53 protein-coding genes, 1 tRNA gene and 6 pseudogenes (1 of these 60 cut by a window edge) are annotated in these 57,507 nt (G+C 42.8%); 36 read left to right on the top strand and 24 right to left on the bottom strand.

All coding sequences use genetic code 11. The features are described 5' to 3' along the window. Both TT12_RS09605 and TT12_RS09610 read right to left on the bottom strand, forming a co-directional pair. Nucleotides 1–205, bottom strand: partial view of a heme/hemin ABC transporter substrate-binding protein gene (locus TT12_RS09605; RefSeq protein WP_243443559.1) — the 5' end (the start) only. 653 nt of this gene lie to the left of the window's left edge; 205 of the gene's 858 nt are visible here — the first part of the coding sequence; the start codon lies at nt 203–205; its stop codon lies off the left edge, out of view. A 185-nt stretch (nt 206–390) separates the two neighbouring features. Then, a complete protein-coding gene (locus tag TT12_RS09610; RefSeq protein WP_207804040.1) occupies nt 391–1,488 on the bottom strand; it encodes a ChuX/HutX family heme-like substrate-binding protein in 1,098 nt (365 codons plus the stop codon). Nucleotides 1,489–2,132: 644 nt separating this feature from the next. On the opposite strand from TT12_RS09610, the gene TT12_RS09615 reads away from it, so the two are divergent. From TT12_RS09615 to TT12_RS09625, 3 genes are all read left to right on the top strand, one after another. Beyond that, on the top strand, nt 2,133–4,148 hold the full coding sequence (locus TT12_RS09615) for a TonB-dependent receptor plug domain-containing protein (protein ID WP_207804041.1): 2,016 nt from the start codon (nt 2,133–2,135) through the stop codon (nt 4,146–4,148). Between the two features lie 102 nt (nt 4,149–4,250). Continuing rightward, nucleotides 4,251–5,516, top strand: coding sequence for an HmuY family protein (locus tag TT12_RS09620; protein ID WP_045454318.1), 1,266 nt, complete (start codon nt 4,251–4,253; stop codon nt 5,514–5,516). A 345-nt stretch (nt 5,517–5,861) separates the two neighbouring features. Further along, nucleotides 5,862–6,989, top strand: a complete 1,128-nt coding sequence (locus TT12_RS09625) for a siderophore-interacting protein (protein WP_045454321.1) — start codon at nt 5,862–5,864, stop codon at nt 6,987–6,989. Nucleotides 6,990–7,331: 342 nt separating this feature from the next. Here the strand turns inward: TT12_RS09625 and TT12_RS18440 are convergent, their stop codons facing one another. Next, a complete protein-coding gene (locus TT12_RS18440; RefSeq protein WP_279378861.1) occupies nt 7,332–7,460 on the bottom strand; it encodes a hypothetical protein in 129 nt (42 codons plus the stop codon). Nucleotides 7,461–7,478: 18 nt separating this feature from the next. On the opposite strand from TT12_RS18440, the gene TT12_RS17275 reads away from it, so the two are divergent. The 5 genes and pseudogenes from TT12_RS17275 (at nt 7,479) to TT12_RS17295 (ending at nt 11,403) form a co-directional block, all read left to right on the top strand. Further along, nucleotides 7,479–8,399, top strand: a complete 921-nt coding sequence (locus tag TT12_RS17275) for a TonB-dependent receptor plug domain-containing protein (RefSeq protein ID WP_243443560.1) — start codon at nt 7,479–7,481, stop codon at nt 8,397–8,399. Next, nucleotides 8,360–8,530, top strand: coding sequence for a hypothetical protein (locus TT12_RS17280; protein ID WP_243443561.1), 171 nt, complete (start codon nt 8,360–8,362; stop codon nt 8,528–8,530). Before TT12_RS17275 ends, TT12_RS17280 begins: the two co-directional genes overlap by 40 nt. 80 nt (nt 8,531–8,610) lie before the next feature. Further along, nucleotides 8,611–9,579 (top strand): annotated as a pseudogene (locus TT12_RS17285) (TonB-dependent receptor); the annotation flags it as partial. Nucleotides 9,580–9,691: 112 nt separating this feature from the next. Then, a complete protein-coding gene (locus TT12_RS17290) occupies nt 9,692–10,741 on the top strand; it encodes an ABC transporter domain-containing protein (RefSeq protein ID WP_243443562.1) in 1,050 nt (349 codons plus the stop codon). A 53-nt stretch (nt 10,742–10,794) separates the two neighbouring features. Next, the gene (locus TT12_RS17295) at nt 10,795–11,403 is read left to right on the top strand and encodes an ATP-binding cassette domain-containing protein (RefSeq protein ID WP_243443563.1); all 609 of its coding nucleotides are present in this window, start codon (nt 10,795–10,797) and stop codon (nt 11,401–11,403) included. 121 nt (nt 11,404–11,524) lie between these two features. Here the strand turns inward: TT12_RS17295 and TT12_RS09640 are convergent, their stop codons facing one another. After that, nucleotides 11,525–13,027: a PepSY-associated TM helix domain-containing protein gene (locus tag TT12_RS09640; protein ID WP_045454325.1), complete on the bottom strand. Its 1,503-nt coding sequence runs from the start codon at nt 13,025–13,027 to the stop codon at nt 11,525–11,527. A gap of 353 nt (nt 13,028–13,380) precedes the next feature. On the opposite strand from TT12_RS09640, the gene TT12_RS17300 reads away from it, so the two are divergent. The 4 genes and pseudogenes from TT12_RS17300 (at nt 13,381) to TT12_RS09650 (ending at nt 16,454) form a co-directional block, all read left to right on the top strand. Then, nucleotides 13,381–13,644 carry a hypothetical protein gene (locus TT12_RS17300; protein ID WP_243443564.1) on the top strand — a complete coding sequence of 88 codons (264 nt, stop codon included), beginning with the start codon at nt 13,381–13,383 and terminating at the stop codon, nt 13,642–13,644. 17 nt (nt 13,645–13,661) lie between these two features. Beyond that, complete coding sequence (locus tag TT12_RS17305; protein ID WP_243443565.1) at nt 13,662–14,363, top strand: TonB-dependent siderophore receptor; 702 nt, start codon at nt 13,662–13,664, stop codon at nt 14,361–14,363. Nucleotides 14,364–14,436: 73 nt separating this feature from the next. After that, nucleotides 14,437–15,605, top strand: a pseudogene (locus TT12_RS17310) (TonB-dependent siderophore receptor). A gap of 105 nt (nt 15,606–15,710) precedes the next feature. Beyond that, nucleotides 15,711–16,454, top strand: coding sequence for a siderophore-interacting protein (locus TT12_RS09650; protein WP_045454328.1), 744 nt, complete (start codon nt 15,711–15,713; stop codon nt 16,452–16,454). 193 nt (nt 16,455–16,647) lie between these two features. Here TT12_RS09650 and TT12_RS09655 read toward each other — a convergent pair whose 3' ends face one another. Together TT12_RS09655 and TT12_RS09660 are read right to left on the bottom strand one after the other, a co-directional pair. Continuing rightward, on the bottom strand, nt 16,648–17,316 hold the full coding sequence (locus tag TT12_RS09655) for a cupin domain-containing protein (protein WP_045454331.1): 669 nt from the start codon (nt 17,314–17,316) through the stop codon (nt 16,648–16,650). A gap of 124 nt (nt 17,317–17,440) precedes the next feature. Continuing rightward, nucleotides 17,441–18,304 (bottom strand): universal stress protein, encoded by an 864-nt coding sequence (locus TT12_RS09660; protein ID WP_045454335.1) that lies wholly within the window; start codon nt 18,302–18,304, stop codon nt 17,441–17,443. Between the two features lie 280 nt (nt 18,305–18,584). Between TT12_RS09660 and TT12_RS09665 the strand changes: the two genes are divergently transcribed. The 12 genes from TT12_RS09665 (at nt 18,585) to TT12_RS09710 (ending at nt 29,210) form a co-directional block, all read left to right on the top strand. Further along, entirely contained in the window at nt 18,585–19,118 is a 534-nt protein-coding gene (locus tag TT12_RS09665; RefSeq protein WP_045454338.1) for a DUF2058 domain-containing protein, read from the top strand. A 377-nt stretch (nt 19,119–19,495) separates the two neighbouring features. Then, the gene (locus TT12_RS09670) at nt 19,496–19,900 is read left to right on the top strand and encodes a hypothetical protein (protein WP_045454341.1); all 405 of its coding nucleotides are present in this window, start codon (nt 19,496–19,498) and stop codon (nt 19,898–19,900) included. 243 nt (nt 19,901–20,143) lie between these two features. Further along, a complete protein-coding gene (locus TT12_RS18450; RefSeq protein WP_279378864.1) occupies nt 20,144–21,052 on the top strand; it encodes a TVP38/TMEM64 family protein in 909 nt (302 codons plus the stop codon). Next, nucleotides 21,013–22,329 (top strand): dihydrolipoyl dehydrogenase family protein, encoded by a 1,317-nt coding sequence (locus TT12_RS18455; protein ID WP_279378865.1) that lies wholly within the window; start codon nt 21,013–21,015, stop codon nt 22,327–22,329. Before TT12_RS18450 ends, TT12_RS18455 begins: the two co-directional genes overlap by 40 nt. A 51-nt stretch (nt 22,330–22,380) precedes the next feature. Further along, nucleotides 22,381–23,202, top strand: coding sequence for an ABC transporter substrate-binding protein (locus tag TT12_RS18460; RefSeq protein WP_279378866.1), 822 nt, complete (start codon nt 22,381–22,383; stop codon nt 23,200–23,202). Continuing rightward, a complete protein-coding gene (locus TT12_RS18465; RefSeq protein WP_279378867.1) occupies nt 23,172–23,699 on the top strand; it encodes an ABC transporter substrate-binding protein in 528 nt (175 codons plus the stop codon). The genes TT12_RS18460 and TT12_RS18465 overlap by 31 nt, the downstream gene beginning before the upstream one ends. Continuing rightward, a complete protein-coding gene (locus TT12_RS09685; RefSeq protein WP_227679034.1) occupies nt 23,696–25,483 on the top strand; it encodes an ABC transporter permease in 1,788 nt (595 codons plus the stop codon). The genes TT12_RS18465 and TT12_RS09685 overlap by 4 nt, the downstream gene beginning before the upstream one ends. 200 nt (nt 25,484–25,683) lie before the next feature. Then, entirely contained in the window at nt 25,684–26,214 is a 531-nt protein-coding gene (locus tag TT12_RS09690) for an ATP-binding cassette domain-containing protein (protein ID WP_243443566.1), read from the top strand. 64 nt (nt 26,215–26,278) lie between these two features. Then, entirely contained in the window at nt 26,279–26,917 is a 639-nt protein-coding gene (locus TT12_RS09695) for a CDP-alcohol phosphatidyltransferase family protein (RefSeq protein ID WP_045454344.1), read from the top strand. A 10-nt stretch (nt 26,918–26,927) separates the two neighbouring features. Continuing rightward, a complete protein-coding gene (locus TT12_RS09700; protein WP_045454347.1) occupies nt 26,928–27,737 on the top strand; it encodes a sterol desaturase family protein in 810 nt (269 codons plus the stop codon). Between the two features lie 236 nt (nt 27,738–27,973). Further along, nucleotides 27,974–28,528: a carboxymuconolactone decarboxylase family protein gene (locus TT12_RS09705; RefSeq protein ID WP_045454350.1), complete on the top strand. Its 555-nt coding sequence runs from the start codon at nt 27,974–27,976 to the stop codon at nt 28,526–28,528. Nucleotides 28,529–28,556: 28 nt separating this feature from the next. Further along, nucleotides 28,557–29,210, top strand: coding sequence for a DsbA family oxidoreductase (locus tag TT12_RS09710; protein ID WP_045454354.1), 654 nt, complete (start codon nt 28,557–28,559; stop codon nt 29,208–29,210). A gap of 190 nt (nt 29,211–29,400) precedes the next feature. Here TT12_RS09710 and TT12_RS09715 read toward each other — a convergent pair whose 3' ends face one another. The 7 genes and pseudogenes from TT12_RS09715 to speB form a co-directional block, all read right to left on the bottom strand. Continuing rightward, complete coding sequence (locus tag TT12_RS09715; RefSeq protein WP_045454357.1) at nt 29,401–30,012, bottom strand: TetR/AcrR family transcriptional regulator; 612 nt, start codon at nt 30,010–30,012, stop codon at nt 29,401–29,403. 185 nt (nt 30,013–30,197) lie between these two features. Next, on the bottom strand, nt 30,198–31,733 hold the full coding sequence (locus tag TT12_RS09720) for an aldehyde dehydrogenase family protein (RefSeq protein ID WP_227679037.1): 1,536 nt from the start codon (nt 31,731–31,733) through the stop codon (nt 30,198–30,200). A gap of 179 nt (nt 31,734–31,912) precedes the next feature. Further along, nucleotides 31,913–33,319 (bottom strand): YjiH family protein, encoded by a 1,407-nt coding sequence (locus tag TT12_RS09725; protein WP_045454359.1) that lies wholly within the window; start codon nt 33,317–33,319, stop codon nt 31,913–31,915. After that, nucleotides 33,300–35,111, bottom strand: a complete 1,812-nt coding sequence (gene dld, locus TT12_RS09730) for a D-lactate dehydrogenase (protein WP_201606117.1) — start codon at nt 35,109–35,111, stop codon at nt 33,300–33,302. The genes TT12_RS09725 and dld overlap by 20 nt, the downstream gene beginning before the upstream one ends. Before the next feature lie 50 nt (nt 35,112–35,161). Next, nucleotides 35,162–36,214 (bottom strand): thiamine pyrophosphate-dependent enzyme, encoded by a 1,053-nt coding sequence (locus tag TT12_RS17320; protein WP_243443567.1) that lies wholly within the window; start codon nt 36,212–36,214, stop codon nt 35,162–35,164. A 2-nt stretch (nt 36,215–36,216) separates the two neighbouring features. Continuing rightward, nucleotides 36,217–36,884 (bottom strand): annotated as a pseudogene (locus TT12_RS19130) (thiamine pyrophosphate-binding protein). Between the two features lie 124 nt (nt 36,885–37,008). Continuing rightward, nucleotides 37,009–37,977 carry an agmatinase gene (gene speB, locus TT12_RS09740; protein WP_045454362.1) on the bottom strand — a complete coding sequence of 323 codons (969 nt, stop codon included), beginning with the start codon at nt 37,975–37,977 and terminating at the stop codon, nt 37,009–37,011. A 280-nt stretch (nt 37,978–38,257) separates the two neighbouring features. Between speB and TT12_RS09745 the strand changes: the two genes are divergently transcribed. After that, entirely contained in the window at nt 38,258–39,109 is an 852-nt protein-coding gene (locus TT12_RS09745) for a LysR family transcriptional regulator (RefSeq protein ID WP_243443570.1), read from the top strand. Between the two features lie 33 nt (nt 39,110–39,142). Here the strand turns inward: TT12_RS09745 and TT12_RS09750 are convergent. From TT12_RS09750 to TT12_RS17345, 5 genes and pseudogenes are all read right to left on the bottom strand, one after another. Beyond that, nucleotides 39,143–40,930 (bottom strand): annotated as a pseudogene (locus TT12_RS09750) (potassium/proton antiporter). Between the two features lie 213 nt (nt 40,931–41,143). Next, complete coding sequence (locus TT12_RS09755; protein ID WP_227676529.1) at nt 41,144–41,479, bottom strand: GlpM family protein; 336 nt, start codon at nt 41,477–41,479, stop codon at nt 41,144–41,146. A 192-nt stretch (nt 41,480–41,671) separates the two neighbouring features. Further along, nucleotides 41,672–42,433: a thiamine pyrophosphate-dependent enzyme gene (locus tag TT12_RS17335; RefSeq protein WP_243443571.1), complete on the bottom strand. Its 762-nt coding sequence runs from the start codon at nt 42,431–42,433 to the stop codon at nt 41,672–41,674. Continuing rightward, entirely contained in the window at nt 42,370–42,957 is a 588-nt protein-coding gene (locus TT12_RS17340) for a hypothetical protein (RefSeq protein WP_243443572.1), read from the bottom strand. The genes TT12_RS17335 and TT12_RS17340 overlap by 64 nt, the downstream gene beginning before the upstream one ends. Beyond that, nucleotides 42,951–43,340 (bottom strand): thiamine pyrophosphate-binding protein, encoded by a 390-nt coding sequence (locus TT12_RS17345; RefSeq protein WP_243443573.1) that lies wholly within the window; start codon nt 43,338–43,340, stop codon nt 42,951–42,953. The genes TT12_RS17340 and TT12_RS17345 overlap by 7 nt, the downstream gene beginning before the upstream one ends. Before the next feature lie 261 nt (nt 43,341–43,601). Here TT12_RS17345 and TT12_RS09765 point away from each other — a divergent pair. Continuing rightward, a tRNA-Gly gene (locus TT12_RS09765) sits at nt 43,602–43,676 on the top strand. Between the two features lie 428 nt (nt 43,677–44,104). Here the strand turns inward: TT12_RS09765 and TT12_RS09770 are convergent. Next, nucleotides 44,105–44,332 carry a helix-turn-helix domain-containing protein gene (locus TT12_RS09770; protein WP_045454365.1) on the bottom strand — a complete coding sequence of 76 codons (228 nt, stop codon included), beginning with the start codon at nt 44,330–44,332 and terminating at the stop codon, nt 44,105–44,107. Between the two features lie 196 nt (nt 44,333–44,528). Here TT12_RS09770 and TT12_RS09775 point away from each other — a divergent pair, with 196 nt between their 5' ends. The 10 genes and pseudogenes from TT12_RS09775 (at nt 44,529) to TT12_RS09805 (ending at nt 52,490) form a co-directional block, all read left to right on the top strand. Further along, nucleotides 44,529–44,744 (top strand): hypothetical protein, encoded by a 216-nt coding sequence (locus tag TT12_RS09775; RefSeq protein WP_045454368.1) that lies wholly within the window; start codon nt 44,529–44,531, stop codon nt 44,742–44,744. Nucleotides 44,745–44,760: 16 nt separating this feature from the next. Then, nucleotides 44,761–45,983 (top strand): annotated as a pseudogene (locus tag TT12_RS09780) (tyrosine-type recombinase/integrase). After that, nucleotides 45,980–46,273: a hypothetical protein gene (locus TT12_RS09785; RefSeq protein WP_045454372.1), complete on the top strand. Its 294-nt coding sequence runs from the start codon at nt 45,980–45,982 to the stop codon at nt 46,271–46,273. Before TT12_RS09780 ends, TT12_RS09785 begins: the two are co-directional and overlap by 4 nt. Before the next feature lie 414 nt (nt 46,274–46,687). Next, complete coding sequence (locus TT12_RS09795) at nt 46,688–48,598, top strand: HNH endonuclease family protein (RefSeq protein ID WP_201606127.1); 1,911 nt, start codon at nt 46,688–46,690, stop codon at nt 48,596–48,598. Next, the gene (locus TT12_RS17350) at nt 48,591–49,307 is read left to right on the top strand and encodes a type I restriction endonuclease (RefSeq protein ID WP_243443574.1); all 717 of its coding nucleotides are present in this window, start codon (nt 48,591–48,593) and stop codon (nt 49,305–49,307) included. The genes TT12_RS09795 and TT12_RS17350 overlap by 8 nt, the downstream gene beginning before the upstream one ends. A 17-nt stretch (nt 49,308–49,324) precedes the next feature. After that, nucleotides 49,325–49,870: a DEAD/DEAH box helicase family protein gene (locus TT12_RS18470; RefSeq protein ID WP_279378868.1), complete on the top strand. Its 546-nt coding sequence runs from the start codon at nt 49,325–49,327 to the stop codon at nt 49,868–49,870. After that, entirely contained in the window at nt 49,867–50,316 is a 450-nt protein-coding gene (locus TT12_RS18475; protein ID WP_279378869.1) for a hypothetical protein, read from the top strand. The genes TT12_RS18470 and TT12_RS18475 overlap by 4 nt, the downstream gene beginning before the upstream one ends. A gap of 17 nt (nt 50,317–50,333) precedes the next feature. Further along, the gene (locus TT12_RS17360) at nt 50,334–50,990 is read left to right on the top strand and encodes a type I restriction enzyme subunit R domain-containing protein (RefSeq protein ID WP_243443575.1); all 657 of its coding nucleotides are present in this window, start codon (nt 50,334–50,336) and stop codon (nt 50,988–50,990) included. Nucleotides 50,991–51,019: 29 nt separating this feature from the next. After that, nucleotides 51,020–51,757, top strand: coding sequence for a hypothetical protein (locus TT12_RS17365; RefSeq protein ID WP_243443576.1), 738 nt, complete (start codon nt 51,020–51,022; stop codon nt 51,755–51,757). A gap of 125 nt (nt 51,758–51,882) precedes the next feature. Further along, a pseudogene (locus TT12_RS09805) lies at nt 51,883–52,490 on the top strand (M48 family metallopeptidase). A gap of 40 nt (nt 52,491–52,530) precedes the next feature. Here TT12_RS09805 and TT12_RS09810 read toward each other — a convergent pair. The 5 genes from TT12_RS09810 to TT12_RS09830 form a co-directional block, all read right to left on the bottom strand. Next, entirely contained in the window at nt 52,531–53,091 is a 561-nt protein-coding gene (locus TT12_RS09810) for a hypothetical protein (RefSeq protein ID WP_045454374.1), read from the bottom strand. 257 nt (nt 53,092–53,348) lie between these two features. Then, nucleotides 53,349–53,789 (bottom strand): DUF1810 domain-containing protein, encoded by a 441-nt coding sequence (locus TT12_RS09815; RefSeq protein ID WP_045454378.1) that lies wholly within the window; start codon nt 53,787–53,789, stop codon nt 53,349–53,351. Nucleotides 53,790–53,880: 91 nt separating this feature from the next. Further along, the gene (locus tag TT12_RS09820) at nt 53,881–54,885 is read right to left on the bottom strand and encodes a leucine-rich repeat domain-containing protein (protein WP_045454381.1); all 1,005 of its coding nucleotides are present in this window, start codon (nt 54,883–54,885) and stop codon (nt 53,881–53,883) included. 30 nt (nt 54,886–54,915) lie between these two features. Next, nucleotides 54,916–56,181: a PDDEXK-like family protein gene (locus TT12_RS09825; RefSeq protein WP_045454384.1), complete on the bottom strand. Its 1,266-nt coding sequence runs from the start codon at nt 56,179–56,181 to the stop codon at nt 54,916–54,918. A gap of 51 nt (nt 56,182–56,232) precedes the next feature. After that, nucleotides 56,233–57,321: a helix-turn-helix transcriptional regulator gene (locus TT12_RS09830; RefSeq protein ID WP_045454387.1), complete on the bottom strand. Its 1,089-nt coding sequence runs from the start codon at nt 57,319–57,321 to the stop codon at nt 56,233–56,235. Nucleotides 57,322–57,507: the final 186 nt, after the last annotated feature.

Raw genomic sequence — 57,507 nt, forward strand, 5'->3', positions numbered from 1 at the left:
TACCAACCAATTTATCGGTCGCTCCTAGTGCCACCACGACGTCTGCAACATCGGGACTCATCGCGACAATACGCTCATAAGCTTGGGCAGAAAGTGAGGGCACGGCAAATGCGCCAATAATGGCAGCAGTACTGATAGCCCGACTCATCAATTTTTTATTTATCACTGAATGAGTGATTACTGTTTTTGATAATGCAGAAGACATAAGCATTCCTAATTTGCTAACGTAAAAAATGACACTATTAACAGAACCATTAACGTGTATGAAGCATCCCAAATAACTCACACAACAGCTATGACTTATCCGTTATGTGAGTGTCAATATTGCAAAATTTGCTGATTTTTTATGACGGGTTTACACGCTCTCTTCTTCAGCCATTGCAACTGCTGCTAAGGCTTCTGCATATGGATGCGCTTCGATGACCTTTGATACAATTTGCTGCCATGCTTCAAGCTCAGGCGTGCCTTCAATACGCTGACCGAACACACTAAAGATACTGACGCCGTGATCATCAAACCTTCGATACAAGTCACGATACCGTCTTTGGTTGGACGCTTAACGCTCCACAGTTGCGCCAATGCTTTGTCTTTTAAATGCAGCGTAAAGTCATTATGGTCTTTATCTAAAATATTGAACCAATCGCCCATGCGCTTGAGCGTCTGCACGGTGCCAGTCTGAATCTGCACGAGTCCGCTATTACCAACAAATATCATAATCGGGCATTTGGCATCCCGCGCTTGCTCAAATACCGCTTCGACCGCGCTAATATCAAGCTGCTGCGTCATCTGCTCTGGTGCTTGATGGTAGCTACTAGCACGATCGATATCGAGATTTTTTAATAATGAGTGGAATTGATGCACGTCTGTCATCGCCTGCCAGCCTTGTTGTAACTGCGTACGCTCCTCTTCACTTAATGCCTTGTAACGCCAGTCATTCAGTGGTTCTTGTGCCTCTAACGTCAGCGTCTCATTATTCACCGTTTGCTGCTGCTCCTGTATCATCGCTTGCCAACGCGCAATAGTTTCAGCGCTTAACTCTCGTAGATACACTTTATCGATAGCAGCACCTTGGGCGTTATAAAACTGAATACTATAAGAGGGTTTATCCGCGCGGCTGGTATCCGTTACCGCCAGCATATGCTGCCATTGCCACATAAAGAATCGCAAATCTAGACCACCCACATTGAGTGCCAATCCCATCTTTTCGCCAAGCTTAAGATTGTGATATGGCGCGGTTTTTTCATGCACGGCCAACTCGTTTCTGACGATGCTTTCCATGTCACCAAAGTTCTCAAATTGCTGTAATACAGCTTTGCACTGATCACCCATATACTGACTATAAGGGGATGCTAACATCAGCTCAAATTCGCTGACACCTAGCGCAGCCGCTCCTTCTGTGGGAAATAGCATCGGTGTTTTTGCTTTTAATGCTTGGTACTGTTGCCACAGCTCAGTATTTTTTTTGGTTAACGATAGCGGTTGACTCATGATGGTCTCCATAAAATGAATAGCAGTAAAAAAGCCAATGATCTTGGCTATGTAGTATTGAGATATGAATATCTTCAGAAAATAGCAGCGACGATGACTATGATTGATATTTGATAAAAATAATGCCTGCTGTACTACAATGCTTGCAATGATGCAGCAAGGATGTATTTATCAAACAGACTTTTAGCAATTATCGCTTTTAATTCATCATTTATAATTTTGTCTCTAGGCTTCGGACGAAATCATTATGGCAACATTTTCTCACTTTGTAAATAATAATAATTATCATTTACATCTTGATAATTATTATCGTTTGAAATACTATATCTGGGCTTTGTTACTTAATCTAGTGAATCAAGTAACCAAACCTTTAATAATTAATACTATGAAAAGGTCGCTTTAGATCACTCTTTTTGTAGCAAAAGGTCTTTAAGTAACACGACTTTCTTACTCTCTCTTTTTACGATGGCTGTTTTATTTATGTCAATTTTAGCGTTTAATTTATCGTTGACTCATACGGGACTAAACACCCATCCTTCACCGCTGCGTCGTAGCCCACTAGCCATAAGTGTGGCATTAGCATTGTTTGCATTCACGTCAGTTTCAGCCCAAGCAGCGCCAATTTTGCAGAGACGAATGGTGATATGCCCGACGATGCAGCCATGCCGAGCACACGTTTAGACCCTATAGTGGTAACGGCGACTCGCTCTGAGCGCGCTTTAAGTGATGCGCCAGTTGCCCTGCAAGTACTCAGTCGCCAGCAGCTCGATGACAACCATGCGCATACTTTAAAAGAAGCGCTAGCCTTGTTGCCCAATGTTTACTTACGTGAAGTCCACGGCAAGACAGGTTACGAAGTCAGCATGCAAGGCTTCACAGGTGATCAAGTATTGGTGTTGATTGATGGTTTACCGATCACAGCCAGCACTGGCTCGACAGTAAACTTGAATCAATATATGAATATGGATATCGAACAAATAGAAGTGGTGCAAGGAGCGGCGTCAGCGCAGTTTGGTAGCGCGGCGATGGGTGGCGTCATTAATATCATCACCAAACCCATTGGCGCGGCAACAGGACATATCACCACCGAGATTGCCAGCAATGGTCGGCAAAATCCATCTGGTAAAAAGTTAGATTCTAACAAACGCTATGTAGAAGCCAGCGTGGAAGGGGCATTAGATAAAAACCAGCGCTTTCATGCGCGTCTATCAGGCTCGTATCTGGATAATAATGGGCTAAGCTTAGACCATGAAGCATGGCCCAGATTAAAAGATGCCAGTGAGCAATCACAAATCAGTGCCCGATTTAGCTACCGCCCGGACGGTAAAGGCATATCAGACAATGACGATAGTAGCAACGATAGCCGAATGGTCAAAAATGCTCAGTATTGGCTAGAGGCCAGCCACTATAAAGAAGACGATATCAGCCGTTTTAATTACTATGTCGCGCCGCGCTATTTGGCACAGCAAAGAGATGAGCAAATCACCAAGCAGCGCTTTAGTATCGGGGCGCGCGCTGATATCGCGCCGCATGTCGATGATCGCAGCAGGACTTATCGATTGTCCGCTCAAGCGCTGCATGAGGAATATCAAAGCGAATCCAATACTAAAACACAGCAAGCCATCACTAGTGCCCGTGATACAGAGATTAGTACGACGTTGGCGCAAGCCCAGCTCGACTTACCTGAGCTATTGCTATCCGATAAGCACCTTCATCTTATCCAAGTCGGCGGTCAGGTTCAGCAAGACAAGTTAAGCCAAACGAAAAACCAAGTCAGCGAGCTTATCAGCGATGACGTCAGCCGTGATGTCGGTGAGCTGTATCTACAAGATGATTGGCTGATCGGCGATAACTGGGAAGTATTGAGCGGTATTCGCTATCAAAACGATGAAGACTTTGGTGGTCATACGGCGCCAAAAATATCACTTAAATACAACCATTTGGATGCCAGCGGTCGTGACCATGTCTTTCGTAGCAGTATTGGCGGTGGTTATCGCGTGCCCAATCTAAAAGAACGCTACTACGTCTTTGACCATAGCAATTTAGGTTATAAAGTCATGGGCAATCCTGACTTGCAGCCTGAAACCTCAACCAGTTACCAGATCGGCTATCAAGGTCAACTGAGCGACACCGTGAATTTGACGGTCAATGGTTTTTATAACGAGATAGATGACCTGATCCAAACCGATGAAGACAACGCTACCTTCGACGGTAACATCGCCATTTATAAATATATGAACGTTGATAGCGCCAAAACTTATGGCGGCGATATTGGCCTTGACTGGCAAGTGGACGAGCGCGCCAAACTGCAAGCTAGCTATGCTTATTTAAAAACGCATAACAATGTGACGGATACCGAACTGACCTATAAGCCCAATCACAAAGCGATGCTAGCACTAGATTATCAGCTTAATGACAAATTACAGCTAATCCCGCGCCTCAATTATGAATCCAAACAGCTGATTAGTACCAGCGAGCAAGCGTATTCACCGTCTTGGTGGACACTCGATAGCAAGCTCAATTATGACGCAACTGCAAACTTGAGCTTGTATGCAGCGATTAATAATATCTTTGATGTGCAGCGTGATGTCACCGATACCAGTGACTACCGTCCCATTGATAATCGTGAGTGGTTACTTGGCGCCAGCTACCATTGGTAAGCCTTTAATTCACAATCATTCTAAAGCAAGTGTATTTGTACCGCTATTTTTACCCTTATTTTGTACCCTCTATCTGAAACCACAACCATCAAGGAAGCTGATATGACCCCAATTCTCCCAGCAGTTCACACCAAGCCGACCAGATTGGCATTACTTTTTAGCGGCAGCCTGTTAGCACTCAGCATGACTGGCTGCGGTGGCGGCGGTGATGGTACAAGTAGTGATAGTAACGGTAATGGCGGTAACACGCCGCCTGTTAGCACTGCCAGCTTTAACGAAACGGCTACTTGGCAAATCACCAATCTAGCGCCTGATACTGCAACCTGTTATGACTTTGATGCCAAAGCTGAAAGCTCGTGTGCTGAGGATAAGTGGGATATCAAGTTTGATAACCAAGCGCGTTCGGTCAAGCTTTGGTCAAATAGCGGTGATTCTGGCGCGGGTTTGGGCGGCGTTTTTGGTTTAATCGATTGGTCAGATCTGAGTCGTTATAGCAATGCAACTCAAGATCCTGATACCAGTCGTGATATTACCATGCACTACAATGAAGACCGTAGTGGTGGTATTTTTGATGCACAGCCTTGGTTTGAATACAATTTAAAAGACAACCATCAGCTCTACCCGAACAATCGTGTCTACCTTGTCACCACAGATAATAGCAGTGCCATGACAGACAGCAGCGTCCAGCAGCCTATTTATGCCATGCAGATTACCAACTATTATAATAATGCTGGAACCTCGGGCTACCCTACTCTGCGCTGGATTGATACGGCGCTACCGAACAAGGTACAGACGAAAACTATCGATGCCTCAAACAATGATAACTGGGTCTATTTTGATCTAACCACAGGACAAAGTAGCACCGATAAAAACAGCACTTGGCAGATTGGCTTTAAGCGTAATAGCGTCATTTTAAATGGTGGCGATTCTGCGATTGGCACTGATAAAGGCAAAGTTGGTGGCTTCTTATCAAAAACACCAATAGGGTATTATGATGATAAAGGTGAACCCATTGTCAGCAAGTTTATGACCGATGGTAGTGCGGCGACTTTAACCGACCTTACCAACACCGCTGTGTACGATAAACCGATGAGTGCCAGAAGCTGGGTCATTGATAGTAAAGGCTCGGATCTCAATCCTGCTTATACGGGTAATTTTCCGAACCTAGACTTTGGCTGGTATACCTACAATGGCATGACACATCAACTAAATGCCAAAGCGGTTGACAGCGCTCAAGGCGCGCTCATTAGATCCGCTGAAGGCAATAGCTATGCCCGCGTGCGTTTGGATAAAATCAATTACCCTGATAGCTCAGCGACGACTGCGACCTCATGGGAATTTAAAATAGACATTCAACCTGCTCCTTAACACTCTACTGTTCGACTTTAGCTCGCCCAACCCTTTTTTGTAAGCTATCAAACCTTGCAAAACGGTTGGGCGATCACGTTTATACACAGTCTAAGAGTCACCACTGCCAATTATTACAAGAAAAATATTAGTCATTCGCTGATACTAGACCGTTTATGATTGTAAATAAATTAACCTATGGTATATTATCGTAATAAAAATCTAGGTGATATTAATAATCATTAACATTTGAATGTTTTATGCTTATTAACTATTATAGTTCCATCTTACCTTTAATCAGCAGTCAATCATTTTAAAAAAAATTCTGCTGAATAACTATTTGAATTCTGGCTTGGATGACATCTTATGGCTCAACCACTTACTCAGTACGATTTCGATAAAACACCGCTCGACATGGCTGACAAAGCCCAGTTTATGAGTCATGTCAATGAAGAGCATCAAGATGAACTCGCGATGTTTATCAATGCCTTTACTACCACGGCAGTGAGTGAGCACGAGATCGCCTCGATAACAGAGCTGTATACTGATGGGATATTAATGGATGTCACAACCACCAATCATGACAACGATACCTTGACAAACAGCACCAAGCTCAGCCGTCAATATTTTATCGATTTTACAGTTCCTATTAGTGACTCTATGACGCTACAAGAGCAATATATAACGCTATTGCAAACATCTGCCAATAAGCTTGGCAAGCGCACGATTAAGCTTCAAGAACAGCGTTTTACGGTCATTAATGGCTATTATGCCAGCCCCAATATGTATCGACTGCTGGTAACCGCACCCGATAGTACGCCACTCACTCATCCGGGCTACGCGTATTTGTTTGAGCTAGATGCGAACGGTCTATCTGCTACAAAGCACCAGCCCAAAGATAGCGACAAACCTTTGCAGCGCTACTATACCTTGCGAAAAGCATGGCGAGATTCGAGCAGCTCGTCTGTCCAAGCGTGGATAGACGTTTATACTCATGGCGACACGGCAGGAGGCAATTGGGCGCGTGCACTTGACTGTGGCAGTCAAATCAAAACGGTACGTGAATATCCAGAGAAAATAGAACATCTCAGCACTGGTCAGTGCTTACTCATCTGTGATGAAACCTCTTTGCCTACGGTGGCCAATCTATTGGAAAACTGGCAGAATCCTTTACCGCCTCTTGTCATTGCCATCACTAAGGATTCAGACGATATCCGTTATCTACATACCCTAACGCTCAGTAATCAACTACGCCATAATGCGAATTTTTTGCAAGATAATGTGTGCCAGCTGATGAATACCCCAACAACTGATATTACTGAACAAATAATGGCATTATTAAATACACAATTTGCGCGACTGCCTGTCAAAATTGACAAAGTATGGGGCGCGCTGGAAGCAGCGGATATCAAATCATTACGACAGCAACTAAAAACAAACCTTGGGCTATCACGTCAGGATATGGTCATTAAAGTCTATTGGCGTGCGCAATAAGCATTATGTTTTTTATAAGTGGCATATCTCTGTAAACAGCAGACATTTAATAAATAGTAAGCATTTAGTAAATAATAGGTATTTAGACACTTACCAACCACTTGTGCTGACTGCTAAATTGAGCTAATAACAATCGTTGCTGCTGGTATAGCGCGACTTATCAACTTTAGACGACTTACTACTTTGCCTAACAAAAACGTACACTTAACACGATAAAAATATATTGAGATTTAATCCAGTAATATATTGTAATGAAAATGATTATCATTATAATAAGCATTTAATCTTATGTGCTGGAAATATTCATGCAACTGTCTCGCTTATACTCTGCTTTATTTCGCCCTACTCTATTGAATATGTCGCGCCATCCTTGTCATTGAAATCACTGTGCTCATCTTGTCTGTCCACATCGGTAATACTACTGGGTGCAAGCCAAGCCGCGTGGGCACAAACAGATTTAAGTGCTGACACTCAAGCAGATACCCAAGTGTGGTACTCGATGAGATTGTCGTGACCAGTAGCGCTGATGCATCAGCCGATGGGTTGCCAGATGCCTATGCAGGCGGTCAAGTAGCGACCGGAAGCCGCGTGGGTATTTTGGGCAATCAAGACATCATGGATACGCCATTTTCTACCACCTCATATACCAATGAGTATATCGGCAATCAACAAGCCCAAAGTGTGGGCGACCTGCTCAAAAAAGACCCGACTGTTCGTGTCGCTAGAGGCTTTGGCAACTTTCAAGAAGCGTACTTTATGCGTGGCTTTGTCACAACCTCTGATGACACCATGTATAACGGTCTATACGGCATACTGCCAAGGCAGTATATCGCAACGGAATTGTTCGAGCGTGTTGAGGTTCAGCGCGGGGCATCCGCCATGCTCAATGGCGCAGCACCCAGTGGTGGTAACGCCGGTGGTACGATTAACCTGCTGCCCAAACGAGCTGCCAATGACCCGCTACGTAAGGTGACACTCGGTTATGGTCAGGGCGATCAAGGCAAAGTTGCCGTAGACGTCAGTGATCGCTTTGGTACTGATGATGCGTTTGGCGTTCGCTTTAATGCCGCTTATCAAGATGGCGACAGCGCGATTGATGATGAATCTTCAACACTGGGTCTGGCAGCGTTAGGATTAGACTACAGAGGCGATCAGTATCGACTATCAGCTGATTTGGGCTGGCAAGACAACAAACTCAAAGAGACCCGTCCTAGTGTCACACTTGCTGGTGTTTCTAGAGTACCAAAAGCACCAGACGGCTCAAAGAATTGGGCGCAGCTTGGACGTATTCAGATGAAGAAGATGTCTTTGGTACCATTCGAGGAGAATATGATTTTACTGATAATATTACCGCTTATGGTGCTTACGGTGTGCGAAGTGGTGAGGAAGAAAACTCACTGGCCAATCTAACCGTCAACAATGTTGATGGTGCAGGTACGTTTTATCGCTTTGATAATTCTAGAAAAGATTTGGTACAAAGTGCTGAGCTCGGTCTGCGTGGTCAATGGCAAACAGGTGAAGTGCTCATAATTGGGTACTAGCAGCGGATCGCTATGACCAAGAAGAAAAAGGGGCGTTCGCCTATGATTTTGGTAATCAACCCGCAACCAATTTATATCGCCCTATTGACTACGCTGAGGTACCTTTTACAAGCACAGCAATCTTCGGTGGTAACTTAGATGATCCAAAACTAACCAACGAGAAGCAATTCCAAAGCTTTGCGCTAGCCGACACTATTTCTATGTTCGATGACAAGTTAAAAACTACTTTAGGTGTGCGTCATCAGAATTTAAAAACCACCAGCTATGATCCTAACACTCAGGCTAAAACGGCTGATTACGATAAAAGCGAGTGGACACCAAGCGTTGGAATTGTCTATCAACCAAGCATGGACTGGTCTGTTTATGGTAACTATATCGAAAGCCTAGCGCCAGGCGCAAGAGCACCTCTGACTAATAATGGTGGTGCTGTCACCAATGGTGGTCAAAATTTAGACCCTTATGTGAGTGAGCAAACTGAGGTTGGCGTTAAGTATGACAATGGTTTGATTGGCAGTAGTTTGGCGATATTCCGCACTGATGAGCCGCGTGCTTATGTCAATGACTCAAATACGTTTACCGCTGCTGGAGAAAATCGACATCAAGGGGTGGAATTGACTGTATTTGGTAGCCCAAGCGAAAACATGCGCTTCAATGCTGGTGTTACTTACTTAAATGCTGAGCAAAAAGACACGGGTGATGTGACGTTCGACGGCAACCGAGTCATCGGACTGCCCACGCTACAAAGCAACGTCAACCTAGAATATGATTTAGCAGCAGTTGAAGGATTGACGGTGACCGGCGATATCATTCACACAGGCGCACGTTATGCCGATGCCGCCAACAGCTTAAAAGTTGACGGTTATACCACATTAGATCTAGGTGCTCGCTATAAAACCATGCTCGCTGGACAAGACGTGACGCTAAAAGGAGTAGTTACTAATATTACTGGTGAAGACTATTGGCAATCAGTGGGTGGTTATGCGGGTGCTGGGTATTTAAATGCCGGTGAGCCTACTGCCCTAAAAGTATCAGCGACTTTCGACTTTTAAGACATGCAGATTAAACCACGTTTATAAGACTTAGATAAAAGGGATTAGGCACAACCTACTCCCTTTTATGCCATTAAAAATACGTAAAAAACCATTCTATTATTGAGCCACTATGTCCTCTCACGCCACCGTTTCTTTATATCAGATGATTTGGGCACACTATCGCCTGCCCTTTCTTAAAGTTATTTTCCTTAATTTGGTTAATGCGGCTGTCAGTGTGGGCATCATTGCCTATATCAATCACACCTTTATCAGTCAGCCTGTTTTTAATACCTTATCGTGGGCAAGCTTGGGTCAATTTTCAGCTTTGGTGGTGCTGCTGTTAGTCACGACCTTCGTATCACAATATGCACTGACTCGTTTGGGGCATCAGTTCGTCTACGAGCTCAGAACCAAGCTGGTCAAACAAATCATAGACACTAAAGTTCCGCAAATAGATCATTTGGGTAGCGCACGGTTACTCGCCAGCCTGTCCTCAGATATTCAATCGATTACCGTCGCCTTTGTGCGTATGCCAGAGCTGGTGCAAGGCGTTATTTTATCGGTTGGTGTCGCCCTTTATTTAGGCTGGTTGTCGCTGCCATTATTATTGATTGTCATGTTTTGGATTGCGATGACGATTTGGATAAGCACCATTTTAGTGAAGCATGTCTATACTCATTTAAGAGAGCTCAGAGAGATCAATGATCTTTTATATGAGGACTATCAATCCATTATAGATGGTCGAAAAGAGCTGGCGCTTAATCAACACCGCGCTGAAAAACTCTATAAAGATGATTTCTTAAATCATGCCAAGTCTTATCAAAATCGAGTGATTAAATCGGATACCTATCATTTATCCGCCGTGAATTGGTCGAATATTATGATGTTCGCAGCCATTGGTGTGGTGTTTGCCGTGTCAAATTATCTTGCTATTCCAATGGGTATTGCCACCACTTTCTCTTTAACCATTCTATTCATGCAATCACCCATCCTCCATGCCGTCGGCGCATACCCGACCTTACAAACGGCACAAGTGGCGCTGGATAAAATACAATCGTTGGAATTGGCGGAGTACCAACCAACCTTTACGACGGATATTGTGGTAAACAACTGGCAGTCATATCATTCAATGATATTGGCTATCGTTATGCAAGTAACGATACCACTGCAAATGAGGTAGCGGTCAAAGAAAATGAGCATGCTAGCGATATCCTAAAATCGGTTAATCTGACTTTGAAACGTGGCGATGTGGTGTTTTTAATCGGGGCGAATGGTAGCGGTAAATCTACGCTTGCAAAGATTATCACGGGGATTTTCACCCCTAGCATCGGTGCTGTAAAAATAGACAGCCAGCTCGTTGACTCAGAAAACAACGCCGATTATCGACAGCTTTTTTCTGCCATTTTTAGCGATCAGCATCTTTTTAAACAGCTGATTGGTAGAGAGGGACAGCAACCCGATGAAGCGCTCGTAAATACATGGCTGCATAAATTGAATCTACAAGATAAAGTCAGCGTAACTGATAACCAATTATCGACAGACAAGCTCTCACAAGGACAACGCAAGCGCTTGGCCATGCTCATTGCCGTGGCTGAACAAAAAGACCTACTGCTACTTGATGAATGGGCGGCTGACCAAGATCCTGCCTTTCGCCGAGTGTTTTACCAAACACTGATACCTGAATTAAAAGCACTGGGTAAAACGCTGTTTATCATCAGTCATGATGATGGTTACTTTGAGCATGCAGATCGATTATTACTGATGAAAGAAGGCAGACTCCTTGAGTTAAATGCTGAAGAACGGCAACGTGCCAGTGCCGATGCCATTGCTATGTTGGCGTAAATACTGGCTTAGTAAAAAGTTAATGGCGAGCAATAAAAAATCGGGGCATCTTTTAGAAAGTTGCCCCGATTTTGTGTAAATAAGAATGAATTTTTGAATGGCTCTCTTATTTTATTTAATTTTAAAATAATAGTTTCTGTAAAAACCCAACCCGTGAAATGACTAAGAAATCTAGTAATCCGATAGCAATAATCGCGATGATGGCGGTTGGGAATATGATTGCCACTGCTAACAAAGGAATGGCAAACGGCCACCATATAGAAAAACTGAGACCACGCGCTGGTGGATTCAGTCCAAGCTTTTCACTGGCATGACGTGGACGGCGCTGCCACCACATCATGTAACCGCTCACACAAATAGCAATAACCGATAAGCAAAATAGGGCGTTGACCAATACGCTCCACCATCCAAGCGTCCCCATATGAATCGCAATGCCTGCCGCCATAAATTTGCCAAAAGCATTGTAATCATCAAAGCGGATATCTGCCAAAATATTGCCCGAATAACGATCGATATGTACCGTACGATCAGCCATTGGATTTTTCATATCATAGCTCATTGAGTCTTGGCTAATCGTCCAGACACCCGTACTACCCTGTGGCAGATTTAATTGGTAACGTCCGACAACACCAATCTCACGGGCAAATCGATCTACAGTATCGATCATAATCGGTATATTGGACGCGATACCATCCTTGCCAGCGACAGTGCCAGATGCTGGCATTGGTGTCAACTCAAGCACCCAAGGCACATCTTTGGTACTACCCGTATTTAGTGCATCACCATGCGTGGGTGCTGTGGCTGGTGTTGCTCCATGAACGTGCGGCGTGGATTCAGCGTTATTCATATCCATACCAGCATGATGTTGACTGTGATCAATAGAAAGCGGCATTGGCGCAACGCCCCATTTGCCCGCAGGAAACTGACTCCATGCCTGTACCATACGCTCGCCCCAGATGCCTGCCCATGCCATTCCTGAAATACAGAAAAACAGTAGCAACACAGATATCCAACTGCCCAATGTCGCATGAATGGTACGTATGAATGAGCGTTTTTTCTTATTATTTACAGCATCATTGGGTATAAGCATGGCTTTGAGTGATTTGCGTTTTTGCCACCACAGATACCAACCCGTTAGAATCATTAAAATCGTCAATGAGGCAGTGGTTTCTTGGATATAATCACCGACTTTGCCCAATAGTAAATCAGCATGAATATCATTAAAGGTATAGTACAGACCACTATTAGTCGGCGTGCTTTTGACGATATCAGCCGTATAAGGATTCACCGCCACCATATTCTCATGACTGGCTGACTTAACTTGAAACAAGGCAACAGTGTCCGTATCACGAGGCGCGATATATTTCACCAGCGTGCTGTTAGGTAAAGTGTTCAACGCGTTTTTAGCTTGCGTAGAAATAGGTGCCGTCACCGCTGAATCTGGGGTGGTAATGGTGAGGCGGTCATCATCACGACCTGTAATGTTAGACATCAACAGCATGCCAAGTGCGCTGCAAGCTAGGATAATTAAGAAAGGTGCTATAAACATTCCCGCATAAAAATGCCAACGCCATACCGTAAAATAGCGTTGAGTATTGGTTGATTGACTTGTATGTCTGTTCATAAATATGACCTTTAACAATCTTTGGTTGCTCAATGAACGACCTAGACCTATTAATAGTAGTAATAAATCCTGTCTGCCTGTTGATCTAAAAGTTGATTTCAAATAGACGGCTGCATCATACGAGAAAAGCCTTGTAAACACCATTGCTTATAGTCAAAAATTATCGTCATATTGGGGCGTTTCCTCAATCTTCATGTTTGCATCATAGTCATCTTGATGGGCTAAAAATGAGGCTACTTCACTCGACATCTTACTAAGAACGCTTTGTTTGTAAATTTTTAATGATAATGATAATCATTAATGTTATTATTCCTTTTCTTTCGCTTTCGGCATTTGATAACTTACAAGGAAATATGATGCGTTTTATCTCAACGTCTACATCCATTCGTCAAAAACGTTTAACTCTCGCCGTGCAACTGGGATTGGCAATGGGTTTGAGCCATGCAGCTTATGCTGAGACAATGCCGAATAACATCGAAAATAGTGTTGAGAACGACGTCGATAATGATATTGGTAATGATGTTAATAATAATGAGACCGTGACACCATCGACCACCTTGGATACCATTACTGTCTATGCCGACAACTACCGTAGTACGGGCACCAAACAGCATTAGATCCCAATGACGCGCCCATGAGCTATACGAGAATCGATCAAGCGCTGTTACAAAAGCGTCAAGCAGACAGTGTCAATGCAGCGTTACGTTATGAACCAGGGGTGAGTACTGAGAGTCGCGGTACCGTGTCCATCTTTGATGAATACAATATTCGCGGTTTTAAAACTTACTCCAATTTTTACGATGGATTAAGACTGCCCTACGATGGAGCTTGGAATCTGATGCCGCAAGTCGATATCTACGCAACAGAAGCAGTCGAAATAGTCAAAGGGCCCGCATCCTCACTCTATGGCTATGCATCTCCAGGTGGCATGGTCAATCAAGTCGCCAAAACCCCAAAAAGCACTCAAGCATCTGAGGTACAGTTGCGAGTTGGCAATCAAAACCTAAAAGAAGTGGCGGTCGATACGACAGGACCTATCTCAGACACGCTCAATTATCGACTGGTGGCGTTAAAACGACAAAAAGACGGGCAGATGCAAACCACAGAAGAAGAGCGCACACTGATCAATCCGTCACTGGAATGGCAACCGACAAAAGATGTGTCCGTTCTTGCCAATCTGTTTTATCAAGATGATCCAGAATGGTGCCTTCCACCCCACTGCCTGCCGTTGGCACTGTCTACCATGCCAGCTATGGCAAACTGGGCAGTGACGCCTATGCCGGTGATGAGTGGAATCATTTCAGCAAAGAAGTATTTATGCCAAGTGTTACCATAAACTGGAACATCAATGATAAGTTGACGTTCAAGCACATTCTGCGCTATACCGACGCGACGCGCAGCAGCGTAATATGTACAACAGCGGGTTTGTAAGCGGCAGTGACAAAATACTAAATCGGGTGGCCTACACCACCGATGAGAGCATGAGCAACTGGACCACGGACAACCAGCTGGCCTATAAATTTGATACTGCTAATACTTCACATAACCTACTGTTTGGTGTTGAATATCAAGAGACAGACAGTAGCGCCACTTATTATGATGCTGGCGCAGATGGCACGCCAAATCTTGACTTATCCAATCCAGATTACTCACAAATCCATGCTGATACGTTGCCTTTAGAGGCTTATCGTCAAAATGAAGACATTGAACAAAGCCAGCTTGGTTTTTATGTACAAGATGAGATGAAATGGCAAGATTTGACAGTAGTAGCAGGCTTACGTCACGATAATTTTGATAGTAGTACTGAGCAAACCGAAGCCACTAAAGGCGTCATTTATAATAAAAAAACAATTAACAATGATGCGTCAGAAACCAGTGGTCGTCTCGCAGCCATTTATGACTTTGATAATGGACTATCGCCTTATGCAAGCTACTCGCAGTCGTTTCAGCCAGTGGTCGGTAGTAACTTTATTACCAATGCGCCATTTAAGCCAACGACTGCCGATCAGCTAGAGGCTGGTGTCAAATATCTCTCTGCCAATCGCGCCACACAAGGCACGCTTGCGGTATTTGATATCACTCAAAAAAATGTCATAGTGACGAACCCATCTAATTATCAACAAAAAGTTCAAACTGGTGAAATTGAATCAAAAGGCTTTGAGATATCAGGCAGTCATATGCTTAACGACTGGGTAGATGTCGCGGCAAGCTACAGCTATACCGATGCTGAAATTACAGAGGATGAATTCAACCCTGACGTGGTTGGCAATACCCCTGCGCAAACGGCTAAGCACAAGGCAACATTGTGGCAGATTATTACGCTACTGACAAGCTCAGTCTCAACGCTGGCGTGCGCTATGAAGGCGGTATGCAACTTGATAAGCAAAACTCAGACGAATTACCAAGCGTGACTTTGGTAGACATTGGCGGCAATTATCAAATCAATCCGATGCTCACTGTCGGCGCGAGTGTCAACAATCTCTTTGATAAAACCTACGTTGGCGCTTGTTACGATATTAACAATTGCTGGATGGGACCTGAGCGCCAAATGTCCGTCAGCCTAAAAGCCAATTTTTAGGCAATGTAGAACTTACCATTACTAGAGAATATCAATCTTATAGAGTGGCCTCATCTCAAATGATGACCTAAACTATCAAATAGTTAAATGAAGGGAAGTATTAATATGGGAAAACCTACCCCAAGAATGCTAGATGTGATTGGTAGTAAGTACCTCACGCCACATATGTGCCGCGTCACGCTTGGCGGTGCTGGACTGACTGATTTTCCGGCAGATCAAGAAAGCGCGTACATTAAGCTGATATTCCCTCAAGGCGATGAGGCTCGACCATTGATGCGCACCTATACCGTCAGCGTTCAACGAGATGACGAAATAGATGTCGATTTTGCGTTGCATGAGACAGAAGGCCCTGCTTCAGCATGGGCACGTAACGCCCAAGTGGGCGAGCAAATATTAGTAGGCGGCCCTGGACCAAAGAAGCTGATTAACAATGAGGCTGATTGGTTTTTATTGATCGGTGATATGACAGCGCTGCCGGCGATTACCGTCAATCTTGCCCAGCTACCTGCTGACGCACACGGCTATGCAATCCTTGAGATTACCACTGAAGCAGATAAGCAACTACTCAAGAAGCCAGACAACGTTGACATTAATTGGGTGATAAACGCGCATCCAAATGCAGAAACTAGCCCATTACTTGATCGCGTTAAAACGCTTACGTGGCTAACAGGACAACCTGCTGTTTGGGCAGCTTGCGAATTCCATAGTATGCGCGCTCTACGCCATTATTTTAAGGTAGATCGCCCAATACTCAAAACGCATTTGTACATATCTAGCTATTGGAAAGTCGATAGCACAGAAGACCAGCATAAAATTGTCAAACGAGAGGATGCCCAAAGTATAGAATGATGAGCAATTATGGTTTGTATTTTTGAACTGTTTTAAAAGCGGTTTGAGTAATGATTGATAAATTTCGTGTTACTAATCATTACTCCACTTATTATCTACTTTTGTTGGCTAAATAAAAGTATAGTGACAAAATATAGTGACATTGTAGAATATGAGCAGCTGGTGAGCTGCTCATAAAATGTGATCACTACCCTTACAACCCTATCACTTGCATTAAATGACCTGTCTTGAGATACACTGTAGCTCCTTCAGATCCTGCCTGTATTTGCGCATGCTCACCTGCTGGCAGACGTATCCAGCCGCCGCACTGATAAACTTGACCCTCATCTATCAACTCGCCTGCTAACACCAGTATTTCTGCACCGCCACAGACTGCCTCATTAAACAGTAACTTGCCTGCCTTGATACGCTGCAAACTCACTTGCTCATTATCACCTGAGAATAGAGGACAAACATCACGACTGCCCTGCTGTTGCCAATGAGCCTTATCTTTAGTATCGATAGCCACATAATGAGGTTCATCAGCTGGCATTTGACGTAGCTTGACGAAAATCACTGCGCCTTCATCACTATAGGGCTTGTGTCCTGAAGTCGGTGGATTGCGCAAATACCAACCTGCTGGGTAATGTTTGTCATCTGCAGAAAAAGTACCTGACAATACTAAAATCTCTTCACCACCCGGATGTAGATGATGCGGAAAATAAGAATTGGGCGCATAGCGTACAAGGCTAGTGGCACGTGCTTTTTCTGCACCCACACGGTCAAGCATCACGCGCTCTACCCCATTTTGTGGTGACTTAATCCACTGGTGTTGCTCAGGTGTAAGGGCAGCGCGGCGAGTAAAGTCTGCATGAATAAGCATAAACCATGTCCAAAAATAGTATGATGAGATGATCCTTTAGCAAACGTCAGATATGATCATTGAACGTTATCGACAGCTGAAGGCGCAATGATTGCACCTCGCTATTATAAACCTTACCGAGTTTTCAACGTACTAAAATCACAGGAGATAGCGTGCTGGCGATAATTTCTGTCGTGGTACTACCAAGAAATAATTGTTGCAATTTCGAATGTCCATAAGCACCCACCACCATCATATCAATGTTGTTTTCTACCTGAAACCTTAACAAGCCGTCGACGGCATCGGAGGCAGATAAATGATGTGCCGCGACGCTAAAACCTGCGTCCTCCAATTGTGCCGCTGCGGCGCTTAAGCTTTGTTTTGACGCGTCGTTATGATTGCCTATCATGACGATATGACCTTGCAACCCTTTTAATACAGGACTCCTCGCAACCATCCATGCTGCTTTAATAGCCGTTTTGCTACCATCAAAAGCTATCATATATGAGCTGGGTTCTTTGAACGTCTCTGAGCAAATCAATATAGGAACGTCAGATGCGCGGGCAACGGTTTCGATTTGGCTACCGATATTAATACGGCTGCTTTTGTGATCTTCACCTCGGCGTCCCATGACGATGGCACGATTTGCTGCTTTAAAATGCTCAATCGCAGGTAACAGCTTGCCGCGACGTTGATAGATACGAATATCGACCTGAGTAAAGTTACCTTGGATATGGCTTTTTGCATCTTGTACCAAAGCATTGCTATAACTGTTCACCACCTTCGCTCTTTGCTCGTCTAACTGTGTCAATTCATCCAATAAAAACTGGCGGCTATTGACTCCTATTGCGCCTGACAAATCGCGTCTGGTCGAGGCTGGAACCTCACTCACATGCAACAACGCTACAGGTAAATTTAACTTACTGGCATACCATGCTGCATAGTCACAAACCGATTCAGTCACTGCCGAGCCGTCTATACAGGCTAAAATGTGCTGTGATGTTGTCATATTCCGTCCTTAAATTTAACGATTTAATCCTATACAGCTTTCTATAACCACTATAAATATGATCACCGAAAAACATAGTTACCAAAAAATATAACGGCAAAAAAAGCATATCCACTGCCTTGATAATAACCAATTTAAACGGCTTCAGCCAGCGATGTGTGCCCACTTCTACCATAATTAAAAAAGTCTTGTCATCGTCTAACAACATGCCGTAGCGAATTTTGCTACAATGGTTTTTTAGCATTTATGATTTAAGTATCCTTATCTAGGTGATGGAATTATGGCAAAAAATGCCCTACAGGCTCAGTTATTAAAAGCGGGATTGGTGGATAGCAAAAAAGCCAAGAAAATCAGCAAGCAGACTCAGCATGCCAAGCGTACTGGTGACTCAGAAAGCATGGAAGCGAAAAAAGCGTTGGCAGAAGCCCAAGCGAAAAAACTAGAGAAAGATCAAAAGCTCAATCAAGAAAAGCAACGTATTTTAGAAGAGAAGATGCTCAAGGCTAATATCGTACAGATGATTAAGCAGCATCAGATTGCCGATACCAATGGCGATGTTAATTATCAATTTGTCGATAATGCTAAGGTTAAAAAAATCTTTGTCACTCAAAAACTATATGACCAAATCGTCGCCGGTCATGTGGTGATTGCACGCTTAGAAGAAGGCTATGCACTCCTTCCTCGCCCGTTGGCAGATCGCATCGATGCAAAAATGGAGGGCTTCATGGTCGTGTCTAACAATACATCAGAAGAAGTGCTGGCAGAAGATGATCCTTATGCCGCCTATGTGATTCCAGATGACTTAATGTGGTAACCGTTCAATTTCATCATACTTATGATGTCAGCCAAAAGCCTTTCATAGACTGAGATAGTCCATGAAGGGCTTTTTATTGTACGAAAAGCGACCACCTTTAACCTAGCATTGCTGCTTTGGTTGAAAAACGTAACGATACTCTGGAACGGTAGCATGCTTGAGGCTACGAACTTGAACAACCATTCAATAACAACTACAATGCGGTTTATTAACCTACTGAGCGGTAATATTTTGTCTAATTTTGAGTAATCACTCAAAATAAACACTTTATTCATGCTTACTGCCTGACAATAGTAGTCATTGCCAGATATTTCATTGATTAGACTTGCCAAGCTCTTTTGCACTCACTTTTAACGCTTATTAAGAATAAATAACTTATGCCAAAACATCTCCCTCTTTCACTGTTATTGCTTCGACTGGGTATTTTCATTGTTTTTTTAGTTTGGACTTTAGATAAGCTGATTAATCCTGATCATGCCGCAGGCGTCTTTTCTAGTTTTTATGGTTTTGAAAGTATAGGCGACACCGTGTTTTATATCATTGGCGCGGCTCAATTCATCCTCATTCTGCTGTTTGTCACAGGATTATTCAAAACTTGGACTTACGGCATCATCTTGCTACTTCATGCGATTTCGACGTTCTCAACCTTTGGCTTATATCTCAAGCCTTTTGATAACTTGTTGTTCTTTGCAGCATGGCCGATGTTGGCTGCGTGTTTGGCGCTTTTCTTAATGAGAGATTGGGATACCTTAACCTTGGGCAAAAAAGTTTCTTTAGCCTAAACATCAGTCATATTTATCGTTAGATTGGGCTTGGTTGAACATGCAAAAATATAAATACTAGTCTCTGAAACTCAAGCTCTATACTATGAAGACTACTGAGTTAGCTGTTTTATTGTATAGAAATGCACAAACCATGCAAAAAACTTAACGCAATTATTGTTACCACTAACATGGTCAAGGTTCTTAATCATAAAAGAATGACGATGACTTTAGCCTTCGCTCTACTAATTAGCCGGATATTTTATGATTAAAAGAATATTGTTAATACTGTTAATATTAATATTGGCAGCAAGCTTTTTCTACTTTGACCTCAATCAATTACTGACGCTTGACGGCTTAAAAGGCTCAATGGCGCAATTTAACGACTATAAAATGCAATCACCATTATTGATTATCGGTGGATTCTTTTTACTTTATATCGTCGTCACCGCCCTATCCTTACCGGGTGCCGCTATTTTAACCTTGGCAGCTGGCGCATTATTTGGTTTATGGCAAGGCTTATTGGTCGCCTCATTTGCCTCCAGTATTGGTGCGACACTCGCCTTTTTAACCTCACGTTACTTACTGCGTGATACGATTAAACAGCGCTTTCCTGAGCGCTTAGCAGCCATTGACGCTGGCGTTGAAAAAGAAGGCGGGTTTTACTTATTTACCCTACGCTTAGTGCCGATATTTCCTTTCTTTTTGATTAACCTATTGATGGGTGTCACCGCGATTAAAGCGAGGACATTCTACTGGGTTAGCCAAATTGGTATGCTCGCGGGCACTTTTGTATTCGTTAATGCTGGTACGCAATTGGCGCAAATTGACAGTTTGTCAGGAATTTTATCGTTTAATTTAATTGTCTCATTTGCGTTGTTAGGTTTTTTCCCATTAATCGCAAAAGGCATATTAAATATGCTAAAAAAACGCCGCGTCTATAAAAACTATAGCAAACCTAAAAAATTCGACCGGAACATGATCGTGATTGGCGCAGGTGCTGGCGGGCTAGTCACCAGCTATATCGCGGCGACCGTCCGAGCAAAAGTAACCTTAATCGAAGCGGGCGAGATGGGCGGTGACTGCTTAAACTATGGCTGTGTACCCAGTAAAGCCTCATTAAAAGCGCAAAAGTGGCAGAACAAATGCGCCATGCTGAGCGTTATGGCTTAGAAAATACGCCACCAGAGTTTTCATTTAAAAACGTCATGACCCGCATCCATAAAGTCATCGCTGACATCGCCCCAAATGATAGCGTCGAGCGTTATACGGAATTGGGTGTCGAAGTGCTAAAAGGCTATGCCAAATTCATCGATCCGTGGACAGTAGAGATTGCGCTAAACGATGGCGTCACGCAAACACTCACCGCACGTTCCATTGTTATCGCTACTGGCGCGCGCCCATTTGTCCCAGATTTGCCGGGTTTGGAAGAAACCGGCTACGTGACCAGCGATACCATATGGAACAAGTTTACCGAATTAGAAGAAGCGCCGAAAAAGCTGGTGGTACTTGGCGGCGGACCAATTGGCTCTGAGCTGGCGCAAGCCTTTGCCCGCTTAGGCTCCGATGTGACCCAGATCGAAAGAGGCGCGCGTCTTATGAAAAAAGAAGACGTGGAAGTCTCTGAATTTGCGCAGAAAGTCCTCGTTGAGAGCGGCGTAAACGTTTTAACCTCGCATCAAGCGATTCGTTGTGAAGCGCGCGATGGTAAAAAGTTCATTATCGTTGAGTCGCAAGACGACAGTACCGTTAAGCAAGACCGTCAAAACAAGCAAGAAATCGCTATTGAATATGACGAATTGCTTTGTGCCGTTGGACGTAGTGCTCGCTTAGAAGGTTATGGTCTTGAAGATTTGGGCATCGAAACGGAGCGTACCATCGAGACGGATGACTATTTAGAAACCCTCTACCCCAATATATACGCCGCAGGTGATGTCGTCGGCCCTTATCAATTTACTCATGTGGCTTCCCATCAGGCATGGTACGCTGCCGTAAACGGTTTATTTGGACATTTAAAGAAGTTTAAAGTAGATTACCGTGTGATTCCGTGGACAACCTTTATCGATCCAGAAGTCGCACGCGTGGGCTTAAATGAGCAAGAAGCTATTGAAAAAGGCATCGACTTTGAGATTACCCGCTACGACTTTAAAGGTTTAGATCGCGCGGTGACGGAAAGTGCCAATCATGGTTTTATCAAAGTCATTACTCCTAAAGGCAAAGATAAAATACTTGGCGTGACCATCGTCGCTGAGCATGCTGGGGACTTAATGCCAGAATTCATACTGGCGATGAAGCACGGCTTAGGACTAAATAAAATACTCGGCACTATCCATATGTATCCAACGTGGGCTGAGGCTAATAAATACGCGGCTGGTGAATGGAAACGCAATCATGCGCCTGAAACTCTATTAAACTGGCTTGAGAAATACCATACATGGCGTCGAGGTTAGGTGAGTTTTTGTTAACTGCGCTGAAAACATATCATCATAACGGAAACTTAAATGTACGTTATCAAATCTCTGCCCGCTTTGACCATGTTAAAAAACCTAAGCCGCTATAGCGCCTATGCTGTAGCGCTTAGCATTTGTACGGTTATTTCTTCCAGCATCTCTGCCAGCACCGCTTCATCCATTACCGTTACCAGCACTAAAGAGCCCTCGCATTGGCAGCAGATAGAGGCGCAAGGTAAAAACCAAGATGTCTACTTTTATGCATGGGGCGGTGATCCACAGATAAATGCCTATCTACAATGGGCCGCCAAGCAAGTCGATGATAAATACAATATTAATTTAGTCCATGTCAAATTGAGCGACACCAGTGAAGCCGTCAGTCGCGTACTCGCGGAAAAGTCTGCCAATAACAACGATAAAGGCAGCGTAGATCTCATCTGGATAAATGGTGCCAACTTTGCCACCATGAGTGAGAATTCATTATTACTGAAACAGTGGGCAAATAAGCTCCCTAACTTTGCCTTGACCGATCCAGAGAATAATCCTGCCGTTAACTTTGATTTTGGTGTGCCGACCAATGGCATGGAAGCGCCATGGGGACAAGCTTCGTTGACTTTTTATTACGACAGTTTATCAACGAATAAGCCACCAACCACTTTAAATCAGCTGATTAATTGGACCGCGCAAAATCCTGGACGCTTTAGCTATCCAAAGCCGCCTGACTTTTTAGGAATGAGCTTTTTAAAGTATGCCTTAGTCATGCTACACGAGCAACATGATGCTAAGACAGGCGAAAATATCAAGGCACAGCTCAACCTGCCAGCACTGAGCAAAATACAGATTTGGTATTGGCTCCCTTATGGGCATTTTTAGATGACTTACATCCTGCCCTATGGCGTAAGGGTGAGCAATTTGTGCAAACGGGCGCGCACATGCGGCGTTTGGTCGATGATACCGAGCTGAGCTTGGCCTTTACTTTTTCTGCACCTGAAGTGCCCGCGGCCGTGCAGCGTTACGATTTACCCGAGAGCATTCGTAGCTATGCAATGAGTGATGGCAGCTTAAGTAACACCCATTTTGTGGCCATTCCTTATAACGCTAGCCATCCGCAAGCCGCGCAGCTGGTCGCCAACTTTTTGCTGAGCCCAGAAGCACAGGCCAAAAAGCAAACTCCTACTATATGGGGTGATAAAATGGTACTCGTTCCCTCTACGCTCAGCCCTGAGCAACAAGCGCTATTCAAAGACAATAAACCACACCCTAGCGCCCTGCCCTTTGATAGCATCAAACGTACTGTGAGTGAACCACATCCAAGCTGGGTCGATGCCATCAAGCAAGGCTGGCAAGCGCGTTATGGGGTTAGCCCATGAGTACAGATTACAATAATAAAACGGCAAAGGAAAAAGTCCATTCTGCAATAATTACTGGCATAACCGCGCCTTATAAAACTGATCTATTTACGCGTATCGTCTCCTTGAGTCCGACATTTTTACTGCTGCTACTGATATTACCGGTACTCGGTGGTTTGGTTTGCGTGCTGTTGCCTGCCTTTAGCTGGGTGCTTGCACTTGAGCAAACGACTGTTAGTCTACAAGGCTTTCATGATCTTTGGCAGACGCCTGGTCTTACTCAAATGGTTGCTTTAAGCATCGCTACTGGATTAATCAGCACGCTACTCGCTTTTGTCATGACCTTAATGATATTGGCGGCATTTTTTAATAGCGTTTGGCTGAACCGTATTGAGCATTTACTTAGTCCAATCTTGGTCATTCCTCATGCAGCAGCAGCCATCGCCGTTGGTTTTTTAATTGCGCCTTCTGGTATGTTTTCACGCCTTATATCACCATGGCTAAGTGGCTGGGAATTGGCTCCAGACGGTATATTTCCACATGACCCCTACGGCATCAGTATTATCTTAGGTTTAACCTTAAAAGAGCTGCCATTTTTATTACTCATGGCACTAGGCGCTTTGGCACAACCAGAGCTTGGTAAAAAGCTACGGCGGCAGTATAAAGTCGCGCTAAATCTCGGCTATTACCCCATTACTGCCTTTTTTAAAGCGGTACTTCCTGTCCTCTATCCTTTTTTACGTTTGCCTATCTTAGCCGTGCTTGCCTATGCCAGTGCCAGTGTCGAGATGCCATTGATACTCGGTCCAAACACGCCGCCAACACTGGCGGTCACTATCATGCAATGGTTTAACGATGTTGATTTAAACTTACGTATAAAAGCCTCGGCGGGCGCGTTATTACAGCTGGCGTTGACGGGTGGTTTAATCGCTTTGTGGCTGGGTGCTGAGAAAGCGATAAAAACTTGCTTTAATGGCACGTTGATAAATGGTAAGCGCCACTATGCCGATGTCATATGGCAAAAAATCACCGCAGCGTTGACCACTGTGGTAATTGGCTTTATCTTGCTAGCGCTCATTGGTCTAGCAATGTGGTCAGTGGCTGGTTTTTGGCGCTTTCCCGCCGTATTGCCAGAGCAGTTGGTGTTATTGCACTTCCAAAGTGCCTTTACGCAAATGGGTACGCCGTTATTTAATACCATTACAATCGGTATCGTGAGTACGGTATTTGCCATTATGCTGACTTTATTGTGTTTAGAAGCGGAGCAATTAAGTAAAAAACCACTCTCAACATTTACCAGTTTCATTATCTATTTTCCGCTGTTAGTGCCCAGCATTGCCTTTTTATTTGGGTTAGTTTGGCTACAGCAACTGCTGAATAATCAAACAGCGTTTTTTAATGTGGCATTTACCCATCTGCTCTTTGTGCTGCCCTATGTGTTTTTATCGCTTGCCAGTAGTTACAGGCGTCTAGACCCTCGTTTTGCTCATGTAGCCGCGAGCCTTGGTGCAACTCCTGCTAGAGTATTTTTGCAGGTGAAATTACCACAACTGTTTGCGCCGATTTTGATTGCCATTGCTCTTGGTCTAGCGATTAGCTTCGGTCAATATTTACCGACATTATTAGCAGGTGGCGGACGTATCGCCACCATCACCACAGAAGCCGTAACCCTCGCTAATGGTGCCAGTAGACGCACCAGTGCGGTGTATGCCATCATCCAAATGGCGCTACCGTTAATTGGCTTTATATTGGCGTGGGTATTGCCAAAGTACTTCTTTAAAAGTGGTAAAAATAGCAGCCGTTAAAACTGTTTTTTAAAATACATTCGTTTTGAAGAGCACTGATTCTAAATAGCACTGATTTTGAAAAACAACTCATTATAAAAACGCAGATAAAGGGCTCTTGATGCAATCCTCTTTACAGATAAAAAACTTGCAGTTATATCGACAAGGCGAGCTACTACTCAGTAGATGAGCAGATTGCTGGTGGTGAAATACTAACCATCATGGGTCCATCTGGCAGTGGTAAATCAAGCTTATTGAACTGGCTAACAGGTACTTTACCAAACGGTTTTAACGCTACTGGTGAGGTTTGGTTAAATGATGAAAAGGTAAGCCATCTGCCGACGCACCTGCGTCATATTGGGGTACTGTATCAAGATGCCCTACTGTTTTCGCATTTATCGGTCGCAGGTAATATTGCTTTTGCGATGCCTAAAAGTGATAGAAAACAGCGCCGTAAAAAAATAGAGCAGGCACTTGAACAAGTTAGTTTAGCAGGCATGGGAAATCGCCATCCCGATAATTTATCGGGCGGACAACAAGCACGAGTGGCGCTACTGCGCACCTTGCTCAGCGCACCAAAAGCGATACTACTCGATGAGCCTTTTAGCAAGCTTGATACCCAACTTCGAGTAGATACGCGGCAACTGGTATTTGAGCAAATTCGCACTCATAAACTTCCCGCCATCATGGTCACCCACGATTATAGCGATGCCGAAGCCGCAAACGGTAAAGTCATTCATTTAGAACTGTAGTTTTAGAGTTATCGTTTTATACATAAAGTCTTAAACGTCAAAGCGAAATACAAAAGGCAAGCGCATGCTAGATAAATTTCTTACGCCCATGATTAAGCCGATACTAAGCCCTGTCGTCGTTGTCTTGCACAAACGCGGTATTACGGCTGATCAACTCACGGTGGCAGGCTTTTTAATCGGTATGTTAGCGGTGCCGTTACTCGCATTTGAGCTTTGGTATGGCGCACTGGCAGCCATTGCATTGAATCGTATTTTTGATGGTCTTGATGGCGCTTTAGCCCGTTATGCAAAGCAAAGCTCTAGCGCAGGCGGCTATTTAGATATTACGCTCGACTTTCTCTTTTATGCCGCCATCCCGCTGGGTTTTATCTTGGCAAATCCTGAACAGAATGCCATTGCTGGCGCTTTATTACTCGCGACCTTTATTGGCACAGGCTCTAGCTTTTTAGCGTTTGCCATTGCTGCGGAAAAGTTTACACTGGATAAACCACAGTTTAAATATAAAAGCTTTTATTATTTAAACGGTTTGACTGAGGGCACCGAAACCATCGCACTGTTTGTCGCTTTTTGCCTGTGGCCACAGCACTTTGTATTACTCGCCAGCATCTTTGCCACTGCTTGCGCGATTACGATTTTTACCCGTATCCATGGCGGCTACCATACCCTTAAACAGCTAGAAATAGATAAAAATAGAATAAGTTAAGAGGCAGCTAATGACTAACGAAGTATGGTGGCGGCTTGGGTTCTTTTTAAGCATTTTAGTGATTATGATGCTGATAGAATGGCGCATGCCTGCACGTCAAGCACCGATCAAAAGCAGCAAACGCTGGTTCGCTAACTTTGGCTTGGTTTTTATCTCGTCAGTTATTGCTCGTCTAGCGGTGCCTGTCGGTCTAACGGCTGTGGCGCTGTATAATCAGCAGCATGGCATTGGTCTATTTAATATCATCAATTTGCCAAGCATTGTCGTCGTCATACTAAGCTTGATATTGCTCGACATCATCATTTACTGGCAGCATCGATTATTTCACCGCGTGCCTATGCTATGGCGTTTACATAAAGTCCATCACGCTGATGCGCATGTTGATGCCAGCACAGGGCTTAGGTTTCATCCCATTGAAATCATTTTAAGCATTCTAGTAAAGCTCGTTGCCGTCAGCTTGTTGGGCGTTCCTGCCATCGCCGTATTGATATTTGAGATTGCGTTAAATGGCTTAGCGATATTTAACCATGCCAATATTCGCCTGCCACCTGCGCTTGAAAAACCGCTGCGCTTAATATTAATGACGCAGATTTTGCACCGTATTCACCATAGCCAACGCGTTAGTGAGACCAACTCAAACTATGGTTTTAGTGTCATTTGGTGGGATTGGATTTTTGGTAGTTATAAGGGTAAAGCAAAGCAGTCTGATAATGAGCTAGATATTGGGCTAAAAGAATACCCAGCAGCCAAACAAAATGCCTCGCTATGGGGATTGTTAACCATGCCATTTAGCAATAATTTGGTTAAGAAAAACAAATAACTGTCGTGATGCCGCCTAGCTTTGAATGTAAACGAAATTTACAAACAACTTGAGCATTCTCTCAAATATTATTTGAACGATTGCTCAAAATGGATTATAGTGGCTGCAGTTGTTGAGCGACTCACGAAAATCTCACTTATATAATTGAGTACTCACTCAACTATATAATAGGTTCTCAAGTCGCTTATACACTTACTTTTATAAAAATTCACTAATAATGATTAAAAGGTTTTAATATGACTGAATTTACCCTACACGACAAAGACACAGCCCCAGCAGCAAGCAAAGACTTACTTGACGTTTCTATCAAAGCGTTTGGTATGGTACCTAATCTACATGCCGTCATGGCTGAAGCGCCTGGCTTGCTCGAAGGCTATCAACGTCTGCATCAGTTGTTTTTAGACAGCAGTTTTGATGATGAGGAAGTCACGGTCGTATGGCAAACCATCAACGTCGAACATGAGTGTCATTACTGTGTACCCGCTCATACTGGTATCGCAAAAAGCATGAAAGTAGACGACGCCATTACTGAAGCATTACGTAATGAGACACCTCTACCAACTGCAAAACTAGAAGCATTACGCGACTTTACGCTATCGGTCGTTCGTGATCGTGGTAATGTAAATGATGACGCAGTGCAAGCGTTCTTAGATGCAGGCTTTACTAAACGTCAGATTTTGGAAGTGGTTCTTGCAGCGGCTCAAAAAGTGATGAGTAACTACACCAACCATTTGGCCAACACGCCAATCGACAAGCCTTTCCAAAAGTTTGAATGGCATAAAGCTGTCTAATTATATAAGAACCAAATAAGGAGCCACTATGAGTAATTTAAAAGAACCATTACGAATAGATATCGTGTCAGACGTGGTCTGCCCTTGGTGCGCTATCGGCTATAGTCAACTAGCCGAGGCATTAAAACAAACCAACACTCCACACGAGATTCACTGGCATCCATTTGAGTTAAATCCTAATACACCGCACGAAGGACGAAACTATCGTGAGCATATCATGGAGAAGTACGGTACGACTGCTGAGGACATTCAAGAGAACCGAGCTAGAATGACAGAAGTAGGTGCTGAAGCTAGATTTAATTTTCAGTTTACCGATGACTTTCGTACTTACAATACTTTTAATGCGCATCAGTTGCTGCATTGGGCTGATCAACAAGGGCGTATGCACGAGCTAAAGCAAGCATTGTTCGTCGCACACTTCGTCGATAATCAAAATATATCAGATTATAGTGTGCTTGCCGATGTTGCGGCCGATGTTGGACTGGATCGTAGCGAAGCATTAGCGGTCTTAGAAGAGCAGCGATTTGCTGCAGCGGTAGAAAAAGAAAAGCAGCATTGGCAGCAACAAGGCATTCAAAGTGTGCCATCTATGGTTTTCAATGAGCGTCATTTAATTAGCGGCGCACAAGGTATTGAAAATTATAAAAGCATTTTGCAGCAGTTAGCTGACATGCCAGACTAAACCATGAAGTCATGGTTTAGTCTTTAAAGCTGAGAGTTTTAGAAAAGCTAAGGGTTAGAGTTACTGTATAGCCCGAGACTATACAGTAACTCTAAAACCCTTTTTTCATACCAAAAACATCTTAGCAATCAGCCTTACTTAATCGGCAATAACCCTTTAGCAGTGCTTATTTGCAAATAGTCAACATGCACTACTCGCCAACAGGCTCATCAATACGCAGCGCTTCTATAGAGAGCGCCATATCTTCAGCCAACGCTTGCACCGCTGCACTCTCGACATCACGCTGCGCAAAAGCACGCAGCCCCATGATTTCCGCCTGTAGTCGTCGTCCAAGCCTAGTCGGATCCAACTTACTATCCAATTCACCCAGCCGCTGTGCTTCGTTAAAGTAATTTATAAAACGCAGCTCCATACCTGCCAGCAGCATTTCAACTTTTTGTAGCGCTGTCTGCTCACGAGCACCAAGCTCCAGTAAGCTTTTGACCAACATGCAAGCCTGACTCGGCAGCCCTTTATCACGAATACCGCCCAGCTGACGCACGAAAGCGGCTAACCCCAACAGCGGCGATTGATAAGCGCCCATTACCCGCTCAAGCTCACTCAAACCTAGGCGAGCATAGTAGTCTAACGCTTCTTGAAATAATCCATCTTTACTGCCAAACGCAGCGTAAATGCTTCCTGGACGCATATCGAGCGCCTCTTCTATGTCTTTTAACGAAGTAGCATGAAAGCCTTTTTGCCAAAAAAGCTGTAACGCGCGTTCTAAGGCATCCTGACGGTTATAAAGTGCGGTACGTGACATAGTTTTTCCATCTCAAAAGCTGTAATCTCATATAAAAATAAGCACAGCGATAAAATTTGAATGATTGCTCAATTTTATATCGAATGGCATTCTTAGTCCAGTAAAGTTAATTTACAAAGCAAATATCTTATTTAGCCATTGGTAACAATGTCACTGGCTAAATAAGATATGAAAGCACCCAACGTTTAATGACTCAACAGCACATGCTTACTTTTTTGATACGCAGACAAGCCATCTACGCCCAGCTCACGACCGATACCGCTTTGCTTAAAGCCGCCCCATCCTGACTCTGGCAGTACAATTTGTTGCTCATTGATCCAGATATGACCTGCTTGAATCTGTAGCGCCATCTCTACGGCCGCCGTTTCATCAGCGCTGACAATGCTCGCGGCCAAAGCAAACTGGCTATCATTGGCTAAAGAAATCGCCTCTGCATGGTCGGTAAACGTTTGACTCACTAGTACCGGCCCAAAAACCTCTTCTGTCCATAACTGACTGGTCACTGGAACATTGGTATAAATCGTCGGCATCACAAAATACCCTTGCCGATTTAAGACCTCACCACCTGTGAGACAAGTCAGGTTTTCGGCAGCAGCAAGGTCGAAATATTTTTTTACTTGATTTAGTTGCTGCTCACTAACCAGTGAACCCATTTGCGTATCAGTGTCAAAGCCATCACCGATTTTCAGACTTTCTGTCTTAACTTTTAATGTGTCGAACAACGACTGAGCAATGCTTTCATGAACAAGCAGTCTTGAGGTGGCTGAACAGATCTGACCGGCATTGGTAAATATGCCACCGATGATTAAATCACAAGCGTGGTCGATATCAGCATCTGCACATACGACGATGGCTGACTTACCGCCCAGCTCTAGGCTGATATCCTTGATACCTTTTGCCGCTTGGCTCATTACCTTTTCACCAACGGCGTTGCTACCAGTAAAAGAAATTTTGTCAATTAATGGATGGCAGGTCATGGCAGCGCCCACTTCAGCTGCACCCGGTAAAATATTAACGACGCCTTTCGGTAGTTTAATAGCAGACAATATATTGCCCAGCATCAACTCTGGCAATAATGTCACCTCGGAGGGCTTTAATAGTACCGTACAGCCTGCAGCCAATGCAGGGGCTAACTTCCAAGCAGTGGTCACCATTGGGAAATTCCATGGGACAATAAGGGCGCAAATACCAACAGGCGCATACGTTTTTAGCAAGCGTATGCCTGACTCGCTGGTGGATACCTCCGACCAAGTCGCTTGTTCTGTGATGAGATTGGCATAATAGCGATAGCAGGCAATGGCATCACTCACGTCTATTTTTGCCTCTTCAATGGGCTTACCGTTATTTAACACAGACAATCCCACCAATTTGTCAAACTGCTGCTCCATCGTCTCGGCAATGGCATTGAGATACGATGCACGCGCGCTTACGTCGGTTTGCGACCAAGATGGGTACGCCGCAGAAGCCGCATTGACTGCCATTTCTACCTGTGTCTTGGTACACAATCGAGTGGTAGCGATGATTGTTCCCGAATTTGAATCATATAAATCATAACTTGAATCATGATTCGAATCATAGCTATCAGAATCAGCAGTATCGGTAGCAGGTGCTTCAATAGTCATCCATTTGCCATCTATATAGGCTGCATTTAACATCACTTCATCTTGAACCGTTTGTATGGCGCTTTCTCTCGTTAAAATGTTAGCATTCGTCATTTCCATGATGGTCAATTACCTTATATGGTTTGATATAATTGTTGTTATACCTATTGTCTTTAATTGTATTTATAAGTGTCTCTGTCAATCATTGGCTAAATAATCGGTTTATCTAACTAAAGAATAAACCAATTATTTGGCACATTATCGTTATGCTAGAGGCTGGGTTGATATTGGCTACATGGCTAATAAAGTAAATGCGCCACTGAGGTAATCACCACCAAACTGATCAGAGTACGAAGAATAAAAATCATAAATAGCTCTAACACATTAAGCTTGATGTTTGATTTCAAAATCAGCGCGCCCACTTCAGACATATAAATAATCTGAGTAATAGAACATGCACCAACGATGAATCTTGTCATCTCACTCTCAATACTTTTACCGACCAAGGCTGGCAAATACATATCCGCAAAGCCCATAATCATCGCTGGAGCCGCCTCTGCTGCCTCTGGAATCTGTAACAAATCAAGCAGCGGTACCAACGGTGTAGACAACCATTTAAACACAGGCGTATATTCGGCTAAGCCCAGACCAATCGTACCAATTGCGAAAATCACGGGGATTAGCCCAAAATAGATATCGAATAGATTTTTTACACTACGTTTGAACACTTGACCCAGACTTGGCATTGAGTGCGCGCGCGTCACAGCACGATTGACTGCCCATTGGTAGGTCGTGTACTGAGCAGGAATCCCTTCATCAAGCATACTTTTGCCAGAATGATAGGTATCAGGCTTTAAGGAAAGTGGCGGTATACGCGGCATAATAATCGCAGCGATAAAGCCTGTTAAAGCAATGGTCAGATAAAAATAAACAAAGTTATCGTCCACGCCGATGGTTTTGGCGACGACATAAGTAAAAGCGATCGAAGTCACCGAAAAAGTCGTCGCGATAATCGCCGCTTCACGCTGGCTATAGTAGCTTTTATCATACTCCTGCATGGTCACCAGTAGACCGATAGAAGCCGCGCCAAACCAAGAGGACATCGCATCTACCGCTGAGCGTCCTGGCAACTTAAACAGCTTGACAAATATTTTGCTCGCCAGTGTGCCCAAAAACTCCATCAAACCAAAATCTGTCAAAAACGGTAACGATAAAATGGCGAAGAAAAATAAAGGAATCAAAATCGGAATCAAATCTTCGAAAATGACGCCGCCTGTATTACGATTAATAATAAACTCAGGACCGACTTGCAGATAAATCATCCAGACAAACACCATCCCTAACAATCGGGCAGTGAGCCAAAACCAATCAACATCGAAGAGTTTTTTGACTATAGCGTCTTCATGTAGGTTGGGCTTTAACACCTTCACAGCCAATGCCCCAAGAAAGGATGTCGTCACGATTGCCATTGCTACATAAACGACAGAACCACCCAACAAAGCTTGCAAAGCGTCCGTTAACACACCCAATAAAATCGTAACCTTTCCGTCCCATTGAAACGGAATAATAAATAGTGCAATGCCCAATGCTGAAAACAATAAAAACTTCCACATTGACGCACGCCACTGCTCTCCTTGCGGCGTTTCTGAATCGACAACATCGTTTCCTAATATCGGTTGCTGCGACTTATCGAGATAATTCGTCATTTAATTCCTCCTTGATGGGCGACGATCGCCAATTTTTCCATTTTGCTGTCTGACCAATGCCTGGGTTTAGCGAATTGGTCGGATCTAGTTTTTTATAAAAAGTTTGTAGTGCAGGTTTTGCGGTATAGACATGACCCACGTTGTGTTCAGCAGGGTACTCTATACGACGTCGATCATAAAACGCCAATAGCTCATCCTTGAATTTTTTTGCATCCACCTCGGGGTGTAGCAGATAATCTTGATGCATGACATGACAGAAAAAATGCCCTAAATAAAAGGTTTTACTGACCCGCTTTTGTAAGTTAATAGGTAGCACTTCATCCCAATCTACGGCATTCCTTGGTAAGGCAATGTCGGTAGATAATAGCTCGCCAAACCTTGTGTGGTTAAGATTGTGATAACGAAACATGGCAGCGGTTGCTGCACTACGAAACACCAATAATGCTTGGGATTCTGCTGCTGTACAGAGATGCATGACGCCTTGATGCTGCTGTACATGGGACTGTAGAAATGCTTGGGCGGCGGCAATATGACCATGACTGTCGTTATCATCGCTATTATCATCGTCCGTATTATTGCCATCCGCGACTTTAATGATTAAATGATAACGATAGGAGCACGCCTGCTCAGCCAAAGAATTGGGTAATGACGGCGGCATGAAAACACCAGTCATTTGTAGCAGCCGATCTGGTAAAGTCTGAGGCAGTCGCCATTTATCCAAATAGTAGCCAATCTTGGCTTGTAACCGATACAACGCTCCTATCTTACTGGCTGGCAGTTTTCGCATAATCAAACAAGTATCGCGACCATAGCGCATGGTAATATCGTTGTAATTTTTGTGCATATATTCTGCCAAAATAGGCAGGTTTAGCTCGCTTTTTAACCACTGTTGCCTGAGTGTGGTCAAAGTATTGGCGTCATTGGTCGAGATATAAAACGTTTGCTCTTGCGTCGGTTTGGCAAATGTCGCGACTCGAACTGCGAAGACGATGACTTTGCCTGCTGAACCAGAGGCTTCATATAATCCGTTAGGGTCATTATTAAATCTAGCAGGCGTGTCTGCCTCGCAATCGCGCACTTTGTGTTGATAATGATGGTTTGTACAGGACTTGCTGTTGGCACTCTCTGGATTTTTATTGAACGTGCCAGCTTGTAGGTTTCCAAGCATCTCTTCTGGATCGACACCTAAATCAATGCCCAAGTGATTGATTAATTCAAACTCTCCCATGGCATTACGTTTGGCAAATAGCGACATCTCGGTATACGCCGGACCACGCTGCACCAACATACCGCCAGAGCTGTTGCAAATACCGCCAATCACCGAAGCACCAACACAACTAGAGCCCAGCACTGAATGCGGCTCACGCCCTAACGGCGCAAGCTGAGACTCCAACTGCTGGAGGCTAGCCGCTGGCAAAGCAACCAGCTCTGCTGCATCATTGAGCAGATGAACACCGCCCAATCGTTGCATAGAAATCACAACGACTGCTCGATCGTACTCTCCGTACGGTGTCGAGCCTCCGGTCAACCCTGTGTTAGCAGCCTGTGCAATAATAATCGCATCAGCCGCCGCACAGAGATTAATGACGCGCCATAGTGCCACAAGAGAGTCTGGTATCACAACTGCCGCGACAGCATCCGTGATAGAAGCAATCGCCCCTTGTGTATACGACTGCTGCTGGCTGGGTTTGGTTAATACATTGGTCGCGCCAACAACGGCGGATAAATCCGTTAATAAGCTTGCCAGCGAGGTACTCAAGCGACCAGACGAGCGGTTAGAATGTGGCATCATAGACGTTCTTCCTTGAGCGACCAGCCTTTATTATATTTGACGTATTAACATTAGCTAAAGCAGGTAAACGTTTTACCCATTTCAATCAAAAAGTCATCGGCTTCATCAACTTCATAGATGATGGGTTGCTTGCCCTTGATATCTTCTTTTAAAGCGTCGAGCAATTGCTGTTTGGCTGTGATTCTGCGATAACCTGCACCAAATCCTGCTGCCAGCGGCTCAAAGTTCGGCGTCTTAATATTAACCCCGATTAGTGGCAATCCACCCTCTTCCATATAACGACGAATTTCGCCATAGCCTTGGTTGTTCCACAGCAGCACAATCAATGGCAGCTCAAGCTCGGCGGCGCAGATGAGTTCTGCAATCGTAAACTGAATACCTCCGTCGCCAATCAAGCTGACCACCGGACTGTTTGAACCAATCATAGCGCCAATGGCAGCAGGCAAACCATAACCTAACGTGCCAAATCCAGTCGATGAATTAAACCATCGACGCGTCGCCAATGCCTCAAAACCAAGATTACCGCTATAGACAGGCTGCGTTGAATCACCGACGAAGATGACGTCTTTCACTTCATCTCGAATCAATTGAAGTAGCGCATTTTGCCCAGCAAAGTCTGGTGTCATTCCTGCTAATAGTGCTTGTTTTGCCTCATTTACTCGTGATACCGCTTGATGATTTAACGACTGACCCTTTAAACGATTACATAGACCACTTACCGCCATTTGCGCATCGGACAATACGGCAATATCGGCTCTAAAAGGACGCTGTAATTGCTGGGCATCGCAGTCAATACGAATCAACATACCGTTGATTTTAAACTCGCCATTAAAGAACACATCATAATCAGTCTCACCCAGCTCAGTACCAATCGCCAATACCCAATCAGCCTCAGCAATAACGGCGCGACCTGCCTCTAATGACTGATTGCTACCCAAACTTAATGGGTGGCTAGGTGGCAGCAAACCTTTGGCATTGATGGTCAAAAACGTCGGTGCATCGATAAGCTCTGCTAGGGTTTGCGCGTCATGATCAACATCGACGCAGCCACCACCATAAAGTATCACTGGATTTTTTGCCGCTTTTAGAGATTCAACGATCAAATCTAATTGCGCAGGATTGGGCAGCGGCTCATTACTTGAGGTAACGTTAAACCATGTGCATCAGTCGAATTTTTTGCAAAGTTATTTAAATAATCAGAGGGCTTAGCGACATGGCTGGCATCGGCGGTAATCACATCAATGGGCAGCTGGATATGCACTGGCCCTGGACGTGCGCCATTAAATAATGCAAACGCTTCAGCGATGACCTTGGGTAGCGATTCAGGCTGCCAGATGGTTTTGCTCATGAGCGCTACCTTGCTGACCATGCCTTGCTGATCGTGCAATTCATGCAAGTGCCCTTCACCGCTGCCCGTATCTGCCACTTTATTAACACTAGAAATCACTAGCATCGGGATGGAGTCAGCCAATGCTTGTGCCATAGCCGTCATGATGTTGGTCATACCGGGACCTGTGATGATAAAACACACGCCAACTTTGGCAGAAGCGCGATAATAGCCATCAGCATAAACCCCGCACCTTGTTCATGACGCGGCGTCACGTGGCGGATGTTGGTGTTTGGCAGACCACGATATAGCTCGACCGTATGCACACCCGGAATACCAAATACGGTCTCTACCCCATAATACTCTAGCCACTGTACGAGCAACTCACCACATGTCAGAGACGGCGTGGCGGGCGCTGAAGAAGATGTTTGAAGCGTTTGCGTCATGAGTTAATCATCCTAAAAAGTTCAATCGCGTTTAAATAAGTTGTTCAGTGTCAAAACCCAAGCTGCCCTTTAATCCCTTATAAAAAGCAGCTTGGTAAAAGCAGTTTGCGATTATAAATCATTCTTAATATACCGCCTTTACCTTATCGTCATAGCGCACACCCGGTAAGATACATAACATCTCAAACAGCAAGTTTGCCGCCAATACTGAAGTGTTACCAAAGGGGTCGTAAGGAGGAGACACTTCTACTAAATCGCCACCCACCACATCAAGTCCGCGCATACCGCGAATGATTTCTATTGCTTGCGTTGAGGTCAAGCCACCGATTTCAGCAGTGCCCGTACCCGGTGCAAACGCAGGATCAATACCATCGATATCGAAACTTAAATAGACGGGGCCATCACCGAGCTTTTCGCGTACTTCTGCCATCAATGGTGTCAGCGACTTGTACCAGCATTCCTCGGCAGGCACCACACGAAAGCCTTGCTGGGTTGACCAATCAAACTCTTCGGCGCTATAGCCTGTACCACGTAAGCCAATCTGTACCACACGGTTGCCATCGATTAAGTTCTCTTCGACAGCACGGCGGAACGGTGTACCATGAGCGATTTTTTCGCCAAACATCTCATCGTTGATATCTGCATGCGCATCGATATGCACCATGCCGACAGGGCCGTGTTTTTTAGCAAGCGCACGCAAGATAGGCAAGGCAATGGTATGATCGCCGCCCAAAGTCAATGGGATAGCCCCATAATTCACGATTTTATCAGTATAGAATTTTTCGATGATATCAATGCTTTTTAGCAAGTTGAAAGTATTGATAGGCACGTCGCCGATATCAGCAACTTGTAAAGACTCAAAAGGCGCTGCACGAGTGGCGACATTATAGGGACGAATCATGCGTGATTCATCACGAATTTGTCGTGGACCCAATCGCGCACCACTACGGTTTGACGCACCGATATCTAAAGGCACACCCACAAACGCCACATCTAACCCTTCTGCATCAGCTTGAGTTGGCAAGCGCATCATAGAAGCAAAGCCGCCAAATCTTGGCATATCGTTGCCGCTTAATGGTTGATTGAATTTCATAAAATCACATCCTTGTTTCAGTTTGTTTAAAATAGGCAATTTTTTATATGCTTTGACAATACCTAAATATTTGAAGTCAGACCATGGTAAAATTTAGAAGTAAACTTCTGGTTTTTCGTAGTAATTTAGATTTAACCGTTATTATCAGAAGTTTGATATAAATTTGATGTTAGAAAAGTGATAAATAGAAGATTTATTTGATAGACATCATAGGTACTGAGGAATAATGACCGATGCTAGATGAATTGATAAAAATAGACATCAAAACCTTGCGTAGCTTATGGCGATTGTAGAGTGTCAGGGCGTGACAGCCGCACAGTCTCGATTAAATGTGACGACCTCTGTCATTAGTGGTCATTTGACCCATTTAGAAGATCGCTTAGGCATGACGCTTTGTCATCGCGGACGCGCGGGTTTTAAGCTGACAGAAGATGGCGCAGCGGTTTATGAAGCCTGTTTGAGTTTTACTGAAGCGGTTGCCAGTTTTCAACATCAACTGCACTATATTCGCCAATTGGATTCGGTGCGTGGCGGTCATATCCGACTGTGTCTCATTGATCAGATGCCGACGTTCTTTTATGACGCCTTGCGCCAATGCTTGGCTGCTAGCTATCGTGACAATCCCCTTATTCACTTTTCTATCGATGTGCAAAGCCCTGAAAGCATGCTAGAGAAGCTGCTAAGCAACGAGAGTGATATTGGTGTGGGATATTTTGGCAGTTTTCCACCACTACTCACTTTTCAGCCAGCATTTATTGAAAAGCAGGTGGTCTGCTGTGGACGCGAGCATCGATTGTTTTATGGGTCAGAAGGGTTAACTTTTGAAGATTTGGAACAAAACTATCCATGGATAAAACGAGGCTATATTACCGATTTGAGTATCAATCATGTCCGTCCAAAAACCTTGAGTGCCACCACTTATCATATGGAGGCAACTGCGCAGCTCATTTTGGCGGGTCATCATGTTGGTTACTTGCCTAATGATTTAGCCAAGCGTTATGAAGAAATGGGGCTGATGAAAATACTATTGCCCAATGAGGCCAGTTACGAGGTCAAGCATCATTGGGCTTATCGAGAAAACTTACACAAACAAGTCGCCGAGTTTTTAAGTCAAATGACGCGTCTTTTGTGAATAATGGCGGCAAATAGCTACATAGCTACATAGCTACCCTGCTTTTAATCGCTCTAGATGCTTTAAACCAATCGTTCTAAGCTTTCCTTTATCATCCACTTCTTTTATGACCAACGACCATTCGTCATTGATATCGACCGTATCACCCGATACTGGCTTTATCTCTAAGCTATCATTGATATATTCAGCGACCGTTTGATCCCACATGCTTTTGGCGCTGTCCTCAGATTTGGATTTGAGTTTATCGACAAGCGACTCAGACGCCATAATACTGGTAAAAAACGGCAAATCTCCAAGCTTCACACTTGGGGATAGCAGCCAATCGCCATAAAAATCATCCATGGCTTTATGGTCAAGGGTCGTATCATTGAAAATCTTAGCAATTTGGGTGGCGTGGTTCCCTGTCATCGCATACCACACCCTATCACCGCATTTGAGCTTGGTGTTTTCATCAACAACGATAATATGCTGCCTGCGTACCAAGGCAAAGACACTGATTTCATTAGCTTATGCGCTTAGAGATGGCCATTGGATGACGATCAATCGCAAATGCCCTGACTTTACTTCAAACTCATATAAAGTAATGCTTGCTTTGTCAGATACCCAAACCTCATGCTCTTCTTCTGGGTCTTTATTACTAGGAATACGCACTTTGAATAAATTTGCCATAAAAGGAATGGTCGTTCCCTGTAAAATCAAAGACAAAACCACCACGCCAAAAGCAATATCAAACAACATAAAAGCGCCATCTATTCCCGCCATCACCGGTAATATGGCAAGTGTAATAGGAACCGCGCCGCGCAGACCTACCCAAGAAATAAAGCCGATTTCTCTGTCTTTAAATTTAAAGGGTTTCACACTGGTATAGACCGCAATAGGGCGAGCAATAAAAATCATAAAAGCAGCAATCGCGACGGAGTAATACCAAACATCAATCACATGCGATGGCGTCACCAATAACCCTAGTACCACAAATAATACCGCTTGTGACAACCACGCAAAGCTATCCATCACCCGCATCACATGCTCAGTTGAGCGCACTTTATGGTTGCCAATTAGCACACCAGTGAGATAAATTGCCAGAAATCCACTGCCACCGATGAGATTAGTCGCGGCAAAAACTGCCAAGCCAGCAGACATAATCAAAATGGCATACATACCTTCTGCCAAGTGTATTTTTGGTAACAGCCTTGCCAATAAATAACCAAACAGTAAGCCCATGCCCAAACCAAAGCCAAGCTGCTGTAATAACAACCCTAAAAAGCCCAGTATTGTCTGTCCAGCGGGATCAACATTTAAAGCGATTAATCCTGTCACCAGCAAAATAGCCAAAGGATCGTTCGCGCCCGATTCTAGCTCCAATGTAGCCTGTACACGATCGTTAAGTTTGACGCCGCCATTACGCAATAGCGAAAACACCGCTGCTGCATCGGTTGAACCAACAATGGCCGCCATCAATAAACCAAGACGCCAATCGACATCGAGTAGCCAAGTGACGAATATACCCAGTATCATTACCGTCGCAAGTACGCCCCAAGTGGCTAAGGTAATAGCAGGCTTGAGACCCACTCGAAATGACTTAAAAGACGTGCGTAGCCCACCATCTAACAAGATACAAGCAAGAGCCGCCTGCCCAACGAAATTAGCAAGCCCGTATTGGGCGAACTCGATACCTAAAATACCATCTTCGCCAGCCAACATCCCTACGATCAAAAACAACAACAATAAAGGAACGCCCAAGCGCGCCGATAACGTACTTGCCATAATACTGGCGAAAATTAACAATGCCCCTACGAGATAGATGATATTTAAGGTATCCATCTTTTTTAAGCCCTATTTTTATAAATTGTAATGAATGGAGTTATCGCGATAATTTTAGTTTTAGTTTGCTACAGGTCACACCATAAAATCGCTCTTAAGAATAACATCTACGACCGAATCTATAAAAATTATCTGTAGAAATATGTACCGAATTTTATATATGCCGTTGATATATTGCCCTTTGACAGAGTTTACGTTTTTTTCTAACCACAACTAAGCCTGAATGTACTGCCATGTAAGGACCAGAATCGCTGCGGCTATTGTCCAAGCGACAACGCCGAACAGTAATGCCTTATATAAGCTGACGTAACCGATGCTAAAAAACACCACAAAGGTATAAATAAGGTGCGGTATGACACCGAGCATACTAAATATTAATGCGACTTTTAAATCAGCGGGGCTACGCTCAGTACCAACAATAAAGTGACTGATTAACGTAAATGTGGGGAACAGTGGCGCGAGTGCTGCCAAATAAAAAAATCTGGTTTGCGCGAATAATTGAATCGCCAATACCATTAGAGCACCGATAAGCATTTTTAACCAAATCACGACGGGGTTATCTCCTATGGAATGATAAGGCTGGAAATAGCCCAATCCACCATGATACTAAAGTCTGCAAACCGACATAAGAGCAATAGCTGACTAATTAATCTATATGATAAAAAAGTGCAAAAAGCCCCATCTAGCAATAATGCTAAATGGGGCTGTTCATTTCTATGAAGCGAGTTTTTTATTACTCACTCAATCGTTTTTTGGCTTAAGTGCGGCACTGATATCGGCGAGTAGTGGCGGGATATCATGCTTATCAGCGATGACCTCCAACATAACCAACTTGTCTTTTACAGCCGCTGCTTGCGTAAGAGCCGCTTTTAACTCGCCTGCTGTTTCTGCTTTTAGCAGCAGACTATTATCATCGGTAGCACCAAAAGCTTTTGGCATCATCTGCCAGTTACACTTAGGAATGTCATTATAGCGCTGGTTTTCACCATGAATCGCCCGCTCCACGGTATAGCCATCATTATTAATCAGTACAATCACTGGATTGATATTCTCTTGAATCATCACCGCGATTTCTTGAATGGTCAATAATGCTGAGCCATCACCAATCAATAAAACACTGCGCTTGTTTGGCGATGCAATAGCCGCACCCAAACTTGCCGGCAACGTATAGCCAATCGAACCCCACATTGGTTGTCCATAACAAGTCACGCCTTCTGGTAAACGCACATCACTGATGCCAAAATACGCCGTTCCCTGTTCTGCAAACACCAAATTATTATGGTCTAGATGATCGGCAATGATATGCCATAGATCCTCTTGAAGAATAGCCTCATCATCTTTACCCTGCTGCTCATGCGGCTTGACTTCTTTACAGAACGGCTTTGGCACAATATTAATATCTGAGATCAAGACTTCATGTAGCGTTTTTAGGGCGTCTTTTAGAGCAATGGGCGCAAAATTTTTGCCAGCAATGCTCGCGCGCTCATAATGCAAATCAACCACTGTATTTTCATCAATATCTTGGCTAAAACCTGCGTCGTAGTATCGGTATATTGCACACCTATTTTTATTAAGCACTCACAGTTTTCGACTGCATCCTTGACCACGGGACGTGATGCCACGCCAGCATAAGTCCCTGCCCAGCGCTCACTATTTTCGTCAAGCAAAGTTTTGCCCCATGACAACGTCGTATAAGGAATATCCGTATCGGCAATCAATGCCTTAAGCTGATTTTGCAGCCCTAAACGATGCACCATCAAATCTGCCATCAGCGTCGTGGTTTTGTTTGGCAGAAACTCTATGAGCGCTTGTTTAAAATCTGCCAATGCTGCTTGACTGGTGATGTCTTCTTGGCTATCAACAAGCTTTGTAGTCGGCGGATAAATAGGTTGACGAGCAACGTCAGGCGATAGTAACAGATAGCCTGGGCGATGTTTTTTAAGAATTAAGCGAATCACACGGTCGATTTCTGAGGCAGCATTTTCAGGGGTAAGCTGCGCTCGTGCTACCGTGACCGGCTCTACCATTTAATAAAATGATTGAACACGCCATCACCAAGTGAGTGATGGATGCGGCGCTTTGAATCTTGTAGAGCCGTACTTGGCGCGCCCACGATATGTAGCACTGGTGCATACTCAGCAAAAGAGCCTGCGGTCGCGTTAATCGCTGACAATTCTCCCACCCCAAAGGTCGTCACCATCGCCGCAAAGCCGCGCTCACGTGCATAGCCGTCCGCTGCGTAACCTGCATTTAACTCATTGGTGTTACCCACCCAGCGCAACTTATCAGAGGCGATAATATTGTCTAAAAAAGTTAAGTTGAAATCACCAGGTACGCCAAATATCTCTGACGCGCCTGCTTCTGCGACACGATCAAACAAATAATCAGCGATGGTATATTTTTGACTCATAGTACTTATCCTTAAGTGTTATCTTTATAAATCATGAAAATGATTAATATGGTTAAAGTCATTATAAAACTGTATTCCAGCCTATTTATAGAAAGCAAAGCTTTTGGAATATAGATTACAACAATCTGTTATATCATAGATGAAGGCTAGGATAATATGCCAATTTACTATCTTTTACTTTTTTTCATACTAACTGTTGACACGTTCAAAAAACTGCGTATAATACGCCTTCATCAACTGACGATAGTTAATTGATAATTAGCGGGAATAGCTCAGTGGTAGAGCATAACCTTGCCAAGGTTGGGGTCGAGAGTTCGAATCTCTTTTCCCGCTCCAAATACTTAAAAAGCCTCACTTAACAGTGAGGCTTTTTTTTATCCAATTTTCGGGGGTTGTAGTGTTTTTCAGTATGAGTGACTCAGTCTAATTGCTAAGTTTAACTAACATATTAAAAGCTCAAAAATCAGCACCGTGACCAAAACGTGACCATTTCGTGTCCACGCTATAAACACTGATTTTGTAATCGACCCCAACTTATTATTCTTACCTTTATAAAAAACGATGCTAAGAAATATTTTATTAGCATCGTTTTTGCTTTTCCACTGCTTTTATAAATTGAGCTCATAGCGTGACCAAAACGTGACCAAATCATGGAAAAGTAAATATAAAAAATAACCCCAACCTTAATTCTATGCTTTGAAGTGCCTTGTATATATGGCTTTGCCACTTATTTCTCTGCATATATATTTTCTGTTTGATAGTTTTCAAGATTCTTCATCATCATCTTTAACATTTGGCTTGTAAATAAATAAGTCACCCACCTGCACATCTAAAAACTCACATAACTGGTCAATAGTATTGAAATCAATTCTTGAGGACTCTTCATTATATAGTTTATGAAGCGTTGATTTGCTCATGCCTGTTGCTCTTACAACATCTGCTACGCGCAGTTTTTTCTCTGCCAGAATCACAGGAAGTTTAGACACAATCATAATTAATACCTCTTTTCGGGTAAAAATGCTTTACATTGAGGTAAAAAGATAATATAGTACACAAATCGGTTATTAATTACCTCTAAGCGGGTAAATATTAACTGATTCCTTCAAGATGCATTTTTACAGGTTAATAAAATAATTTTTATTCTATCACTTAATGCGATGACTTAATAACTGAAAAGAGGTAAATATCATGAGCAATACTTATTTAACAACTGATGAGCTAGCCGAACGTATCAAGTACGACCCACGTACTATCCGCAATCAAATGAAAGACACTGTTTTGATTGAGAACATTCATTACATCCGCCCTTTCGGCGGTCGCAAGATTTTATATGTCTGGGAGCGTATTGAAGAAGATATGTGTAAGCCGGTTATGAGCGCCATCAACGGTATGGCACTTCAGTAATAAAAGGAGAATTACTATGGCTACTATACAAGGACGGTTTGGCAAACTAATCGCCGACTTCTACTATCTAGGTATACGTTGTCGAGAAAAGACTAGTTTGGAAGATAACCCAGCTAACAGAAAAAAATTAGCGACTGTTTTGAAAAAAATGGAAGCAGAAATAACCCTAGGCATTTTTGACTATGGCGCTTACTTTCCAAAGAGTACACGTTTAAAAGAGATGACCGCACTGGCTGATAGAGCGGAAGCTTGTATCAGTCGCAACCCTACCTTTAGGCAGTTTGTCGATATTTGGTATGAGGAGAAGAAGATTGAATGGCGGCCGAGTTATCGGCAAAAGACGCAGATTATTTTGAACAAGTACTTGCTACCTGAGTTTGGTGGCAAAGCGGTACATGCCATAAAAAAACCAGACTTGCTGACCTTCCGTAGCTCTCTCGCCAAAGTTCGTTACGGTAAAGAGGGTCAGTCAAGTCTGTCAGTAGCACGAATCAATCAGATCATGATACTTCTTCGTATGATACTAGAAGAAGCGTCAGATCGCCATGAGTTTGAGATGCCTTATAAAAATATTAAGAATCTCAAGCAAGCTCGTCCAGATGTAAACCCGTTCACACTGAGTGAAGTATGGCTGATTTTAAAGCATGTCCGAGCTGATTATAGGCCTACTACACCATTCGCTTTTTTACAGGAATGCGTACCAGTGAGATTGATGGACTGAAGTGGGACTGTATTAACTTTGATCGGCGTGAGATCAGTATCCGTGGTGCATTAGTAAATGGTGAGATGGGCCCGACTAAGACGTTAGGTTCACAACGTGATATTTCGATGTCACAGTTGGTCTATGATGCCTTGCTAGAGCAGAAGACGCGCACCTTTGGTAAGTCAGAGTTTGTGTTTTGCAACTCACAAGGCAATCCGATGGAATACCGTAATGTTAATAGAAGGGTATGGAAACCCACCCTTGCCCTGCTCGGTCTTAAACATCGGCGGGCTTATCAGACTCGCCATACAGCAGCGACGCTTTGGCTGGCTGCTGGTGAGAATCCTGAATGGATAGCTCGCCAGATGGGTCACAGTAGTACGGAGATGCTGTTTCGGGTGTATAGCCGCTACGTACCTGATATCACCCGTCAAGATGGCTCAGCGATGGATAATTTGCTACTAGCGAGTAAGGAGAAACTGACAAGCGCAGCAAATAGCTCTAATGCACAAACTGACAAGGAGGCGTCAATATGACAATTATCAATTATGAGGAGCTGTTTGGTGAGTTTAAACCTGATGGTGCAATCAGTACAGATGCAAACCTTATTGCTAATGCATTGATGCGTGAGTTGTATATTTCATCTGGTCATCAACTCGCACGTTTCTTAGGAGTGAAATGCTGCTTTGATAACGATATGGCGATGCGTGTATGGGTACAGAAGCGCTTGGATGTGAGTTTTGACTATGTGATTGAGGATATGCGTTGTCAGCTTCAGAGCGAGCTTTATGAGCTACTACCGCACTCTCACTATGTCGGCTACTAAGGAGAATGTGATGAGTGTAAAGCTTCAGCCGAATATGACGCAGAACGCACGCGATTTAAGAATCTGTGAGGATTACTGGTCATATGATAACGCAAGTGATTATATCGCTCATATCGAAACCATCTGTGAGAAGTATAAGATTAGCCCACAAGTGCTGTTCGAGATAATCGGTGAGTGTTTTGCTTATTTAGATGATGTGCGATGCGAATACTGTGGTTATGTGTGCCTTTACAGATACCAGCAGACATTCCTTATATGCGCTCAAAAGACAGTTGGTGCTGTGAGGTATGTGAGCATGCTGTGTGGCGGGAACATAATCATAGATAAGTCGTTCAAAATATTAAAGCCAGACAACTTAGGTTGTCTGGCTTTTTCGTATGCAATATATCTTCTCTTAAATGCAGTCCAAATTTAGTGTGCTACTACATATGTTTAGATAACAATGAGAACTCTAATTGTGCCCAATATTTACTAGACTTTAAAAAACCTAATATATATTTTGAAAGTCGTCCTCAATCACACGAAACTCTTCAGCTACTTTTTGATGGTACGCAAGAAACAGATTTAAAGTATGAGAGCCTAAATGGAGCTATTTTAGATGGTTTTAAAATAATAAAAGAGGTCTTACAACAGTCTTTCAAAATAGATGATAAGACTAAAAGCTCTAAAATAACTCTGAATCAATTCTGTACATATCTATTTGAAAAAGTACTAATAGCCCAAGTACCTGTACCTGAGGAAACAGACCTAAACCATTATTTTGAAGTGATGAATAACCGAGGTGAGCAGTTAGAAAAGCATGAAATTATAAAGGCGCGGTTGTTATCAATTATTGAAGAAGCGAAGGAAAATGATATAAAGGCTGCGGATAAAAAATTAGCTAAAGCCCTAATTCATGATGTTTGGGAAGCCTGCGCCAACATGAATAAGTATGTGCAGTATGGTTTTAATACTAGCCTACGCACAGCTATATTTTCAGGGGGATGGAATAATCTTACAGCGATGAAATTCCAAGATCTATTAGCGCATTATAAAAATAATGCAGAAGATGAAGCACTTAAGCAAAGCAACCTAAATCAGAAAGTTGCTAACCCTATTAAAGGTGAAACGGCTAACTCAAGTTTATCATTACACAAAATTTTATTTGATAAAGACACGGTTATTCCTCCTAACCCTAAAGACAAAAATAAGAACAAAGATGATGACAGTGAGATTTATTACAGCTTAGTCAATTTTCCAAACTTCTTATTGCATGTTCTAAAGATTATGCTAAATACAGATGGTGAATTAGTAGATATCTCACTAGATGATAAGCAGTTGTTACCACAGTTTGAAAAATATATTATAGGTAGGGATGTAGCAGAACCCTATGAGCAGACCACAAAATTTATTTATGCTTTACTTAAAACTAAGTTCTTATTTGATAAATACGTGATCAAGCGTAAACCACTTGATGATAAGCATTGGTCATTAGAAAAATTAGAAAAAAGAGGCAAAGACCGCCCTCTAGATTTTTATAACAGTTTTGAAGATGAGAAAACTAATAAAAAACTGATAATGTTGCAGAGCGTTTTTCACGTGTCAGCGCCAACCATGAACTATAAGCATTGGTTGAATGCTAGCCTGTACTATCTACATAACAGCTTTAAAGAAAGTTATGATTTGAATGGTAAACAAGTTATTAACGGTGACAAGTATATCCAATATCTAGAAGGACTTGCTCGTGCATTTATGTTAAGACTCTATTTAACTAATGAACGAGATAATTATCACCAAATCATTTATCAAACCTCAGACTTTAATCAAGTCCTATCTAAAGATACTGACGATAATTTGAATCCTGATAGTTTACGTACACATATTAGGCATTATCTTAGGTATGGCAATATTCGTAATATCTTCGTATTTAATTATTTAGATTATTTGCTTTGGAAAAAGGGTAACGGGCCTAAATTTATATTTACTGCTCGAAGCTCTATAGAACACTTTTACCCTCAAAATAAACGAGATGATAAACTTTTTATAGATGATAAAAATACAGAAGATACGCTACTTCATTCGTTTGGCAATTTGTGTTTGATTAGTCATAGCCTTAACTCACGAGTAAGCAATGATATGCCTGAAGTAAAGGTGAAATATTTTTCAGATGGTAAAGATATTGGAAATGGACAAATCGATAGCTTAAAACTACTCAGAATGATTGAATGCACTAAAAACGAAAAAGGTATATGGGATAAAACAATGATCGAAAACCATGAACATGAAATGTTAAAGGTTTTGATGGAAGGACTTAGCTTAGAACCGAAGGACTTATGTTATGAGTAATGTCACCGACATAGAAAGACTCACGCAAAACCGTGTCGTACGCTTTTTTACTGATACACTCGGCTACCGCTATCTCGGCGACTTTAAAGATAGACCTAATAACAAGAATATTGAGCCTGAGATTTTAGCCAACTGGCTAAGCTCCCGTAACGTCAGCCGTACGCTGCAAAATAGAGCCATAAACGCTCTAGAAAAAGCAGCCGCTATAGGCAGTGGCGTTAAATTATACGATGCCAACAAAGAGGTTTATAGACTACTGCGTTATGGCATCAAAGAAAAAGAAGGTACAGGGGATCACAAAGAGACCATTTGGCTGATTGATTGGAATAATATTGAGGCTAATGACTTTGCTATTGCCGAAGAAGTCTCCATCATGGGCGAGAATAAAAAACGCCCCGACATCGTCCTTTATGTCAACGGCATTGCCCTTGGCGTGATCGAGCTTAAACGCTCAACCATCAACGTCACCGAAGGCATTCATCAGAACCTAGACAACCAAAAGAAAGAATTTATTCGACAATTTTTTAGCACCATACAATTGGTTATGGCAGGTAATGATACCCAAGGCCTGCGCTATGGCACGATCGAAACGCCTGAGAAGTATTATTTAGCATGGAAAGAAGCCAACCCCAATCATACACCCCAGTCTGATATTAGCGTACCGACGCATCTTACTTTAGCAAACGCTAACTTCACCGATCAGCCTTAGACTTCCATCTGTATCATATGTGCAATAAGCACCGATTCTTAGACATCATCAATAACTTCATTGTTTTTGATTCGGGTGTCAAAAAGACTTGCCGACACAATCAGTATTTCGGGATACAGGCGGCAAAAAAACACATTGCACAGCGCAAGGATGGGATTGTTTGGCATACCCAAGGCTCAGGCAAAAGCTTGACCATGGTTTGGCTGGCTAAATGGATACGGGAGAATGTCACCAATAGTCGCGTACTAATTATTACTGACCGTACCGAGCTTGATGAACAGATTGAAAAAGTCTTTTTTGGTGTCGATGAATCAATATATCGCACCAAGAGCGGTGCTGATCTTATTACCCAGCTAAATCAGCCTAACCCTTGGTTGCTCTGCTCCCTAGTTCATAAATTTGGGCGCGGCGGTGATGATGATAGCCTTGACAGTAAAGACACAGACGACTTTATAAAGGACATTCAAGCCAGCCTACCGTCAGACTTTAGCCTAAGGGCGATTTATTTGTCTTTGTTGATGAGTGTCACCGCACTCAGTCTGGCAAGCTGCACGGCGCTATGAAGGCATTATTGCCAGAAGCGATGTTTGTCGGTTTTACCGGGACGCCACTACTCAAAAAAGATAAGAAGAAATCTATCGAAGTGTTTGGTCCTTTTATTCATACCTATAAGTTTGATGAAGCAGTTGCTGACGGTGTGGTATTGGACCTCCTGTATGAAGCACGTGATATCGATCAACAGCTTACCTCCTCTAAGAAAGTCGATGAATGGTTCGATGCTCATACCCGTGGCTTAACCAATATTGCCAAAAGCCAGCTTAAGCAAAAATGGGGAACCATGCAGCGGGTTCTGTCTAGCCAGTCGCGCATAGAGTGCATCGTCAATGACATCTTGCTCGATATGCAGAAAAAGCCAAGGCTTATGGATGGTCATGGCAATGCCATGCTTGTGTGCAATAGTATTTATCAAGCCTGTAAATCTTATGAGCCTTTGAGAACTCTTTCTTGAAAGGCAAAGTGGCAATTGTGACCAGTTACTTACCGACTGCAGATAGCATCAAAGGTGAAGAAACTGGCGAAGGCATGACAGAGAAGCTTTTTAAATATCGAATCTATCGCAGAATGATTGCTGATTATTATGATATCAGCGAACAAGAAGCAGGTTCTAAGGCCGAGGACTTTGAAAAGTCAGTTAAAAAACGCTTCATCGAAGAACCAGGTCAAATGCGCCTACTAATAGTCGTCGATAAACTGCTAACAGGATTTGATGCCCCTTCTGCTACTTATCTATATATTGATAAAAAGATGGCTGATCATAACCTTTTTCAGGCTATTTGCCGGGTTAATAGACTCGATGGTGCAGAAAAAGACTATGGCTATATCATTGATTATCAGGATCTATTTCAGTCTTTAAACAGTACTATCTCTGACTATACGCAAGGCGCGTTTTCGGAATACGAAGATGAAGATATTGATGGGCTGTTAAAGAACCGCTTAACTGCGGCAAAACAAAACCTAGATGATGCCTTAGAGATGGCCAGAGGACTGTGTGAACCTGTTAAACACCCTAGAAATACACAAGATTATGGTGCTTACTTTTGTCCTAGCGAGGGCACGACTGAGGCTGAAAAAATAGAACAAGAACAGCTTAGACTCACCCTGTACAAAAGCGTCTCCAACTGATACGTGCTTATGGCAATATTGCCAATGAAATGGCGGAAGCGGGATATAACGATCAGGAGATCAAACGCATCAAAGATGATGTAAAGCACTTTGAGTCGGTTCGTAATAACATCAAGCTTATGAGTGGCGACCATATCGATATGAAAAGCTACGAGCCGACCATGCGTAGGATGTTAGACACTTATATTCATGCCACCCCTAGTGAGACGGTTATCGACTTTGAAGATTTAGGACTTATTGAGTTAATTGTCAATCAAGGGCCTGAAGCTTTAATCAAAGCCATACCTGAGGATATAGCGAGCAACCCTGAAAACGTCGCAGAGACCATCGAAAACAACGTGCGCAAAACGATTGTCGATGAAAACCCCGTCAACCCAAAGTACTACGAGCATATGTCTGCCCTACTCGATGAGCTCATTGAGCTACGCCGACAAAAAGCCATTGCTTACGCTGAGTACTTACAAAAAATACGCCAGCTAGCCTCTAAAGTAATTAACCCGACTGGCAGTGCAGGTGGTGACGCATACCCTGAGACCATTAACACCCCTGCTAAACGCGCACTATATGATAATTTGGATCAGAATGAAGACTTGGCAGATAAAGTTGATGCAGCTATTCGCCTCCATAAACAGGCTGATTGGCAAGGTCATCTAATTAAAGAGCGCAAGATTACAAATGCGGTGCATCAGGTCATCAAAGAATATGAAGTTGATACTGACTTAGAAGAGCTGATTAGTTTGGTGAAAGCACAACAGGAATATCAGTGATTATTAAGTCAGCCTTTATTAAAATTGGTGAGCTAGATATACATCTAACTCGCAAGGATATTAAAAACCTACATATCAGCGTGATGCCACCTGATGGACAGGTCAGAGTATCTGCACCTGATGCTATGACCGATACGGCCATTCGGATGGCTGTCATCCACCGTATACCCTGGATTCGGCGTCAGCAGGCTGCCTTTGCCAAGCAAGAGCGTCAATCTACAAGGGAGATGGTAAATGGAGAGACGCATTATCTTTGGGGCAAGCGTTACCGACTTCAAGTGATTGAGAGCGATACCCTCAAATCTCAGACGATCAAACTAAAGGGCGGTAAGCTTGTCCTAACCGTAAACACTGATGCCTCAGAGGAAGTAAAACTTAAGGTATTGACTGAATACTATCGTGGCCGACTAAAAGCTAGAGCACCCGATCTTATCGATAAGTGGTCAAAGAAAACTGACGTCACTATAAATAGCTGGCAGATCCAAAAAATGAAAACCAAATGGGGCAGCTGTAATATAGAGTCAGGCAATATAAGGCTTAACCTAGATTGGCCAAAAAACCACTGCCCTGTTTGGAATATATCATTTTGCATGAACTGCTACATTTCAAAGAAAGGCAGCACAACGATAGATTTAAAGCTCTACTCGACATTTACATGCCAGACTGGCGATCTAGACGAGATTTACTCAACCAAATGCCATTAAACCAGGAAAACTGGAAACATCAAAAATAGTGCTTCAACTAAAGACGAACACTTAGCTCAGGACCTCTACCTACTCTTCAGCATATAACGCCTTTAAACGAAAACAGTGTGGCTCATCAGTCATACTTGAACGGTAATAGATAGACGCATCATCATTAGATAACAACGATTCAACAGCTTCTGATATATAAGCAAAAGCTTCCAATGGTAAACTTTGGACGCTCTCCATTCCAATAAACAATGCTTTAGTATTGCGTGCTGTCGAAAGTTGATCCACAAGATTATGCGTTGTTACTTTTATTAAATCTGTTTCAGATTCACCTTTGGCACTTACTTGGATGAATTGAAATAAACTGCCACACTCAAACAGACTTTTGATATCTACCACATCTATACCAATAAAAGTACTTGCAGATTTTACATCAAGCATTCTAATGACCTCGTTTACTTCATCTGGCTGACATTTAACAACGCCTTCCATAATATCTAAGCGCTCAAAATCATAATCACCTATTTGCAAGCCTACTAAAAACCAAGCCCCTGACTTCTCTTTTAACCCTACTAGCGCCTCCTCATCCCAATCACCACTGATGATAAAGCAACCAATAGCAGACTTCGGGTAATAGTCCATGGTTTGTCGATATAGAACAGCACTAGGTGTGTCATCTATATATGAGTCATCTATATGGTATTTCATAGTTATATTCACTGATAATTAACGGTTTTTTAAGGTAGTCAAAAATATCAAGTTCTGACGAGAGTTAACGACTATAAAGCGCTTGCACAGTCTCAAAGGCATTCATCATCTAGCATCATTCTTTTATTAAGGTTTGAACTACACTCATGCTCATACATCCTTTTTGAAATCTCATTCAGTCCTATTTGGCGCTATTGTTGATCACTCAGTTGCTTTAGCATTTTTATAGTGTTTATATCGTAACTGCATTCAAAATACTGATCCAAAAGCTCGTTAAAAACACATTTTTTATTAGAGGACGCCAAAGTAAACAACGTAAGCGAAGAGTGTAATTTCAGCGTATCGATTGATCCGAATATTTCTAAAGCGCTTTTATTAGGATGCAACAATAGTAATTCAGCACACTCTCTCAACCGTGCTCCAAGCACATCGTGCTGCAAATACTCTTTTGCCTGTTCTAGACTCTCTATCGCAAAGCGCCGAGCCATTGTACTGCGCCCCAAGCCTTTCACCTGTGGAAAAATAAACCACATCCAATGTGTACGCTTACGCCCTTCAGTTAACTCTTTAATAACCGATGGATAAACAGTATTTTGCGCTTGGATAAAATCGTTGAATAAAGCTGTACTCATACCTCTCACCTTCTATATTCTTTGCTTTTTAAGTGATTACCTGGCAACGATGCTGACGAACTCATTCAAGCTATATTTATACTTAATACAACTACAAAACCATATATATCATACCCATCCAACAGTACTTAGGCTTATCGACAACTTCTGTACTATAGAAAATATGTTCATCCTCTACACCCTTATTATCAATAGTATCTGATATAACTTTGAACTCATCAAACGTAAAATGGCGGTTACTTTCAGTTTTAAACATCATATCTTTTATAGTAATATCTTTAGGAATCTGATCAATAATCTGACTGAGTACTTGGTCTGATTTAGACATTTCTAATGTGCTAGCTTGTATAAACTTAGCAGGTTTCGAAAAACTTAGCGCCTTTTTAATATCTGTAGGGTCGTTACCCATAAATTCGTTGAAAGTAGTTTCAAACAAATTCATGACGTTTTGCACTTCATCAAGCTGGCAAATAATAATGCCATCCACCACATCAAATTGCTTAATAGTTTTTTCAGTCGTTTGCAAACCGAGTAAGAACTCTGGCGCTGTTTTGAACCTCAGATCAATTAGTGATTTTTCATCCCAATTATCACTAATAAGAAAAAATCCATAACGAGATAAGTCATATTCGCTTATTTGTGGCGCGTACAACTTTGTAAAAGCAATATTTTTAATCCACAACTCATTATTGCGATACCTTTCAATAATGCCTATCGGTAACTGATCAACTAAATGAGCAGGGATATCTAACCCACGTAGCTGGGTTAGGTTAGCCAAGCTATCAGGAAGCTGTTCTATTTTTTCACTAATGACAATAAGCTCCTCTAACTGGCTGAACTGCCCTACTGACTCTGGTAAATGCTCAAGCGCTTCACAATTTAGCGTAAGATTGGTTAAGCTATATAAGTAGCCAATACTTTCAGGTAAATTGGTTAATTGGCTACAATCTATACTCAAGTCTGTTAACGCCAATAAATTAGCGTGATCACGTGGCAATACTTCCTCAGGAATCTTAAACTTGTCAGCCCATGCCCAAAGCTCTGTCATCCATGGCTTTATATCGTTGTTTCCGACTTTACTATTCAGTTCTGACATATAATAAGCTTCCTTATTTAGTTAAAAAAACTATTTACTTAGTAATTTATTATCGTTTAAAACTTTATAGTACCCATCGAGCTCTTTAATGATTTTATGTGCCATCTTACCGTTATGAATTTGTTCCCATGGTTCAGTTTTGGACCACCAATCATGTGGTTCAAAATTATACCAAGCGCACCAATAACCGCCCTTTGATTTATCTTCTTCTGCCTTTATATTTTCACTAGCAATGCCATTGCTAGCCTTACACTCAGCCAGAATTTTCTCATAATATTCATGGTCTTGGCTTACATCCTCATTAGCTATAAAAATACCTAGGTAAGGGCAATTAAAAACCGTTCCCCCAAAACCTAAACAAAATTCCAGAACACTTTCTTTGATATTAAATATAATTTGCTCTTCTCGGTTAACACCCTTTAGGTCGGTTTTAATCATTGAATAAGGTTTGCTTTTTTCTTCAATAATCGTGATTAGATCACGCTGTAACTTCTCAACGAGTTGCTTTTTCATTTCATGAGTACTTAAAGCTATTTTGATAGAGCTAGCAATACTCTCTTCGCTAAACGACATAACCTCTAATATCGACTTTGACTCATTCATATCCTCTATCCCCATAAACTGCTTTTGAATAAATTTAATTAGCTGTGCAAGAAACTCGCAAACGCTATGATTCTGACATTCGACTTGGCATGCTTTTAGCCAACCTAATAATTCGCTAAAACGAAGATGCGTAAATCTTTTCTTATCTGTTAAAGCTTTCAAATCATCAGCTTTGATACTATATTCACTTGGTCCGTTAACAGATTCATTCAGATATGCTAAATGCCAAGCTTTAGGATGTCTTTTTTCAAGCTCCTCGGCATAATCCTTTAACTGTTCAAACTGGTCTGCCGCATAAGGTTTGTTTTCAATACAAACACCGTAACTGTTATCACCCACCTGACATTGTAGATAAATATCCATACGGCGTAGGCTATTATTTCTTGATGTAACTTGCTCAACAAAAACCTTTGTTTTATCAATACTATCAAGAAAAACCTGCCATTCTGGAGCTTTGTACATATCAGGTAGGCAATGCTCAATAAATAATCTTAAAAAGGTTTCTTGCTGGGCATGACTGCCTTTTGGATCAAGCAAAGCCGCTAAGATACGACTAAGTCCTAATTCATCGGTATTGATATAATCAAAAGTATTAAAATCTGGTGAAAGCTGGCGACTATAAAGTGCTTGCGCCGTTTCTAAAGCTTGGACTTTTTGGCTGACTTCATTTATTAAAGTTTGGACTTCGCTCACAATTACGCTTCCTTATAATTTATTAATAGCTATTTAGTACATAGTATTTTACTAATGCTCATAAAGCTCCAGTCCACTCTTTAAACGCTCAAGAATCACTGTTTTAAGCTCATTTGGTTCTACCACCACTGCCAGCTGCGACATACTCACCAACCAATCTTGCAGACGAAGCGTATTAGCCACAGTAGCGCTGACTTGATTCCAAGTACTATCGATAACCGTAATCTGCTGACCTTGCGATAATGGACGCTCGAATAAGTGCTGACAGGCATATTTCTGTACCCTTAAAACCAGTTTGATCTGAACATTATCAGTAGGTTCTAACTTACCCAATTTATTCAAACGCTCTAATGAAAAAGCATTTCTCCCTACCCAATCAGGTACCACCTTATCTATAACTACTGCTTCAGTAATACGATTGACTGCAAAATTACGATGCGCTTTTAGCAGTACCTCATCATCGATATGATCATCAGTAGGATTAAAGCCTGTGAGGTAGATCATATTGTCAATAAAGATAAGTCCTTTGGGATAGATGACTCTTTCAGCAGAACTGCCATGCCATTTATTTTGATAACTTATTTTAAGTTGCAGTCTATTTAGCAGAGCTTGATGAATACTGGCCATCACATCATTATTGAGCGTCGGTGCCTGTACTATGCTTGGTAAGGTAATGAGATAATCTTGCCATTGTCCTAGCTTACTTTGATGGAAACCATCCTTGTTGTGCCGACCTAACTGGGTGAGCTTATCTGCAATACTTTGCTTAAAAGAGGTTGGTAAATAGTTTGCAGTGTATTTATCTAGCATCTCCCAAAAGAACACCGTTTGCTCATTGATAATATCGATATTGAAGCTCGGCTCAATATAAAAGCGTGCGGTCTGTCCGCTAATATTCTGCCTCCATGCTGGCACTCTCACTAATGCGTCACTATAAAAAATATCGTTAAATATTTGGTTTAAGGCAATCAGATCATTCTCTAAGTTTTTACGTTCATTAGCAAAATTATCTGAATCGTCACCATAACCAACCATAAGCTCTGTTAATGACATAGCATCAGCCTCACTCCGAGGCAAACATTGATATAAAGCAAATAGGCGTTCTGATTTTTTATAATTAGCGATTGGGTGTGTGGGCATATGGGTTTCTCAGTTAAATCGTTCAATGGTAAGTTTATAGCTTCATTATTAAAATAAATATTCAATCAAAACGAACCAAAATCGCGGTACCGTTATCATAAGCATCGCCCTCTGAATCATAGACCCGATTTTTAAGAGCGATTAGCCATTCCTGTAAATCTGTCTCCGCCCTGACAGGTTGCCAAT

It is taken from the genome of Psychrobacter sp. JCM 18903 (assembly GCF_000586475.1).
GTDB lineage: Bacteria > Pseudomonadota > Gammaproteobacteria > Pseudomonadales > Moraxellaceae > Psychrobacter.

What these genes read in the sequence shown, in the direction of transcription:
- TT12_RS09610 (WP_207804040.1), bottom strand. Translation starts at nt 1,488, where the DNA reads ATGAGTCAACCGCTATCGTTAACCAAAAAAAATACTGAGCTGTGGCAA.
- TT12_RS09615 (WP_207804041.1), top strand. Translation starts at nt 2,133, where the DNA reads ATGCCCGACGATGCAGCCATGCCGAGCACACGTTTAGACCCTATAGTG.
- TT12_RS09620 (WP_045454318.1), top strand. Translation starts at nt 4,251, where the DNA reads ATGACCCCAATTCTCCCAGCAGTTCACACCAAGCCGACCAGATTGGCA.
- TT12_RS09625 (WP_045454321.1), top strand. Translation starts at nt 5,862, where the DNA reads ATGGCTCAACCACTTACTCAGTACGATTTCGATAAAACACCGCTCGAC.
- TT12_RS17290 (WP_243443562.1), top strand. Translation starts at nt 9,692, where the DNA reads ATGTCCTCTCACGCCACCGTTTCTTTATATCAGATGATTTGGGCACAC.
- TT12_RS09640 (WP_045454325.1), bottom strand. Translation starts at nt 13,027, where the DNA reads ATGAACAGACATACAAGTCAATCAACCAATACTCAACGCTATTTTACG.
- TT12_RS17300 (WP_243443564.1), top strand. Translation starts at nt 13,381, where the DNA reads ATGATGCGTTTTATCTCAACGTCTACATCCATTCGTCAAAAACGTTTA.
- TT12_RS17305 (WP_243443565.1), top strand. Translation starts at nt 13,662, where the DNA reads ATGAGCTATACGAGAATCGATCAAGCGCTGTTACAAAAGCGTCAAGCA.
- TT12_RS09650 (WP_045454328.1), top strand. Translation starts at nt 15,711, where the DNA reads ATGGGAAAACCTACCCCAAGAATGCTAGATGTGATTGGTAGTAAGTAC.
- TT12_RS09655 (WP_045454331.1), bottom strand. Translation starts at nt 17,316, where the DNA reads ATGCTTATTCATGCAGACTTTACTCGCCGCGCTGCCCTTACACCTGAG.
- TT12_RS09660 (WP_045454335.1), bottom strand. Translation starts at nt 18,304, where the DNA reads ATGACAACATCACAGCACATTTTAGCCTGTATAGACGGCTCGGCAGTG.
- TT12_RS09665 (WP_045454338.1), top strand. Translation starts at nt 18,585, where the DNA reads ATGGCAAAAAATGCCCTACAGGCTCAGTTATTAAAAGCGGGATTGGTG.
- TT12_RS09670 (WP_045454341.1), top strand. Translation starts at nt 19,496, where the DNA reads ATGCCAAAACATCTCCCTCTTTCACTGTTATTGCTTCGACTGGGTATT.
- TT12_RS18450 (WP_279378864.1), top strand. Translation starts at nt 20,144, where the DNA reads ATGATTAAAAGAATATTGTTAATACTGTTAATATTAATATTGGCAGCA.
- TT12_RS18460 (WP_279378866.1), top strand. Translation starts at nt 22,381, where the DNA reads ATGTACGTTATCAAATCTCTGCCCGCTTTGACCATGTTAAAAAACCTA.
- TT12_RS09685 (WP_227679034.1), top strand. Translation starts at nt 23,696, where the DNA reads ATGAGTACAGATTACAATAATAAAACGGCAAAGGAAAAAGTCCATTCT.
- TT12_RS09690 (WP_243443566.1), top strand. Translation starts at nt 25,684, where the DNA reads ATGGGTCCATCTGGCAGTGGTAAATCAAGCTTATTGAACTGGCTAACA.
- TT12_RS09695 (WP_045454344.1), top strand. Translation starts at nt 26,279, where the DNA reads ATGCTAGATAAATTTCTTACGCCCATGATTAAGCCGATACTAAGCCCT.
- TT12_RS09700 (WP_045454347.1), top strand. Translation starts at nt 26,928, where the DNA reads ATGACTAACGAAGTATGGTGGCGGCTTGGGTTCTTTTTAAGCATTTTA.
- TT12_RS09705 (WP_045454350.1), top strand. Translation starts at nt 27,974, where the DNA reads ATGACTGAATTTACCCTACACGACAAAGACACAGCCCCAGCAGCAAGC.
- TT12_RS09710 (WP_045454354.1), top strand. Translation starts at nt 28,557, where the DNA reads ATGAGTAATTTAAAAGAACCATTACGAATAGATATCGTGTCAGACGTG.
- TT12_RS09715 (WP_045454357.1), bottom strand. Translation starts at nt 30,012, where the DNA reads ATGTCACGTACCGCACTTTATAACCGTCAGGATGCCTTAGAACGCGCG.
- TT12_RS09720 (WP_227679037.1), bottom strand. Translation starts at nt 31,733, where the DNA reads ATGGAAATGACGAATGCTAACATTTTAACGAGAGAAAGCGCCATACAA.
- TT12_RS09725 (WP_045454359.1), bottom strand. Translation starts at nt 33,319, where the DNA reads ATGACGAATTATCTCGATAAGTCGCAGCAACCGATATTAGGAAACGAT.
- dld (WP_201606117.1), bottom strand. Translation starts at nt 35,111, where the DNA reads ATGATGCCACATTCTAACCGCTCGTCTGGTCGCTTGAGTACCTCGCTG.
- speB (WP_045454362.1), bottom strand. Translation starts at nt 37,977, where the DNA reads ATGAAATTCAATCAACCATTAAGCGGCAACGATATGCCAAGATTTGGC.
- TT12_RS09745 (WP_243443570.1), top strand. Translation starts at nt 38,258, where the DNA reads ATGGCGATTGTAGAGTGTCAGGGCGTGACAGCCGCACAGTCTCGATTA.
- TT12_RS17340 (WP_243443572.1), bottom strand. Translation starts at nt 42,957, where the DNA reads ATGGTAGAGCCGGTCACGGTAGCACGAGCGCAGCTTACCCCTGAAAAT.
- TT12_RS17345 (WP_243443573.1), bottom strand. Translation starts at nt 43,340, where the DNA reads ATGAGTCAAAAATATACCATCGCTGATTATTTGTTTGATCGTGTCGCA.
- TT12_RS09770 (WP_045454365.1), bottom strand. Translation starts at nt 44,332, where the DNA reads ATGATTGTGTCTAAACTTCCTGTGATTCTGGCAGAGAAAAAACTGCGC.
- TT12_RS09775 (WP_045454368.1), top strand. Translation starts at nt 44,529, where the DNA reads ATGAGCAATACTTATTTAACAACTGATGAGCTAGCCGAACGTATCAAG.
- TT12_RS09785 (WP_045454372.1), top strand. Translation starts at nt 45,980, where the DNA reads ATGACAATTATCAATTATGAGGAGCTGTTTGGTGAGTTTAAACCTGAT.
- TT12_RS17350 (WP_243443574.1), top strand. Translation starts at nt 48,591, where the DNA reads ATGAGTAATGTCACCGACATAGAAAGACTCACGCAAAACCGTGTCGTA.
- TT12_RS18470 (WP_279378868.1), top strand. Translation starts at nt 49,325, where the DNA reads ATGTGCAATAAGCACCGATTCTTAGACATCATCAATAACTTCATTGTT.
- TT12_RS18475 (WP_279378869.1), top strand. Translation starts at nt 49,867, where the DNA reads ATGAAGGCATTATTGCCAGAAGCGATGTTTGTCGGTTTTACCGGGACG.
- TT12_RS17365 (WP_243443576.1), top strand. Translation starts at nt 51,020, where the DNA reads ATGGCGGAAGCGGGATATAACGATCAGGAGATCAAACGCATCAAAGAT.
- TT12_RS09810 (WP_045454374.1), bottom strand. Translation starts at nt 53,091, where the DNA reads ATGGACTATTACCCGAAGTCTGCTATTGGTTGCTTTATCATCAGTGGT.
- TT12_RS09815 (WP_045454378.1), bottom strand. Translation starts at nt 53,789, where the DNA reads ATGAGTACAGCTTTATTCAACGATTTTATCCAAGCGCAAAATACTGTT.
- TT12_RS09820 (WP_045454381.1), bottom strand. Translation starts at nt 54,885, where the DNA reads ATGTCAGAACTGAATAGTAAAGTCGGAAACAACGATATAAAGCCATGG.
- TT12_RS09830 (WP_045454387.1), bottom strand. Translation starts at nt 57,321, where the DNA reads ATGCCCACACACCCAATCGCTAATTATAAAAAATCAGAACGCCTATTT.